The sequence below is a fragment of the Streptomyces sp. NBC_01431 genome (assembly GCF_036231355.1).
Classification (GTDB): domain Bacteria; phylum Actinomycetota; class Actinomycetes; order Streptomycetales; family Streptomycetaceae; genus Streptomyces.
In genome coordinates, this window is the sequence record NZ_CP109496.1 from 3,777,981 (window position 1) to 3,833,223 (window position 55,243).

The 55,243-nt window shown below is 71.1% G+C and carries 59 protein-coding genes (2 of these 59 only partly in view); 26 read left to right on the forward strand and 33 right to left on the reverse strand.

Annotation, left to right across the window (positions count from 1 at the left end; genetic code table 11):
- From OG522_RS17345 to OG522_RS17355, 3 genes are all read left to right on the forward strand, one after another.
- Positions 1-1,041 carry the 3' portion of an ABC transporter ATP-binding protein gene (locus OG522_RS17345; protein WP_329463882.1) on the forward strand. The gene continues 96 nt to the left of window position 1, outside the view, so only the last 1,041 of its 1,137 coding nucleotides appear in the window; its start codon lies beyond the left edge, outside the window; the stop codon is at positions 1,039-1,041.
- Positions 1,042-1,316: 275 nt separating this feature from the next.
- The gene (locus OG522_RS17350; RefSeq protein ID WP_329463883.1) at positions 1,317-1,727 is read left to right on the forward strand and encodes a hypothetical protein; all 411 of its coding nucleotides are present in this window, start codon (positions 1,317-1,319) and stop codon (positions 1,725-1,727) included.
- A gap of 33 nt (positions 1,728-1,760) precedes the next feature.
- On the forward strand, positions 1,761-2,492 hold the full coding sequence (locus OG522_RS17355) for a nucleotidyltransferase family protein (protein WP_329463884.1): 732 nt from the start codon (positions 1,761-1,763) through the stop codon (positions 2,490-2,492).
- Between the two features lie 119 nt (positions 2,493-2,611).
- Here OG522_RS17355 and OG522_RS17360 read toward each other — a convergent pair whose 3' ends face one another.
- The 6 genes from OG522_RS17360 to OG522_RS17385 form a co-directional block, all read right to left on the reverse strand.
- On the reverse strand, positions 2,612-4,078 hold the full coding sequence (locus OG522_RS17360; RefSeq protein WP_329463885.1) for a DoxX family protein: 1,467 nt from the start codon (positions 4,076-4,078) through the stop codon (positions 2,612-2,614).
- 75 nt (positions 4,079-4,153) lie between these two features.
- Positions 4,154-5,110, reverse strand: coding sequence for a 23S rRNA (guanosine(2251)-2'-O)-methyltransferase RlmB (gene rlmB, locus OG522_RS17365; protein WP_329463886.1), 957 nt, complete (start codon positions 5,108-5,110; stop codon positions 4,154-4,156).
- 108 nt (positions 5,111-5,218) lie between these two features.
- Positions 5,219-6,616, reverse strand: a complete 1,398-nt coding sequence (cysS, locus tag OG522_RS17370; protein WP_329463887.1) for a cysteine--tRNA ligase — start codon at positions 6,614-6,616, stop codon at positions 5,219-5,221.
- A 142-nt stretch (positions 6,617-6,758) separates the two neighbouring features.
- The gene (gene ispF / locus OG522_RS17375) at positions 6,759-7,283 is read right to left on the reverse strand and encodes a 2-C-methyl-D-erythritol 2,4-cyclodiphosphate synthase (RefSeq protein ID WP_329463888.1); all 525 of its coding nucleotides are present in this window, start codon (positions 7,281-7,283) and stop codon (positions 6,759-6,761) included.
- A complete protein-coding gene (gene ispD / locus OG522_RS17380; RefSeq protein ID WP_329463889.1) occupies positions 7,273-8,010 on the reverse strand; it encodes a 2-C-methyl-D-erythritol 4-phosphate cytidylyltransferase in 738 nt (245 codons plus the stop codon). The genes ispF and ispD overlap by 11 nt, the downstream gene beginning before the upstream one ends.
- 267 nt (positions 8,011-8,277) lie before the next feature.
- The gene (locus tag OG522_RS17385) at positions 8,278-8,760 is read right to left on the reverse strand and encodes a CarD family transcriptional regulator (RefSeq protein ID WP_003953493.1); all 483 of its coding nucleotides are present in this window, start codon (positions 8,758-8,760) and stop codon (positions 8,278-8,280) included.
- Positions 8,761-9,372: 612 nt separating this feature from the next.
- On the opposite strand from OG522_RS17385, the gene OG522_RS17390 reads away from it, so the two are divergent.
- Positions 9,373-10,032, forward strand: a complete 660-nt coding sequence (locus OG522_RS17390; RefSeq protein WP_329463890.1) for a DUF461 domain-containing protein — start codon at positions 9,373-9,375, stop codon at positions 10,030-10,032.
- An 84-nt stretch (positions 10,033-10,116) separates the two neighbouring features.
- Here OG522_RS17390 and OG522_RS17395 read toward each other — a convergent pair whose 3' ends face one another.
- Positions 10,117-10,797 carry a response regulator transcription factor gene (locus OG522_RS17395; RefSeq protein WP_017242433.1) on the reverse strand — a complete coding sequence of 227 codons (681 nt, stop codon included), beginning with the start codon at positions 10,795-10,797 and terminating at the stop codon, positions 10,117-10,119.
- Positions 10,794-12,074, reverse strand: a complete 1,281-nt coding sequence (locus OG522_RS17400) for a sensor histidine kinase (protein ID WP_329463891.1) — start codon at positions 12,072-12,074, stop codon at positions 10,794-10,796. Before OG522_RS17400 ends, OG522_RS17395 begins: the two co-directional genes overlap by 4 nt.
- A gap of 225 nt (positions 12,075-12,299) precedes the next feature.
- Between OG522_RS17400 and phoU the strand changes: the two genes are divergently transcribed.
- Together phoU and OG522_RS17410 are read left to right on the forward strand one after the other, a co-directional pair.
- Complete coding sequence (phoU, locus tag OG522_RS17405; RefSeq protein WP_329463892.1) at positions 12,300-12,977, forward strand: phosphate signaling complex protein PhoU; 678 nt, start codon at positions 12,300-12,302, stop codon at positions 12,975-12,977.
- 133 nt (positions 12,978-13,110) lie between these two features.
- Positions 13,111-13,260, forward strand: a complete 150-nt coding sequence (locus OG522_RS17410; protein ID WP_329463893.1) for a hypothetical protein — start codon at positions 13,111-13,113, stop codon at positions 13,258-13,260.
- 105 nt (positions 13,261-13,365) lie between these two features.
- Here the strand turns inward: OG522_RS17410 and OG522_RS17415 are convergent, their stop codons facing one another.
- The gene (locus OG522_RS17415; RefSeq protein ID WP_329463894.1) at positions 13,366-13,785 is read right to left on the reverse strand and encodes a hypothetical protein; all 420 of its coding nucleotides are present in this window, start codon (positions 13,783-13,785) and stop codon (positions 13,366-13,368) included.
- Positions 13,786-13,985: 200 nt separating this feature from the next.
- A complete protein-coding gene (locus OG522_RS17420) occupies positions 13,986-14,747 on the reverse strand; it encodes a phosphoglyceromutase (protein WP_329463895.1) in 762 nt (253 codons plus the stop codon).
- Positions 14,748-14,947: 200 nt separating this feature from the next.
- Between OG522_RS17420 and OG522_RS17425 the strand changes: the two genes are divergently transcribed.
- On the forward strand, positions 14,948-16,315 hold the full coding sequence (locus OG522_RS17425) for an MDR family MFS transporter (protein ID WP_329463896.1): 1,368 nt from the start codon (positions 14,948-14,950) through the stop codon (positions 16,313-16,315).
- A 642-nt stretch (positions 16,316-16,957) separates the two neighbouring features.
- The gene (locus OG522_RS17430; RefSeq protein ID WP_329463897.1) at positions 16,958-17,251 is read left to right on the forward strand and encodes a hypothetical protein; all 294 of its coding nucleotides are present in this window, start codon (positions 16,958-16,960) and stop codon (positions 17,249-17,251) included.
- A gap of 151 nt (positions 17,252-17,402) precedes the next feature.
- Here the strand turns inward: OG522_RS17430 and OG522_RS17435 are convergent, their stop codons facing one another.
- Both OG522_RS17435 and mshA read right to left on the reverse strand, forming a co-directional pair.
- Entirely contained in the window at positions 17,403-17,894 is a 492-nt protein-coding gene (locus OG522_RS17435) for a YbjN domain-containing protein (RefSeq protein WP_329463898.1), read from the reverse strand.
- 84 nt (positions 17,895-17,978) lie between these two features.
- Positions 17,979-19,322: a D-inositol-3-phosphate glycosyltransferase gene (mshA, locus tag OG522_RS17440; RefSeq protein WP_329463899.1), complete on the reverse strand. Its 1,344-nt coding sequence runs from the start codon at positions 19,320-19,322 to the stop codon at positions 17,979-17,981.
- A 254-nt stretch (positions 19,323-19,576) separates the two neighbouring features.
- Between mshA and OG522_RS17445 the strand changes: the two genes are divergently transcribed.
- The 3 genes from OG522_RS17445 to OG522_RS17455 all read left to right on the forward strand — a co-directional run bounded on the left by OG522_RS17445 (position 19,577) and on the right by OG522_RS17455 (position 23,233).
- On the forward strand, positions 19,577-20,374 hold the full coding sequence (locus tag OG522_RS17445; RefSeq protein ID WP_329463900.1) for a class I SAM-dependent methyltransferase: 798 nt from the start codon (positions 19,577-19,579) through the stop codon (positions 20,372-20,374).
- A 256-nt stretch (positions 20,375-20,630) separates the two neighbouring features.
- Entirely contained in the window at positions 20,631-21,698 is a 1,068-nt protein-coding gene (locus OG522_RS17450) for a C40 family peptidase (protein WP_329463901.1), read from the forward strand.
- Positions 21,699-21,997: 299 nt separating this feature from the next.
- Positions 21,998-23,233, forward strand: coding sequence for a PP2C family protein-serine/threonine phosphatase (locus tag OG522_RS17455; protein WP_329463902.1), 1,236 nt, complete (start codon positions 21,998-22,000; stop codon positions 23,231-23,233).
- Positions 23,234-23,311: 78 nt separating this feature from the next.
- Here the strand turns inward: OG522_RS17455 and OG522_RS17460 are convergent, their stop codons facing one another.
- The 4 genes from OG522_RS17460 to OG522_RS17475 form a co-directional block, all read right to left on the reverse strand.
- Positions 23,312-23,653, reverse strand: coding sequence for a DUF2516 family protein (locus tag OG522_RS17460; protein ID WP_329463903.1), 342 nt, complete (start codon positions 23,651-23,653; stop codon positions 23,312-23,314).
- Positions 23,654-23,780: 127 nt separating this feature from the next.
- Complete coding sequence (locus OG522_RS17465; RefSeq protein ID WP_329463904.1) at positions 23,781-24,389, reverse strand: hypothetical protein; 609 nt, start codon at positions 24,387-24,389, stop codon at positions 23,781-23,783.
- A 22-nt stretch (positions 24,390-24,411) separates the two neighbouring features.
- A complete protein-coding gene (locus OG522_RS17470; RefSeq protein ID WP_329463905.1) occupies positions 24,412-24,852 on the reverse strand; it encodes a helix-turn-helix domain-containing protein in 441 nt (146 codons plus the stop codon).
- 293 nt (positions 24,853-25,145) lie between these two features.
- Positions 25,146-26,264, reverse strand: a complete 1,119-nt coding sequence (locus tag OG522_RS17475) for an FAD-dependent oxidoreductase (protein ID WP_329463906.1) — start codon at positions 26,262-26,264, stop codon at positions 25,146-25,148.
- Between the two features lie 53 nt (positions 26,265-26,317).
- On the opposite strand from OG522_RS17475, the gene OG522_RS17480 reads away from it, so the two are divergent.
- Together OG522_RS17480 and OG522_RS17485 are read left to right on the forward strand one after the other, a co-directional pair.
- Positions 26,318-27,010, forward strand: a complete 693-nt coding sequence (locus OG522_RS17480; RefSeq protein WP_329463907.1) for a TetR/AcrR family transcriptional regulator — start codon at positions 26,318-26,320, stop codon at positions 27,008-27,010.
- A gap of 187 nt (positions 27,011-27,197) precedes the next feature.
- Positions 27,198-27,704, forward strand: coding sequence for a TnsA-like heteromeric transposase endonuclease subunit (locus tag OG522_RS17485; protein WP_329463908.1), 507 nt, complete (start codon positions 27,198-27,200; stop codon positions 27,702-27,704).
- On the opposite strand, the gene OG522_RS17490 is transcribed toward OG522_RS17485, so the two are convergent.
- Positions 27,688-28,299, reverse strand: coding sequence for a TetR/AcrR family transcriptional regulator (locus tag OG522_RS17490; RefSeq protein WP_329467633.1), 612 nt, complete (start codon positions 28,297-28,299; stop codon positions 27,688-27,690). The genes OG522_RS17485 and OG522_RS17490 overlap by 17 nt on opposite strands.
- Before the next feature lie 85 nt (positions 28,300-28,384).
- On the opposite strand from OG522_RS17490, the gene OG522_RS17495 reads away from it, so the two are divergent.
- Positions 28,385-28,807, forward strand: coding sequence for a hypothetical protein (locus OG522_RS17495; protein ID WP_329463909.1), 423 nt, complete (start codon positions 28,385-28,387; stop codon positions 28,805-28,807).
- On the opposite strand, the gene OG522_RS17500 is transcribed toward OG522_RS17495, so the two are convergent.
- From OG522_RS17500 to OG522_RS17520, 5 genes are all read right to left on the reverse strand, one after another.
- Complete coding sequence (locus OG522_RS17500) at positions 28,799-30,859, reverse strand: HelD family protein (RefSeq protein WP_329463910.1); 2,061 nt, start codon at positions 30,857-30,859, stop codon at positions 28,799-28,801. The two genes, OG522_RS17495 and OG522_RS17500, sit on opposite strands and share 9 nt — an antisense overlap.
- 78 nt (positions 30,860-30,937) lie before the next feature.
- A complete protein-coding gene (locus OG522_RS17505; protein ID WP_329463911.1) occupies positions 30,938-31,573 on the reverse strand; it encodes a TetR/AcrR family transcriptional regulator in 636 nt (211 codons plus the stop codon).
- A 104-nt stretch (positions 31,574-31,677) separates the two neighbouring features.
- Complete coding sequence (locus OG522_RS17510; protein ID WP_329463912.1) at positions 31,678-32,934, reverse strand: GNAT family N-acetyltransferase; 1,257 nt, start codon at positions 32,932-32,934, stop codon at positions 31,678-31,680.
- Positions 32,935-33,031: 97 nt separating this feature from the next.
- The gene (locus OG522_RS17515; RefSeq protein ID WP_329463913.1) at positions 33,032-33,997 is read right to left on the reverse strand and encodes an asparaginase; all 966 of its coding nucleotides are present in this window, start codon (positions 33,995-33,997) and stop codon (positions 33,032-33,034) included.
- Between the two features lie 57 nt (positions 33,998-34,054).
- Positions 34,055-34,645: an RsiG family protein gene (locus OG522_RS17520; RefSeq protein ID WP_329463914.1), complete on the reverse strand. Its 591-nt coding sequence runs from the start codon at positions 34,643-34,645 to the stop codon at positions 34,055-34,057.
- Between the two features lie 166 nt (positions 34,646-34,811).
- Here OG522_RS17520 and dtd point away from each other — a divergent pair, with 166 nt between their 5' ends.
- Positions 34,812-35,237 carry a D-aminoacyl-tRNA deacylase gene (gene dtd, locus OG522_RS17525; RefSeq protein WP_329463915.1) on the forward strand — a complete coding sequence of 142 codons (426 nt, stop codon included), beginning with the start codon at positions 34,812-34,814 and terminating at the stop codon, positions 35,235-35,237.
- Between the two features lie 13 nt (positions 35,238-35,250).
- Here the strand turns inward: dtd and ygfZ are convergent, their stop codons facing one another.
- The 3 genes from ygfZ to OG522_RS17540 form a co-directional block, all read right to left on the reverse strand.
- A complete protein-coding gene (gene ygfZ, locus OG522_RS17530) occupies positions 35,251-36,216 on the reverse strand; it encodes a CAF17-like 4Fe-4S cluster assembly/insertion protein YgfZ (RefSeq protein WP_329463916.1) in 966 nt (321 codons plus the stop codon).
- A 10-nt stretch (positions 36,217-36,226) separates the two neighbouring features.
- Positions 36,227-36,664 (reverse strand): Fur family transcriptional regulator, encoded by a 438-nt coding sequence (locus OG522_RS17535; protein WP_329463917.1) that lies wholly within the window; start codon positions 36,662-36,664, stop codon positions 36,227-36,229.
- Positions 36,665-36,728: 64 nt separating this feature from the next.
- Positions 36,729-37,301, reverse strand: coding sequence for an FABP family protein (locus tag OG522_RS17540; RefSeq protein ID WP_329463918.1), 573 nt, complete (start codon positions 37,299-37,301; stop codon positions 36,729-36,731).
- 336 nt (positions 37,302-37,637) lie between these two features.
- On the opposite strand from OG522_RS17540, the gene OG522_RS17545 reads away from it, so the two are divergent.
- Positions 37,638-38,003 (forward strand): DsrE family protein, encoded by a 366-nt coding sequence (locus tag OG522_RS17545; RefSeq protein ID WP_329463919.1) that lies wholly within the window; start codon positions 37,638-37,640, stop codon positions 38,001-38,003.
- 103 nt (positions 38,004-38,106) lie between these two features.
- Here the strand turns inward: OG522_RS17545 and OG522_RS17550 are convergent, their stop codons facing one another.
- From OG522_RS17550 to OG522_RS17580, 8 genes are all read right to left on the reverse strand, one after another.
- On the reverse strand, positions 38,107-38,364 hold the full coding sequence (locus OG522_RS17550) for a DUF3099 domain-containing protein (RefSeq protein ID WP_329463920.1): 258 nt from the start codon (positions 38,362-38,364) through the stop codon (positions 38,107-38,109).
- A gap of 116 nt (positions 38,365-38,480) precedes the next feature.
- Positions 38,481-38,768, reverse strand: a complete 288-nt coding sequence (locus tag OG522_RS17555) for a DUF1416 domain-containing protein (protein WP_329463922.1) — start codon at positions 38,766-38,768, stop codon at positions 38,481-38,483.
- Between the two features lie 55 nt (positions 38,769-38,823).
- A complete protein-coding gene (locus tag OG522_RS17560; RefSeq protein ID WP_329463923.1) occupies positions 38,824-39,669 on the reverse strand; it encodes a sulfurtransferase in 846 nt (281 codons plus the stop codon).
- A gap of 146 nt (positions 39,670-39,815) precedes the next feature.
- Positions 39,816-39,896: an Ms5788A family Cys-rich leader peptide gene (locus tag OG522_RS41250; protein ID WP_350751515.1), complete on the reverse strand. Its 81-nt coding sequence runs from the start codon at positions 39,894-39,896 to the stop codon at positions 39,816-39,818.
- A 492-nt stretch (positions 39,897-40,388) separates the two neighbouring features.
- Positions 40,389-41,138 carry an LmeA family phospholipid-binding protein gene (locus tag OG522_RS17565; protein WP_329463924.1) on the reverse strand — a complete coding sequence of 250 codons (750 nt, stop codon included), beginning with the start codon at positions 41,136-41,138 and terminating at the stop codon, positions 40,389-40,391.
- A 128-nt stretch (positions 41,139-41,266) separates the two neighbouring features.
- On the reverse strand, positions 41,267-42,607 hold the full coding sequence (locus OG522_RS17570) for a hypothetical protein (protein WP_329463925.1): 1,341 nt from the start codon (positions 42,605-42,607) through the stop codon (positions 41,267-41,269).
- A 10-nt stretch (positions 42,608-42,617) separates the two neighbouring features.
- Entirely contained in the window at positions 42,618-42,872 is a 255-nt protein-coding gene (locus tag OG522_RS17575; RefSeq protein WP_329463926.1) for a MoaD/ThiS family protein, read from the reverse strand.
- 33 nt (positions 42,873-42,905) lie between these two features.
- Positions 42,906-43,724, reverse strand: coding sequence for an alpha/beta hydrolase (locus tag OG522_RS17580; protein WP_329463927.1), 819 nt, complete (start codon positions 43,722-43,724; stop codon positions 42,906-42,908).
- Between the two features lie 333 nt (positions 43,725-44,057).
- Here OG522_RS17580 and OG522_RS17585 point away from each other — a divergent pair, with 333 nt between their 5' ends.
- The 10 genes from OG522_RS17585 to pstS all read left to right on the forward strand — a co-directional run.
- On the forward strand, positions 44,058-44,825 hold the full coding sequence (locus OG522_RS17585; RefSeq protein ID WP_382809074.1) for a response regulator transcription factor: 768 nt from the start codon (positions 44,058-44,060) through the stop codon (positions 44,823-44,825).
- 82 nt (positions 44,826-44,907) lie between these two features.
- Complete coding sequence (locus OG522_RS17590; protein WP_053729012.1) at positions 44,908-45,930, forward strand: LacI family DNA-binding transcriptional regulator; 1,023 nt, start codon at positions 44,908-44,910, stop codon at positions 45,928-45,930.
- A 159-nt stretch (positions 45,931-46,089) separates the two neighbouring features.
- Positions 46,090-47,358, forward strand: coding sequence for a S1C family serine protease (locus OG522_RS17595; RefSeq protein ID WP_329463928.1), 1,269 nt, complete (start codon positions 46,090-46,092; stop codon positions 47,356-47,358).
- 96 nt (positions 47,359-47,454) lie between these two features.
- Entirely contained in the window at positions 47,455-48,186 is a 732-nt protein-coding gene (locus OG522_RS17600; protein ID WP_329463929.1) for a response regulator transcription factor, read from the forward strand.
- Entirely contained in the window at positions 48,183-49,610 is a 1,428-nt protein-coding gene (locus tag OG522_RS17605) for a sensor histidine kinase (RefSeq protein WP_443074711.1), read from the forward strand. Before OG522_RS17600 ends, OG522_RS17605 begins: the two co-directional genes overlap by 4 nt.
- A gap of 286 nt (positions 49,611-49,896) precedes the next feature.
- The gene (gene mshD, locus OG522_RS17610; RefSeq protein WP_329463930.1) at positions 49,897-50,820 is read left to right on the forward strand and encodes a mycothiol synthase; all 924 of its coding nucleotides are present in this window, start codon (positions 49,897-49,899) and stop codon (positions 50,818-50,820) included.
- Positions 50,821-51,081: 261 nt separating this feature from the next.
- Entirely contained in the window at positions 51,082-53,316 is a 2,235-nt protein-coding gene (locus OG522_RS17615) for an RNA degradosome polyphosphate kinase (RefSeq protein WP_329463931.1), read from the forward strand.
- Complete coding sequence (locus OG522_RS17620; RefSeq protein WP_329463932.1) at positions 53,303-54,310, forward strand: CHAD domain-containing protein; 1,008 nt, start codon at positions 53,303-53,305, stop codon at positions 54,308-54,310. Before OG522_RS17615 ends, OG522_RS17620 begins: the two co-directional genes overlap by 14 nt.
- Positions 54,307-54,840 carry an NUDIX hydrolase gene (locus OG522_RS17625; RefSeq protein WP_329463933.1) on the forward strand — a complete coding sequence of 178 codons (534 nt, stop codon included), beginning with the start codon at positions 54,307-54,309 and terminating at the stop codon, positions 54,838-54,840. Before OG522_RS17620 ends, OG522_RS17625 begins: the two co-directional genes overlap by 4 nt.
- 258 nt (positions 54,841-55,098) lie before the next feature.
- On the forward strand, positions 55,099-55,243 hold the beginning of the coding sequence (gene pstS, locus OG522_RS17630; RefSeq protein ID WP_329463934.1) for a phosphate ABC transporter substrate-binding protein PstS. 998 nt of this gene lie beyond the right edge of the window; only the first 145 of its 1,143 coding nucleotides appear in the window; the start codon lies at positions 55,099-55,101; its stop codon lies off the right edge, out of view.

A 55,243-nucleotide genomic window follows, 5' to 3' on the forward strand; every position in this document is an offset into this window, starting at 1 on the left:
TTCCTCGTACTCGTCGGACCCTCCGGCTGCGGAAAGTCCACCTCCCTGCGCATGCTCGCGGGCCTGGAGGACGTCAACGGCGGAGCGATCCGCATCGGTGAGCGCGACGTCACGCACCTGCCGCCCAAGGACCGGGACATCGCCATGGTGTTCCAGAACTACGCGCTGTACCCGCACATGACCGTCGCCGACAACATGGGCTTCGCCCTCAAGATCGCCGGCGTGAACAAGGCGGAGATCCGGAAGAAGGTCGAGGAGGCCGCGAAGATCCTCGACCTGAGCGAGTACCTGGACCGCAAGCCCAAGGCGCTCTCCGGTGGTCAGCGCCAGCGTGTCGCGATGGGCCGCGCCATCGTGCGCGAGCCGCAGGTCTTCCTCATGGACGAGCCGCTGTCGAACCTCGACGCCAAGCTCCGCGTGTCCACCCGTACGCAGATCGCCTCGCTCCAGCGCCGGCTCGGCATCACCACCGTGTACGTCACGCACGACCAGGTCGAGGCCATGACGATGGGCGACCGGGTGGCCGTCCTCAAGGACGGTCTGCTCCAGCAGATCGACTCGCCGCGCAACATGTACGACCGCCCGGCCAACCTGTTCGTCGCCGGCTTCATCGGCTCGCCCGCCATGAACCTGGTCGAGGTGCCGATCACCGACGGCGGGGTGAAGTTCGGCAACAGCGTCGTGCCGGTCAGCCGCGAGGCGCTGTCCGCCGCCGCCGACAAGGGCGACCGCACCGTCACGGTCGGCGTCCGCCCCGAGCACTTCGACATCGTGGAGCAGAACGGCGCCGCCGCGAAGGCCCTCACCAAGGAGTCCGCGGACGCCCCGGCGGGCCTCGCGGTCACCGTCAACGTCGTTGAGGAGCTCGGCGCCGACGGTTATGTGTACGGATCCGCGGAGGTCGGCGGCGAAGTGAAGGACCTCGTGGTCCGCGTCAACGGCCGCGCGGTGCCGGACAAGGGCACGCAGCTGCACGTCGTCCCGCGGCCGGGCGAGACCCACGTGTTCTCGACTTCCACGGGAGAGCGCCTCAGCGACTGACCCAGCCGCTAGGCTTGCCGCGGCCCTGCATTGACTGTGGGGCCGCGACTCGTTGTCGGGGTTCGCTGTCGGGTTCACCACCGGGGTTCACCACCGGGGTTCGCCGTCCAGGCCGTCGGGGTTTGCCGGTGCGGCCCGTTGTCGACAAATACCCCGGCATACCGCTCATTTCGAACCGCGTTCGTCAACGCGTAATTCGAAAAGCGACGTCGAACCATCCCCCGACAGGGTGACTAAATGTCGCCAAATCATCACTCCCCGCTACGCTCGCCTCCGTGACGCACACAGCCCGCCGAATCGGCCGAACCCTCGCCCTCGTCCTGCCCGTCGTCCTCGTGCTCTCCGGGACGCTCGCCGTCACCCGGGTCAACTGGGCCGGCAGCAACGACTCGCAGATCCTGACCGCCTCTTCCGAGAACGTCTCCGTACGCGCCAAGTCCCGCGCCCCGCAGGACGTGTTGCGCGACGCGCTCCTGACCGAGCTCCAGGAGAAGGACCCCGGCACCGCCCTCACCCACCTCCAGCGCGAGGTGGAGCGGCGCCCCTCGCTCGCCCGGCACTGCATGTCGATCGCCCGTGCGCTCGGCCGGGCCGCGGTGGAGCACTACGGTCCCGTGAAGGCCCAGTCGTACTCCCGCCCCGTCTGCGACACCTCCTTCGCCTCGGGCGTGGCCCAGGAGCGGTGACGTCCCGCTGCGGGGACGCCTATCGTTCACCGCATGACTGCGAGCACAACTGCGACGTTTCCGACGCAGGCCGTGATCCTGGCGGGCGGCCAGGGCTCACGACTTCGTCCGTACACCGACGACCGCCCCAAGCCGATGGTCGAGATCCCGGGCACCGGGGTCCCGATCATCGGCCATCAGCTCGCCTGGCTGGCCGCCGAGGGCGTCACTGACGCCGTCGTCTCCTGCGGCCACCTCGCCGACGTCCTGAAGGACTGGCTGGCGAAGGCGGACCTGCCGCTGCGCGTCACCACGGTCGTCGAGGACGAACCGCTGGGCCGGGGCGGCGGCCTGAAGCACGCGGCGGCCTCGCTGCCCCACCCCGGCCAGCCCTGGTACGCCACCAACGGCGACATCTGGACGCGCTTCTCGCTCCGCGAGATGGCCTCCTTCCACGGCGAGCGCGACGCGACCGCCACGCTGGCCCTGGCCCGCCCCCGCATCCCGTGGGGCGCCGTCGAAACCGACGCCTTCGGCCACATCACGGACTTCATCGAGTCGCCGCCCTCGCCGTACCTCATCAACGCGGGCGTGTACGTCTTCTCCGCGGCCTTCACCGCGATGCTGCCCGACGTCGGCGACCACGAGCGCACCACGTTCCCCCGGCTGGCCCGCGAGCGCCGCCTGGCCGGGTTCCCGCTGCCGCACGGGGCGTACTGGCGGGCCATCGACACCGCGAAGGACCTCACGGAGGCGGCCAAGGAGCTTTCCGCTCAAGGGCGTTGACCCTGCCGGCCATCCCGCCTCGGGCACTGCCGCCCACCGATTTCTTCGACACAGTTGATCGACACAATTGTGGGGCCGGACACCTTGCGGTGTCCGGCCCCTCAACTGTGGTGCGGGTGCTAACCCAGCAACCCGCCGATCGGGTTCCGGTTGCCGCCCCCGGTGGAGCCGCCCGTCCCTCCCGACGAGGTCGGTCCCGCGCTCGTGGTCGGCGGGGGCTGGAGCGTGCGGTGGTGCGAGGGGGACTGGCCGCCGGTGCCCGCGGTGTGGCTCGGCTGGCCCGTGGTGCCCGCGGTGACCGTCTGGTGCGCCTTCGGCTTCTTCGACGCCTTCGCGGACGGGCTCGCCGTACCGGTGCCCTTCGGCGCCGGCTTGGCGCTCTTGGCGGGCTTGCGGGGCGCCAGCGCGGGCCCGGTCTCGCTCGGCAGCGGGGTGCCGGGCAGGTAGTTGGTCGGGTCGTCGTTGGGGCCCGGCACCGTCACGACGGTGGTCGAGCGGACCGCGCCGCCGAGCAGCGCGCCGGTCACCAGCGTGAGACCCACGACGACGGTCGCCATGACGAGGCCCCGGCGCAGCACCCGCCGCCGCAGTTCCCAGAGTTCGGAACGCGGCCCCAGCTTGCGCCAGGCCTCACCGGCGAGCCGTGCGTCCAGCGAGTACACCGGGGCGCCCGCGATGATCAGCGGGGACCAGGCGGCGAGGTAGATGATGTCGGGCGCGTCGTAGGCGCGAACGGTCTGCCAGCTCACCGTCACCAGCAGAGCCGCCGACAGCATCGCCCCGAACACGGCCGCGACGCGCTGCCACAGGCCGAGCATCGTCAGTACGCCGACGACGACTTGGAGGAAGGCGACGGTGAGGCCCGCACCCACCGGGTGCTGGAGGGCGAAGTCGCGCAGGGGCTCGGCGAGCGCCCAAGGGTGCAGCGAATTCAGCCACTTGACCATCGAGCCGCGTTCGCCGCCGTCGAAGTACACGGGGTCGCACAGCTTGCCCATGCCCGCGTACACGGAGATGAAGCCGAGGAAGACGCGCAGCGGGAGCAGCACGACACCGAGGTTCATGCGGCGGCCCGGGTAGTAGGCGTGCCGCACGGCCGACGCCTCGGTGCCCGCATTGCGCGGCCGCGGCTCGTCCGAGCCGTCCTCCGCGAACCCGTCCGGATCCTCGAACTCGGCTTTCCCGTACGTCTGTTGATCGTAGGGAGAGCGCATCTGCGGGAGCAGCGCGGTCTCCGGGCCGGGGCCCGTGATCAGCGGCCCCGGCATGGCGTCGTCGACGTCGATGCGCGGGATGACCTGCGTCGCGCCGGCGGCGTAGCGCTCACTGCCGACGACGGAGGTCTCGCGGACCGCTTGAAGGAGTCCGCTCGCCCCCGGCGCCGACTTGCCGCTCCACACCACGGGCGCCCTGCGGCGCACCGCGGTGCTCGAAATGACGGGCTTCGGCAGCGACTTGGGCGCGAACAGCACCCGGAAGCTGGCGTGGTTGACGATTACCTGGGCGGGGTCGGCGTCCACCTTGAGCATGCTCAGGGCAGGCTGGTCGTCGATCCCGGGCCGGGGCGTTCTGGTGTCCACACTCATCTAACCGAGTGATGGGTGCTTAGGACACTGCTTGACGGGCCCGAATCTGTCCGAGACCCGTCAAGATCACCTGTTTCAGGCGCGTCGGCGGGCCGCTTCGTAGAGCACGATGCCCGCGGCCACACCGGCGTTGAGGGATTCGGCTCCGCCCGGCATCGAGATCCGCACCCGGTAGTCGCAGGTCTCGCCGACGAGTCGGCCAAGTCCCTTGCCCTCGCTACCGATCACGATGACGACGGGGCCGCCGATCTGCTCCAGCTCCTCGACCGTGTGCTCGCCGTCGGCGGCGAGGCCGACGATCGTGAGGCCTTCCTTCTTGTAGGCCTCAAGCGCGCGCGTCAGGTTGGTGACGCGGGAGACCGGCGTACGGGCCGCGGTACCCGCCGACGACTTCCAGGCGCCCGCCGTCATGCCGGCCGCGCGCCGCTCGGGCACGACCACGCCGTGGCCGCCGAAGGCGGAGGTGGAGCGGACGATGGCGCCGAGGTTGCGCGGGTCGGTCACGCCGTCGAGCGCGACGATCAGCGGGTCCTCGCCGTTGTCGTACGCGAACGCGGTGAGGTCCTGCGGGTCGGCGTACTCGTACGGCGGGACCTGGAGGACGAGGCCCTGGTGGTTGAGGCCGTTCGTCATCCGGTCGAGCTCGGGGCGCGGAGCCTCCATCAGGTTGATGTTGCCGCGCTCGCCGGCGAGCTGGAGGGCCTCGCGGACCCGCTCGTCGTTGTCGATGTACTGCTGGACGTAGAGCGTGGTCGCCGGTACGCCGTCGCGCAGCGCCTCGAAGACCGGGTTGCGGCCCACGACCATCTCGGACGTGCCCTTGACCCCGCCGCGCCGGGGCGCCGGGCGACGGGTCGCGGCCTGCTTGGCCTTGGCGGTCGCGATGCGGTTCTTCTTGTGCTTCTTGCGGTCCTCGGCCTTGGGCGTGGGGCCCCGGCCTTCCAGACCCCTGCGCCGCTGGCCACCGCTGCCGACCGTAGCGCCCTTCTTGTTGGACGTGCGGCGGTTCCTGCGCTGGCTGTTCCCGGCCATGACCTACCTATTTCCTGTGAATCTGCGATCCACATGACGATGCAGATCGGGTACGTACGTATATGAAGTGTGCCGCCCGATCGCGCGAGCGGCACATCGCGTGTGGGTTCAGCGGGGGCCGAGGGTCCAGCGCGGGCCGCTGGGACTGTCCTCGATGACGAGGCCGGACTGGGTGAGCTGGTCACGGATCGCGTCCGCGGTCGCCCAGTCCTTACGAGCCCTGGCCGCCTCACGCTGTTCCAGAACCAGGCGCACCAAAGTGTCCACCGCGCCGTGAAGCTCCCCGCCCCGGTCGGCCTCTTCCACCCAGTGGGCATCCAGCGGGTCCAGACCCAGAACACCCAGCATCGCCCGGACCTCAGCCAGACGCGCCGTCGCGGCTTCCTTGTCATCGGCCGCCAGCGCGCTGTTGCCCTGGCGCACCGTGGTGTGGACGATCGCGAGAGCCTGCGGCACCCCGAGGTCGTCGTCCATCGCCTCGGCGAACGCGGGCGGCACCTGGGCGGCAGGCTCGACAATGCCGCCCGCCTTCTCCACCACACGCTGGATGAAACCCTCGATCCGCGCGAACGCCGACTCCGCCTCGCGCAGAGCCTCCTCGCTGTACTCGATCATCGACCGGTAGTGCGGAGTACCCAGGTAATAGCGCAGCACGATCGGCCGCCAGCGCTTGACCATCTCCGAAACCAGCACCGAGTTCCCGAGCGACTTCGACATCTTCTCGCCGGACATCGTCACCCAGGCGTTGTGCACCCAGTACCGCGCGAACGCGTCACCGAAGGCCTTCGCCTGAGCGATCTCGTTCTCATGGTGCGGGAAGATCAGATCAAGGCCGCCGCCGTGGATGTCGAACGCGCTGCCCAGATACTTGTGAGCCATCGCCGAGCACTCCAGATGCCAGCCCGGCCGGCCGCGCCCCCACGGCGTCTCCCAGTCCGGCTCACCCGGCTTGGTCGCCTTCCACATCGCGAAATCCCGCGGATCCCGCTTACCCGACACACCCTCGTCCGGCTGGCGCAGATCGTCGATGTCCTGGTTGGAGAGCGCCAGGTACTCCGGGAAGGAACGCACGTCGAAGTAGACACTGCCGTCCGCCTCATACGCGTGACCACGCTCGATCAGACCCCGCATCATCTCGACCATCTCGGTGATGTGCCCGGTCGCCCGCGGCTCGTAGGTCGGCGGCAGGCAGCCCAGCGCCGTATAGCCGTCGTTGAACGCACGCTCGTTGTCGTACCCGATCGACCACCACGGACGGCCCTGCTCGCCCGCCTTCCTGATGATCTTGTCGTCGATGTCGGTGACATTGCGGATGAACGTCACGCCATAACCGCGGTACTCGAACCAACGCCGCATGACGTCGAAGTTCAACCCCGACCGGATGTGCCCGATGTGCGGGGCCGCCTGAACAGTCGCACCACACAGGTAGATCGAGACACAACCCCGCGAGAGCGGAACGAAATCACGAATCTGCCGGGCGCTGGTGTCGTACAGGCGAATGGTCACCCCACCAGGGTAGTGGCCCAATACCAGTGCCCCGCGACCCTTCCGGGCCTCGGGGCACACAATTTGGCGACTGTTGGGTGTCGGGCCCGCCCGACGATCTTCCGCGGGGTGGTCGACCGGCCTTCCGCGGGGTGATCGACTTCTATCGCGCCCGGTACACCAGCGCCGTGGCGATCGCCGCGAGCCCCTCGGCGCGGCCGGTCAGACCCAGCCCGTCCGTGGTGGTCCCGGACACCGAGACGGGCGCCCCGGCTGCGGCCGACAGCGCCTTCTGCGCCTCGTCACGCCGCTTGCCGATCTTCGGGCGTACGCCGACGACCTGGATCGCGATGTTCCCGATCTCGAAGCCCTCGGCGCGCACGATCCGGGCGGCCTCGGCGAGCAGGGTCGCGCCCGAGGCGCCGGACCACTCGGGCCGGTCGGTGCCGAAGTGTGCGCCGAGGTCGCCGACGCCGGCCGCGGAGAAGATCGCGTCGCAGGCGGCGTGGGCTGCCACATCACCGTCGGAGTGCCCGGCGAGCCCGTACTCCGCGTCTTCGGGGCCGTCCCAGAGCAGCCCGGCGCACCACAGCTCGCGGCCGCGCTCGAAGGCGTGGACGTCGGTGCCGATGCCGACGAGCGGGATCACGGGCCCGATGGCGGGAGCGGAAGGGGTGTCAGAAGCCATCGTTGGCCCTCCGTCGTGCGAGTACGGCCTCGGCGAGTACGAGGTCGAGGGGGCGGGTCACTTTGAAGGCCTCTTCGTGGCCGGGCACCACCACGACGGTCAGACCCAGCTGTTCGACCATGCCGGCGTCGTCGGTGACGCTGCCGGTGACCGTCTCGTGGGCGCGCACCAGGGTGGCGTGGTCGAAGCCCTGCGGCGTCTGTACCGCGCGGAGCCGGGCGCGCTCGGGGGTGGCGACGACGGACTCGGGGCCGCCGTCGGCGCGCGGCTCGACCTGCTTGACGGTGTCGGCGAGCGGGAGGGCCGGGACGACGGCGGGGGCGCCGTCGCGTACCGCCTCGATGACCGCGTCGACGGTGTCGACGGGTACCAGCGGGCGGGCCGCGTCATGGACCAGGACGATGTCGAAGCCGGGCGGCAGCGCGTCCAGGCCCAGCTTCACGGACTCCTGGCGGCTCTCGCCGCCGGGCACCACGAGGAAGTCGGTGCGGTCCGGCAGGGCGTGCTCGGCGAGCAGGTTCTTCACCTCGGTGGCGCCGTCCGGCGGGGCCACCACCACGACCAGCGAGACCGCGCGCGAGGCGGCCATCGCCCGGACGGCGTGGATCAGCATCGGGGTGCCGCTCAGCGCGCGGAGCGCCTTGGGGGCGCCCGGACCGAGGCGCACGCCGCGTCCGGCCGCTGGAATCACCGCGGCGGTGCGGAAAGGACGCGATTCGTCAGACAAGGTTTGTGTCCTCAAACGACGTGGGTATGGCGTGGGGGGACCCCCTGCTCGACGAGCGTGGGGGAGTGCCGGGCGCGACGCCTGACCGGCCCTTCCGTGACACTGGTCAGGCGAGCTGCCCGGGGCCCGGCACACCACAGTGCTGGCGCTGTTGGCGAGGGGATACGAACATGCCGCAGCGCCCGGCGACACAGCAATTTTCACTGCTGGTCAGCGGGCACCGCGGCAAGGCCGGTCATCCCAGGGCGAGCCCCGGAACGGGCGGCGTCAGGACGCGAGAACCTCGTCGAGGAGGGCCTCGGCCTTGTCTTCGTTGGTGTTCTCCGCGAGGGCCAGCTCGCTCACCAGGATCTGGCGCGCCTTGGCGAGCATGCGCTTCTCACCTGCGGACAGTCCGCGCTCGCGCTCACGACGCCACAGGTCACGCACCACTTCGGCGACCTTGATGACATCGCCGGAGGCGAGCTTCTCGAGATTTGCCTTGTAGCGACGGGACCAGTTCGTGGGCTCTTCGGCATACGGCGCGCGCAGCACCTCGAAGACCCGGTCCAGCCCGTCCTGCCCGACCACATCGCGTACGCCTACGAACTCCGCATTGTCCGCCGGTACGCGCACTGTCAAGTCGCCCTGGGCGACCTTGAGCACCAAGTAGGTCTTGTCCACGCCTTTGATCTGGCGAGTTTCGATAGCCTCGATCAGCGCGGCCCCGTGATGGGGATAGACCACGGTGTCGCCAACCTTGAACGTCATGTGACAGGTACCCCTTCCGTGGCTATCCAGGGTAACACGGAAACTGCTTGTTCTGAATGGCGTTTTCGCAGGTCAGGGCATATCTCGGGGCTTGACAACAGCAACACGAACGTGCTGCGGAAGCCTTCCGGAAGCCGGTATTCGCAGGTCGGAGCGGCTGCGAAGGGGCCGCGAAACGCGTACGTTACCCACCCCCGATCGGGGGCCCGGACGGCCGAACGTCCCGGTTTGCCGGGTTCCAAGCGGTGAACTTGATCTACTCCGTTCGGCGCTCGTTCACCCGTTCGGCCGCGCCGGATTCTTTCCGGAATTGATCAACGGACGCCCCGGAGGGTCATCCCCGGAGGATTTTCGGTAAGGAATGTGTGGCGGCCCGGGAAATTGATCACCCGGCATATGTGAACGGCGTACGAAACACCAAGATCGGCGCGTGATCCGCCCGGCTTCGGCAGGCCGGGGGCCGTAGGGGGCGGGTCGGGTGCGGGGCGCGTGGGACGGCTCGGTAACCTAAGCCCGCTGACACACCCTTAGCTGGCCCTTAGGTATGCGGCCGGCTGACCCGTAGCCCGTCCGAAGCAGTCCGTCTCGTACGTCCAAGGAGTTGCCGCCGCCGTGAGCCGCAGCCTTCGACGCGGCGCCCTCGCCGCTTCTGCCATCGCGTTCTCGCTCCTCTCCCTCTCCGCCTGCGCGGCGGGCAACAAAGCCCAGACGCTCGGGGTGAAGGCCGACAACGCCTACGTCACCGTCGGCGACATCAAGGTCCAGAACGCGACGGTCGTCACCCAGCCGAAGGCCGACGCCGAGGGCCCGGCCGTCGTCACGGCGACGCTGTTCAACAACGGCGCCGACCCGCAGACCCTCGACTCCGTCCAGGTCGGCGCCACCGCCGTGAAGCTCTCCCCCGCCAAGGGCTCGGGAGCGGTCACCATCGCGGGGCACAGCTCCATCATGCTCGGCGGCAAGGACAACGCCTCCGCCGTCATCGCCAACGGCCGCGAGGCCGCCAAGAACGGTGACGCCCAGAAGGTCACCTTCCAGTTCAGCAAGACCGGCGCGGTGAGCGTGGACGCCTTCGTGGTCCCCGCCACCAGCTACTTCGCGGGCGTCGGCCCCAGCGAGCTCCCGAAGCCCAAGGAGACCCCCTCGGGCCTGCCGACCGGCTCCGCCTCGGGCTCCCCGACCGGCTCCGCCTCGCCGAACACCCCGGCCGCCGGCTCCAGCGGCAAGCCCGCGGGCTCCGGCTCGCCGTCGCACACGGCCACCGGCCACTGAGGTACGCGAACGCGAAAGGAGGGCGGCCCCGGATCACTTCCGGGGCCGCCCTCCCGCGGTTTACGGAGCCGGTGCCGGTATGGCCTACGGCTCGAACTTGTAGCCGAGGCCGCGGACCGTCACCAGGTAGCGCGGCGCGCCCGGGTCCGGTTCGATCTTGGCGCGCAGGCGCTTGACGTGGACGTCCAGAGTCTTGGTGTCGCCGACGTAGTCCGCGCCCCACACCCGGTCGATGAGCTGCATACGGGTCAGTACGCGGCCCGCGTTGCGCAGCAGCATCTCCAGGAGGTCGAACTCCTTCAGCGGGAGGTCGACCTTGCCGCCGGAGACGGTGACCACGTGGCGGTCGACGTCCATGCGGACCGGACCCGCCTCCAGGGCGGCCGGGGTGACCTCCTCCGGCTCGCCGCGGCGGCGCAGCACGGCGCGGATGCGGGCGACCAGCTCGCGCGAGGAGAACGGCTTGGTGACGTAGTCGTCGGCTCCTATTTCCAGCCCGACGACCTTGTCGATCTCGCTGTCCTTGGCGGTCACCATGATGACGGGCACGTTGGAGCGGCCGCGCAGCTGACGGCAGACCTCGGTGCCGGGCAGGCCGGGCAGCATCAGGTCGAGCAGGACCAGGTCGGCGCCGTTGCGCTCGAACTCGTCCAGGCCGTCGGGCCCGGTGGCCGCCACGGCGACCTCGAAGCCCTCCTTGCGGAGCATGTAGGACAGGGCGTCGCTGAAGGATTCCTCATCCTCGACGACGAGCACTCGGGTCACGGAAGGACCTCCGGGGCAGGAACTATGGCTGGTGATTGAGGCACAGCGGAACTGAAGGTCTCGTACGGGATGTCGTCGTCCTCGTCGGCCGTGACCGGGCCGCGCCCGGCAGAGGCGCGGTCGCGGACGGCGCCGGCTTCCGGCAGCCGCAGGGTGAAGGTGGAGCCCTGTCCCTCGGAGCTCCACACCGTGACCTCCCCGCCATGCGAGGCGGCCACGTGCTTGACGATGGCCAGGCCCAGGCCCGTGCCGCCGGTGGCACGCGAGCGGGCCGGGTCCACCCGGTAGAAGCGCTCGAAGACGCGCTCCCGGTCCTTCTCGGAGATGCCGATGCCCTGGTCGGTCACGGCTATCTCGATGAGGTCCCCGCCGGGTGCGGCGATGCGCCGCCCGGCGATGCCGACCCGGGTCCGGGCCGGCGAGTAGTTCACGGCGTTCTCGACCAGGTTGCCGAGGGCCGCGGCGAGCTGGCCGCGGTTGCCCCAGACGTACAGGTCGGCGGTGCCGCCGGCGGCCATGGTGATCTGCTTGGTGGACGCGGCGTGCCGGGAGCGGTCGATGGCCTCGGCGACGAGTTCGTCCACGCGGACCGGCTCGGCGTCCTCCAGCGGGTCGTCGTTCTGCACCCGGGAGAGGTCGATGAGCTCCTGGACCAGGTTGGTGAGCCGGGTCGCCTCGATCTGCATGCGGCCCGCGAAGCGGGTGACCGCCTCCGGGTCGTCCGAGGCGTCCATGACGGCCTCGGAGAGCAGGGAGAGGGCGCCGGTCGGGGTCTTGAGCTCATGGCTGACGTTGGCCACGAAGTCGCGCCGTACGGCCTCGATGCGGCGGGCCTCGGTGAGGTCCTCCACCAGGAGCAGCACGAGGCGGGAGCCGAGCGGGGCGACCCGGGCCGAGACCGCGAGGGCCTCGCCCCGGCCGGTGCCGCGCCGCGGCAGATCCAGCTCGGCCTGGCGTATCTCGCCGTCCCGGCGGGTGGCGCGAGCCATGTGCATCATCGGCTCGACGGCCAGTTTGCCGCCCCTGACCAGGCCGAGCGCGTACGCCGCGGAGCTGGCCTTGACCACCGAGTCGCTCTCGTCGAGGACGACCGCGGAGGAGCGCAGTACGGAAAGGACCGTGTCCACGCCCGGGGGCAGTACGGCGTCGTTGTGCAGGGACGTCCGGGTGGGGCGCGCCTGGTCGCGCTCGCTCCAGCGGAACGCCAGCATGGCGATCACGCCGGTGCACACCCCGGCGATCGCTGCCAATGCGGCGACCGCCGCGTTCACGTCCATGCGTCCAGGTTATGCGGCGCCGCTGACACTCTCCCAGCCAAACGGGTGGCCGCTCGAACGTTCGTCGCCCAGAGTTCACCGAGGTGACGGGGACGGTTCACTTCCTATGGCCGAATCGGACGCGTAACGGACCGAACGTGGGAGCGTGGGGGTCCGAGCCCCCCGGACGGCCCCGGACCCCCGGTTCGCAGTGAGCCTGGTTCGTATGTGAGGAGAGGGACACCCATGCGGGACGCGTACCACGAGGAACTTGACTCGATCGGCGAGGGCCTGGTCGAAATGGCCCGCCTTGTCGGGTCGGCGATCGGGCGCGCCACCACGGCCATGCTCGACGCCGATCTCAAGCTCGCCGAGACCGTGATCGCGGGCGACCAGAAGGTCGACGACCTCCAGCACGACCTGGAGGCGCGGGCCATAGCACTGCTGGCCCGCCAGCAGCCGGTCGCCACGGATCTGCGCATCGTCGTGACCTCCCTGCGCATGAGCGCCGACCTGGAGCGCTCCGGCGACCTCGCCCAGCACGTGGCCAAGCTGACCCGGCTGCGCTACCCGGAGCGGGCCGTGCCGCACGACCTGCACGCCACCATCCTGGAGATGGGCCAGCTGGCCCAGCGCCTGATGGCGAAGGCCGCCGAGGTCATCATCACCAAGGACGTCGACCTGGCCCTCCAACTGGAGCAGGACGACGACGAGATGGACCTGCTGCACCGCACGCTGTTCCAGCACCTGATGGACGACCGCTGGAAGCACGGCATCGAGACGGCGGTCGACGTGACGCTGCTCGGCCGTTACTACGAGCGGTTCGCCGACCACGCGGTGTCGGTCGCCAAGCGCGTCGTCTACCTGGTGACCGGCGAGCACGCGGACGAGCTCCAGCCACCCACCCAGAGCGACGGCGCCTGACCCGCCCCGCCGGCACGGGCCGGGCCGGGGCAGGGCCCCAACAGGCTTGCGCGCGTGCGCTGTTGATGCGCCGCCTCCAGTGGGCATGCAATGGGCGAAGGCTCCTTGCGTCTGCCTACCCCGGGAGGGACCCATGGCCGATTCGCCCAGGAACGACCCGCAGCAGGAAGCATCCGTGCCGCCGGCCGAGGTGCTCCGGCTGCCGCTGATCGGCGCGTGCGGCTGCGGCTCGGGCTGCGGCTGCGGCTGCCAGTCGGGCGCGCCGTGCCAGTGCGGCGGCTGACCGGACCGACAGTGCCGTACGGGAACGCGACCGGCGTCGCCGTACAGGCATGAAGGGGCCCCGTCCGATCAAGGACGGGGCCCCTTCGCGGACCGGCACCCCGGGTCAGTTCACGGTGACGGTGACCGTCGGCGAGTAGACGTTGTCGTACTTGATCCGCAGCTCCTGCTTGCCCTTGTCATTGAGCTTGGCGTTCAGGGTGTAGGCGCTGCCCTTCTTGACCAGGGTGCTGGCCTGCAGGGTCGTCCAGTTGCTGCCCGTCTTGTGCTGGAGCACCAGCGTGCTGCCTATGGGCATGCCCTTGGTGCGGCCCGCGAACACCACCTTGCCGCCCGCATTCACCGTGGTCGGCGACACCTTCACGGTGATGGAGGCGCTCGGCTTCGACGCCGAGACGGACGGACTGGGCTTGGGGCTGGTCGCGGCGGAGGCGAAGGTGCCGGCGGCTCCGGCGGTCAGCAGGGCGGCGGACAGGGCACCGGCCGCGAACGTGCGGATGCAGCGGCTGCGCAGGGTGGCTTTCACTTGGAACTCCCGTCTTGGCGGACTCCCCCGGATGAAACGCAGTTCACCATTTCAGGCGAAATGCGCCTTTCGAGGCTATCCGCACCAAGAAGGGTCGGCGACCGGAGCGTACCGAGTGGGTAACGGAGCGTAAACCAAAGCCCCCTGTCGGGCGGAAATCCGCGGGACAGGGGGCTTCGGCGTGACGGGGAGCTACCGGGCTACTTCTTCTTGCCCTGGTTCTTCACGGCCTCGATCGCGGCGGCGGCCGCGTCCGGGTCCAGGTAGGTGCCGCCCGGCTTGACCGGCTTGAAGTCGGCGTCGAGCTCGTACACGAGCGGGATGCCGGTCGGGATGTTCAGGCCCGCGATGTCGGCGTCGGAGATGCCGTCGAGGTGCTTGACCAGCGCGCGCAGCGAGTTGCCGTGCGCGGCGACCACGACGGTGCGGCCCGCGAGCAGGTCCGGGACGATGCCGTCGTACCAGTACGGCAGCATGCGGACGACGACGTCCTTGAGGCACTCGGTCCGCGGGCGCAGCTCCGGCGGGATCGTGGCGTAACGGGCGTCATCGCTCTGCGAGAACTCCGTGCCGTCCTCAAGCGCGGGCGGCGGGGTGTCGTACGAGCGGCGCCACAGCATGAACTGCTCCTCGCCGAACTCGGCGAGCGTCTGCGCCTTGTCCTTGCCCTGGAGCGCGCCGTAGTGGCGCTCGTTCAAGCGCCAGCTGCGGTGCACCGGGATCCAGTGGCGGTCCGCCGACTCCAGCGCGAGCTGGGCGGTGCGGATGGCGCGCTTCTGGAGGGAGGTGTGCAGCACGTCGGGGAGCAGGCCGGCGTCCTTGAGCAGCTCACCGCCGCGCGCCGCCTCCTTCTCACCCTTCGCGGTGAGGTTGACGTCCACCCACCCGGTGAACAGGTTCTTCTCGTTCCACTCGCTCTCGCCGTGGCGGAGCAGGATCAGCTTGTACGGTGCGTCGGCCATGCGCCCGAGCCTAATCGACGTTTCGGCGCCCACGCGCGCGTGGGGACCTGGGCCCCGGGCCGTCTCGATTGACGGACGCCGTCAATTCGGTGGCCCCCGGGACAGGCCCACTTGTAACGTGCGGACATCGCTAGCACCACTTACACGAGCCTGCCCGCCGGAACCGTGTCCGGGCCGGCCGCACTCCCGGGGGAAGCCACATGTCCGTCGCCAGTCTCAGGCGCGCCGCACGAGAATCCGTTTCCGGTCTGCCGCGGGAGTTCTGGTGGCTGTGGACCAGCACCCTGATCAACCGGCTCGGGGCCTTCGTCGCCACGTTCATGGCGCTCTACCTCACCCTGGACCGGGGCTATTCGGCGTCGTACGCGGGGCTCGTGGCCTCGCTGCACGGGCTCGGCGGAGTCGTCTCGTCCATCGGCGCGGGCATCATGACCGACCGGCTCGGCCGCCGGCCCACCCTGGTCATCGCCCAGACCTCGACGGCCCTGTCCGTCGCGCTGCTCGGCTTCATGACCGATCCGGCGGCGATCGCGGGCGTCGCCTTCCTCGTCGGCATGGCCAGCAACGCCTCCCGGCCCGCCGTGCAGGCGATGATGGCGGACATCGTGAAGCCCGAGGACCGCGTCCGCGCGTTCTCCCTCAACTACTGGGCGATCAACCTCGGTTTCGCCGTCTCCTCGATGACGGCGGGCTTCATCGCCCAGTACAGCTATCTGGCGGGCTTCCTGGGCGAAGCAACGCTGACGCTGGTCTGCGCGATCGTGGTCTTCCTCAAGCTCCCCGAGTCCCGGCCGCGACAGACCGCGGTGGAGAAGGCCGCCGAGCCGCACATCGGCATCACCACGGTGCTGCGCGACGGCCGCTTCATGGGCGTGGTCGGCCTGTCCTTCCTCATCTCCCTTATTTTCCAGCAGGGTTACGTGGGCCTGCCGGTCGCGATGGGCACCGACGGCTTCTCCAGCGCCGACTTCGGCCTGGCGATCGCGGTCAACGGCATCCTCATCGTGGCCGTCCAGATCCCGGTCACCCGCTACCTCCAGCACCGCGACCCGCGCCGCCTGCTGATCGTCTCGGCGCTGCTCGCGGGCTACGGCTTCGGCCTGACGGCGTTCGCGGGGTCGGTCGCGGTGTACGCCCTGACGATCTGTGTCTGGACCCTGGCGGAAATCGTCAACGCCCCTACCCAGACCGGCCTGGTGGTCCGCCTCTCGCCCGTCCACGGCCGCGGCCGCTACCAGGGCGTCTACACGATGTCCTGGTCGGTGGCGGCGCTGATCGCACCGCTGATGTCCGGTTACGTCATCGACCACTACGGGCCGGACTGGCTCTGGAGCATGTGCGCGGTGCTGGGAACGGCGACGGCGGTGGGGTACTGGGCGCTGATGCGGGGGCTGCCGGCGGAGGGGGCGGAGGCGGGCGCCGGGGCCCGCCCCGGTGCCGGTCTCGACCGGCGCGCTGTACGGCGCACGCCCGTCGATCCTCACCGGGCCGCCCAGGGCCGAACGGTTCCACCAGCGGGTCGCTCCGTTCCGCAGGAGGAGGCGGACACGTCGCGCCGTCAGATGTAAGAGATCAAATGGCGCGTGACGGATTATCAATGCAGGTGGCCGAAGACGGAATGATCGCCACCGGCCAACTTCCTTTTTGTGCAATGGTTTCCTGTCGGTTAAGTCACAGGTGCACACAGGGGTCCGTGAGTTGACCGCCACGAGGCTTCCCGGGCAATCTGGACGAGCCGGCGAAGAAGCCGGGAACCCGGGTGAGCCCGGGTTCTGTGCGCTGGTCCCGCCTACGTGCCCTTGAGCGCTGTGCATCTGTTCCGGTCCGATCCAACAATCCGCTGGAAGCCACGGAACGCAAAGGGAGACTTTCTTCCCGTCGTCTGCACGAAGGAGGTTGCATGTAAGCACTTTCAGACACCATCGCCGAACGGCGGGGCAACCCACCGTCTCGGCCGGGACAACGTCCTTGATCGCCTGGCGGTGCTCGGAACATCGACACCACGGGGCGAAGGACCGACATCCCGACGCTCATTCGGAGTCGCCCGCGGGCTCTGGCCGCAAGCCGAAACCCGCAGGCCGAACCCCTACCAGGTCAAGCCGCTACGGCTTCACCTGAGCGAGGTACCTGGTCCGACCGACCAGTCAACCGAATGACCGGATCAAAACCGGGCGACACAAGGCCGTCCGGCTGGTGCTGAAAGGGACGACGTGGGCGCGCTACTCGATTACATCGTCAATATCCTGGTCAACGGAGTTCACCCGGTGCTGATCGGCCTGGATTCCGTGCGGTGGGTTAGGGAGGGTTGGAAACTCTTCTTCTCCACCAAGAACAGCAAGGGTGCCACCGAATCCCCCGAGGAGAAACCGGCCTCGGTGAACCCGGAAGCGGAGCAAATGGAGAGGGTGACCACGGTTGCCGTCACCGACACTCCGGGCGAAGAGGGGGACGACGTGAGGATCGTGATCACGTTGTCGCGGGGTCGTGGCAGGAAGAACACCTAGACCTTCGTGCTGAAACACGGCGATTGATCACGGTGTAGCTCGTCCTGTCAGTGCCCCGGGGGACAGAAAGGCCCGGATGCTCGCCGCACCCACCGGCGAACACCCGGGCCTCCTGCTTGCCACCGTTTCAAGGCCCGGGCAGCCTACGGGCTCAGCCCTCCGCGTTCCGGGTCAGGTGGGCGAACGCGTCGAGGTTCCGCGTCGACTCCCCCCGCGACACCCGCCACGCGTACTCCCGCCGGATCGCCGAGGCGAACCCCAACTCCAGCAGGGTGTTGAAGGAACCGTCCGCCTCCTCCAACACGACTCCGAGCAGCCGGTCGATCTCCTTCGCCGAGACGGAGGACAGCGGAAGGCGCCCCGCGAGGTACACGTCTCCGAGCCGGTCGACCGCGTAACTCACCCCGTACAGACGGAGGTTGCGCTCAAGGAGCCAGCGGTGCACGACCGGTTCGTTCTCGTCGGGGTGGCGCACGACGAAGGCGTTCACCGACAGGGAGTGGCGGCCGACCCGCAGCGAGCAGGTGGTGGAGAGCTTGCGCGTGCCCGGCAGGGTCACGACATACGTTCCGGGCTCCGGGGACTCCCAGGAGAGCTCCGCGTCCTTGAGGGCCTCTTCGATGACCTGCCGCACGTCAGCCATGCCGCGAGCCTACGCGAACCACCCTCGCACGAGCCCCCGCAGCGGCGCCGAAGCCCCGGCCCGGGACGGACAGGGACGGGCGGCTCACCCGTGCCGGGCCCGCACCCTGCGCCGGTGGTCCTGCATGGCCGCCGTGTACACGTCCGCCGTCGCCGACGCCGCCGTCCCCCAGCCGAAGGACTGCGCGTGCCGCGCGGCCGCGTCGCCCATGCGCTGCACCAGCGCGGGGTCCTGGACGAAGCGGCGCAGCGCCGTCGCGTAGTCCTTCGGGTCGTGGCCCTGCACCAGGAAGCCCGTCGATCCGTCCCGAACCGCGACCGGAAGCCCGCCGACCGATGCCGCGACCACCGGGGTTCCGGCCGCCTGCGCCTCGATGGCGACAAGACCGAACGATTCGCTGTACGACGGCATGACCAGCACGGACGCCGCCCGGAACCAGTCCGCCAGGCAGTCCTGCCCGACGGGGGGTTTGAACCGTACGACGTCACTGATGCCGAGCCGGGCCGCCAGCTTCTGGAGTCCCTCCGGCTTCGCCAGGCCGCTGCCGCTCGGGCCGCCCACGATCGGCACGATCATCCGCGAGCGCAGCGAAGGGTCCCGCTCCAGCAGGTCCGCCGCCGCGCGCAGCAGTATGTCGGGGGCCTTCAGCGGCTGGATGCGGCCCGCGAAGACGGGGATGAACGCGTCCCGGGGCAGCCCGAGCCGGGCCCGCGCCGCCGTCCTTCCGTCCGCCGGGCGGAACCGGTCCAGGTTCACCCCGGGGTGGACGACGGCGACCTTGCCGGGGTCGGCTTCGTAGAAGCGGACGAGTTCGTCGGCCTCCTCGGCGGTGTTCGCGATGAGCCGGTCCGCCGCGTTCACGATCTGCGTCTCGCCGATGACGCGCGCGGCGGGCTCGGGGGTGTCGCCCTCGGCGAGCGCCGCGTTCTTGACCTTGGCCATGGTGTGCATGGCGTGGACGAGCGGCACGCCCCAGCGCTCGGCGGCGAGCCAGCCGACGTGGCCGGAGAGCCAGTAGTGGGAGTGGACCAGGTCGTAGTGGCCGGGCCGGTGCCCCGCCCACGCCTGCATCACCCCGTGCGTGAAAGCGCACAGCTGGGCCGGCAGTTCCTCCTTCGCGAGGCCCTCGTACGGACCCGCGTCGATGTGCCGCACCAGTACGCCGGGCGACATCTCCACCGTCGGCGCGAGCCCGCCGGTGGTGGCCCGCGTGAAGATCTCGACCTCGATGTTGATCGCGGCGAGCCGCTTGGCGAGCTCGACGATGTACACGTTCATGCCGCCCGCGTCGCCCGTCCCCGGCTGGTGCAGCGGGGAGGTGTGCACGCTGAGCATGGCCACCCGGCGCGGTTTGCGGTGGCCGCCGGGAAGCCGGAGCCTGGGCGGCCCCGCCAGGGTGCCGGCGAACCGGGACACGTACTGGCTCACGTCGAGGTCCTCCTCGGCTCGGGGCACTGCCTGAACCCGGAACGGGTCTGCCCCTGCGGACGCCCCCTCCGGAGACGGGCATGCCGACACGCCCCTCCACAGCCCCGAACACCGGAATTCGACCTTTCATTTCCACTTTGCCAAAAAGTTGCCGGACACGGTCGCCCCGGAACCGGCGCCCGGCACCCCGCCGAAGCGGGGCGGCGCCCTCCGCCTGCGCCCGGAGCCGCCGCCGCCCCGCCTACCCTCGTCGTATGGCTCCACCCGCCCCACCCGCGAAGCGCCCCGTCGGCACCGTCACCCGCGGCACCACCAACCCGAACCGGCTGCGCCGCATGGACCGCTGGATCGCCGACGCGCACGGGGCCGCGCTGCGCCGCTCGGACGCCCCCGTCGCCGTCGACCTCGGATACGGCGCCGCTCCCTGGACCGCGGTGGAACTGCTCCAGCGGCTGCGCGCCGCGGCCCCGGCCGTCTCGGTGGTCGGCATCGAGATCGAGCCGGCCCGGGTCGCCGCCGCCAAGCCGTACGAGCGCGAGGGCCTCACCTTCCGGCACGGCGGCTTCGAGGTGCCGCTGGCCGAGCCGCCGATGCTGATCCGCGCGGCGAACGTACTGCGCCAGTACGACGAGGCCGAGGTGGCCGCCGTCTGGGCCCGGCTGTGTGCGCGGCTCGCGCCCGGCGGGCTGCTCGTGGAGGGCACCTGCGACGAGATCGGCCGCCGCCACGTGTGGGTCGCCCTCGACCGCTCCGGGCCGCGCACGGTGACCTTCGCGACCCGGCTCGGCTCCCTGGAACGCCCCTCCGACCTCGCCGAACGTCTGCCCAAGGCGCTGATCCACCGCAACGTCCCGGGCGAGGCGGTGCACGCCTTCCTGCGCGATTTCGACCGGGCGTGGGCGGCGGCGGCCCCGTATGCCTCGCTCGGCGCACGGCAGCGGTGGATCAAGGCGGTACGTGAGCTGTCGGCCGACTGGCCGCTCGCGGACGGCGTACGACGCTGGCGGCAGGGCGAGGTCACGGTCAACTGGGCGGCGCTGGCGCCCAGTTGAGGCCGCCAACGGCGCTGACCCACGGGTTCGCGGACCGGGTGCCGGATGCCTTGTGGGTGAACTCCGGTCCCCTGGGGAACGCGCGGCGCACGATGTTCGTCCCACACAGGGGGATGTGACCCGTCAGGTGCCGTGTGCCCCTGTCGTTTTGACGGAGGCCGTGGCAGCATCGCCGCATCGGCAGGATGTTACTGACGGTAAATCACATTCGAATGATCCGGTGTGGGGCCGGGGTTGGCCGGAGGGGGAGTTTTCAGTGCCGAAGAAGCGCCGTTTGGCGGCCGCGATCACCTTGGTGTGCGCGTTGACCGTGTTGGCCGCGCCGGGCACGGCGTTCGCCGACCCCGCGCCCACGCCGTCGACCGGGACGCCGGGGCTGCCGGGACAGCCTCGGACGCTTGACGAGGTCGGCAAGCAGATAGACGAGCTGTACCGGCAGGCGGCCGTGGCAACCGACGCGTACAACCTCGCCGAGGAGCAGACCAAGGAGCAGTCCGCGCAGATCGTGCGGCTGGCCCAGCAGATCGTGCAGGGCCAGGAGAAGATCAAGCGTCTGAAGGACCGGGCGGGCGCCACCGCGCGGATGCAGTACCGCAACGGCGGCCTGCCACCCGGCGCGCAGTTGCTGCTCAGCGGCGACCCCGACTCCTTCCTCGACGGCGCGAACCGGCTTCGCCAGGGCCAGCAGGCGGCCCAGGGGCTGCTGGCCGAACTGAACAGGACCCAGGCCGACTTGGCGGCGTACAGCAAGGACGCCACCGCCCAGTGGAAGAACCTGGAGGCCAACCGGGTCAAGAAGGAAGCCGCGAAGAAGGACATAACCGAGAAGATCGCGGCGGCCGAGAAGATCCAGTCCCAGCTCAAGGAGCAGGAGCGCCAGCGCCTGGCCGAGCTGGAGCAGAAGAGGGAGTTCGACTCGCAGACGGCCTGGCTGAGCACGGGCGTCCTGAAGGACATCAGCAGCAGCGCGAGCGAGCAGGGCAAGAAGGCCGTGAAGTTCGCCACCGACCAGATCGGCAAGGCATACGTCTGGGGCGCCGCGGGCCCGGACACCTTCGACTGCTCGGGACTGACCTCCCAGGCCTGGCTCGCCGCGGGCCACCCGATCCCGCGCACCTCGCAGGAGCAGTGGGCGCAGCTGCCGCACGTCGCCATCAAGGACATGCGCCCCGGCGACCTGATCATCTACTTCGCCGACGCCACTCACGTGGGGATGTACATCGGCGACGGAGCGATCGTGCACTCGCCGCGTCCGGGCCGGACCGTGACGATCACCGGCGCCGGTTCCATGCCGATACTCGGCGTCGTCCGGCCGGACAACTAGGCGAACAGCCAGGCGGGCACGGCAAGCGGGACAAAGCGGGCCGGATGGGTAAGCCGGGCGCGTAATGAGGGCACCTGCGCCGCGTACGGCCGGGCATCGCGGGGGCGACCGATCGGGCAGGGAGCAACTTCCTGAGGCCTGGACAAATCGGGCATGCGGCATATGCCAACCGCCTTGTGCCCGATCAGCCGCCGTACGCCATTCCGCCGCGCCCGCGGATGACGCTAGGGTCCCGGCTGGTGGGGTGCCGACCGGCGCTCCCCCGCCCTCGGGGGGAGGGAAGGAAACCGGAACCGACGATGCCAGCATCCCAGCACGTACCCGTACCGCACCAGCGAGCCGCCCCGGAGGCCGCCGTGAGCAACTCCGGCGCCGGCGCGCTCAACCTGCTGGTGATCGAGGACGACCCGGCGGGCACCGTCAGCGTGCACGAGCTCCTCGACGCGGCGGGCGCCCGGGGCCGGATCCGTACCGCCCGCAACCTCACCGAGGCCGAGCGGCTGCTCACCGACGACGTCCACTGCATACTCCTGGACCTCGCGCTGCCCGGCGGCGACCCCGACGACGAGCTCGCCGCCCTGCGCCACCTGCTCCGGCTCGCCCCGCGCCACGCCGTGCTGGCCCTCACCCCGTCCACGCACGCGGAGCGGGCGGCCGAGGCGGTCCGGGTCGGCGCGCAGGACTACCTCTTCCGCGACGAGCTGGACGCCAGGCTGCTCAGCCGCGCCATCCGGTACGCGGTGGAGCGCAAGCGCGCGGACACCGCCCAGTACAAGCTGGCCGAGTCACGGCTGCGCGCGCAGGAGAACGCCCGCCTGGAGCGCGGGCTGCTGCCGACCCCGCTGCTCGAGGGCTCGGACCTGCGGTTCGCCGCCCGCTACCGCCCCGGCCGCTCCCGGGCGCTGCTCGGCGGGGACTTCTACGACACGGTGCGCACACCCGACGGAACCGTCCACGCGATGATCGGCGACGTGTGCGGACACGGCCCCGACGAGGCGGCCCTGGGCGTCGAACTCCGCATCGCCTGGCGGGCGTTGACGCTGGCGGGCCTGTGCGGCGACGAGCTGCTCTCCACCCTGCAAGAGGTCCTGGAGCACGAACGCGACAGCGACGAGATCTTCGCGACACTCTGCACCGTCGACATCTCCCCCGACGGCCGCGGCGCCGGCCTGTGCCTGGCCGGCCACCCCGCTCCGCTGATCGCCCGCAGCGGCCGCGCCTTTCTGCTCCCGTACGAGGACAGCGGCCCGGCGCTCGGATTGCTGCCCCGCGCACGCTGGCCGCGCCGGCAGGTCGAACTCGGCCGCGAATGGGGTCTGTTGATGTACACCGACGGCCTGATCGAGGGCCGCACCGGCGAGGGCAACCAGCGGCTCGGGCAGGACGGCATGCTGGACATGATCAACGGCCAGCTGGCGTCCGGACTGCGTGGCGAGTCACTGCTTGAGGCCGCGGTGACGCGGGCCCGCGAGCTCAACGGCGGCGAGCTGACGGACGACGTGGCGGTGGTCCTGCTGGAGCGCAAGCGGCGCTGAGGCTCCCGGCCGCACGGAGCGCGGCCGGAAGCAGGACGCCTCGGCGCGGGGAAGCCGCCTCGGCGCCGGAGGGCTCGGCTACCGGCCGCCGTTGTACGGCCCGTACGGACCGTCGCTGCTGGAGCCGCCGGGGCGGCCGCCCCGGCCCCCGCCGGACACCTGCCGCAGCGCGGGCCGCACGTCGACCATGAACACGATCGAGGCGACGAGCCCGGCGAGCTGAAGGATCAGCACCGGCACGAACAGGTTCACCACGACCGTGAGGCCGAGGACGACCAGCCAGAAGGGCTTGGTCTTCTTGTCGGCCGCGCGGTACGCGTCCTCGCGGGCCAGGACGGCGAAGATCAGCGCCACCACGGCGATGACGAGCAGCCCGAGATAGAGCACCGAAGTGAGCAGGCTGAATCCCGTGAGCAACATGTCGTGCACCGCCTAATGAGTGGGAGAGCGCCTCGCGGCCAAGGTACTAGGAGAACGGAGCGGACACCCGAAAGGTGCCCGCCCCGCGAACCGGCCTGTGCGGCTGGGTAAGGAACCTGAAAGACGGCTACTCGGCGGCCTTGGCGGCGGGCTTCTTCGCCGGGGCCTTGCGCGCCGTGGCCTTCTTGGCCGCGGGCTTGTCCGCACCACCGTCGGAGGCGGCACCGTAACCGGCGTCGGCCTTGGCGGAGTCGTCGCTCGCGGAGTCCTTCGCGGGCTCGGCCTTGGGCTCGACGGCCTCGCTGATCTCGAAGATCTCCTCGGCGGCCTCACCGCGCCACTGCTTGACGACCTCCTGGCCGTGCTCGGCGACGGTGTCGTAGCCCTCGCGCGCCTTCACGGCGTACTCGGCGAGCACGCCGACGCCCCGCAGGGCCAGGTCCTGGGCGTTCTCACCGAGCTTCTTCAGGTCGCCGTCGAGGGCTCCGAGGAACTCGTTGGCCCGGGTGGTGACGGCGCTCTGGACCTCCTTGACCCGCGCGGCGGCCTTCTCCTGCACGGCCTTGGGGTCGGTGCGGCGCACGGCCTCGATGCGCTCGGGGGCCTCGGTCTGGATCTTCTCGATCAGCGCCGGAACCTTCTTGGCCTGCTGCGCGGCGATGTCCGCCGTGCCCGCGACGAAGTAGAGGGGGGTGGGGTCGGTGAGGGTCTTGCGCAGGTCATCGGTGATGGCCATGACTGTCCTCCCGGATCAGTGCTCAGTTGCTCGCTTGAGGGTGGTCGGCATCGCTGCCGTCGGCCGTGCCGGGCGCGTCGGCATCACTGCCGTCGACCGGGCCGGGCGTGTCGGCGTCGAGTCCGTTCTCCTTGCGGAAGGACTCGTAGATCTGCAGCAGTACCTGCTTCTGACGCTCGCTGAGCGAGGGGTCGGCGAGAATGACACTCCGCGTTCCCGCCGCCTCGGGCGACCGTTCGTCGAGAATCCCGGCCTGCACGTACAGCGTCTCGGCGGAGATCCGCAGCGCCTTCGCGAGCTGCTGCAGAATGTCCGCGCTCGGCTTGCGCAGCCCGCGCTCGATCTGACTCAGATACGGATTGGACACCCCGGCGGCATCGGCAAGCTGCCGCAGCGACAGCTGCGCATTGCGCCGCTGCTCGCGCAGGTACTCGCCGAGATTGCCGACGTTGAGCGATGCCATGTTCCGATGGTGCACCCATCGCGCTAACTATTGCAAGCACATGCTTGCAATAGTGTTCGCCGCCACAGGTCCAGATGGCGCAATGCTGTGCGTCCTGCTGTCCGTTCCCCGGATATCTGCGGTTTCCCGCCGAGTCTGCGATGTGAAGTGAACGGGTCCCGGACGACCTGCGCAGCGAGCTGCCCTACCGGCCCGCGCAGAGAATCGGACCGGACCCAAGGGGCCGCGGCGGTGCCGTACTGTCCCGTGAAGCCGTAGCGAGCTACTGGTGCCGGCGCTCTCGCGCTTAGCGGTCAGGATGGCTGGACTTGGTCGAAGTGAGCGAGGGCTTCGGCGGGGTCCGGGCTCACGAGGCGTTCCAGACCGGCCGTCGTGATCTTCGCCCACCTGCCGGCCCGTGCCCACATCTGTTCCTCGAAGGCGCGGACGGCCTTGTCCAGATCTTCAGGGCCGGTAGCGATGAATTCGGCGAGTTCGGCACCATCCAGCATCGCGAGGTTCGCGCCCGCCCCCAGCGGGGGCATCAGATGGGCGGCGTCGCCCAGGAGCGTCACCCCGCGGACGTGGGTCCAGCTGTGGGACACGGGCAAGACGTAGAAGGGGCGGGAGACGAAAGCGGTGCCATGGCGGAGCAGGTTGAGGACGGGAGCGGCCCAGCCGTCGAACAGAGCCAGCAGACTCGATCGCACGGCCGCGACGTCGGTCAGGTCCAGGTTTGTGTGCCAGTCCAGCGGCGCGCGGAACTTGGTGTACACCTTGACGTGGCCGCCGCTGTTGCGCTGGGCGACGAGGCTTCGGTTCACTCCGTACGCAGCCACGGAACCGTCGCCGATCAACCGGGCGAGGTCAGGGTGGCGGGTGTCGACGTCGTCGAGGGAGGTCTCGACTGAGGTGACGCCGGTGTAGTGCGGCGTCACCGGCGAGACTGCCGGGCGGGTCCGGGACCAGGCGCCGTCCGCGCCGACCACGAGGTCGAACGTTTCCTGTCGCCCGTCCGCGAAATGGACCAGTACGCCGTCCCGGGTCCCCGGCACCACCTGCGTCACGCCCCGTCCCCACTGGACGTCGAGAGGGCCGAGCAGCAGGTCACGGAGTTGCCCGCGGTCGATCTCGGGATTGGCCCGGTCATCTGGACGGGGTCGCCAGTCGCGCAGGACGGCCCCGGCCGTGTCCAGGATGCGCATGGCCTGGCCCTCGGGACGGGACAGCGCCTGGAACTCCGCCAGCAGCCCCGCCTTGTCCAGCGCGAGCTGGCCCAGCCCTTCGTGCAGGTCCAGCGTGCCGCCCGGGGGTCGGGCGTCGGGGGCGGGATCGCGTTCGAGGATGGTGACGGGGTGGCCATGACGGTGCAGGACACGGGCGAAGGTGAGGCCGGCAGGACCGCTCCCGACCACGGCGATGCGATGTCTCATGTCGATACACTGTATTTTCTCAGTACGCTGCATCGCAACAGTACGATGTGCCCATGACTGTCTGGGACCGGCCGGAGCCGCCGATTCGCCCCGTGCCGCTCGACCGGGAGCGGATCGTGGCCGCCGCCATCGCGCTGGCCGACGAGGGCGGGTTGGAGGCGGTGTCGTTGCGCAAGGTCGCCGCCCGGCTGAACGCGGGCCCGATGCGGCTGTACGGATACATCTCCACCAAGGAGGAGCTGTTCGACCTCATGGTGGACGAGGTCCAGGCCGAGATTCTCCCCGAGGAGCAGCCCGGTGACTGGCGGGAGGCGCTGCTCGTCCTCGCCCACCGCACCAGGCAGGCAGCTCTCCGTCACGAATGGCTGGCCGACCTGCTCGGCCGCCGCCCGGCCCTGGGCCCGAACGGCCTCGCCGTGACCGAGGCCACGCTGGCCGCCCTCGACGGCCTCACCGACATCGACACCGTCATGCGAGCCGTGGAGACTGTCAGCGCCTACTTCACCGGCGCGATCAGGCGCGAGATCACGAACCTGCGGGCCGAGCGCGCCACGGGCCTGTCCAAGTACGACTGGCAGCGCGCCCACGGCCCGCACGTGACGAGAATGCTGGCCACGGGCCGCTTCCCGGCACTGGCCAAGGCCGTGTACGACGGCACGGACGTGGACGCCGAGACATCCTTCGCGACCGGCTTGGACTGGGTCCTCGACGCTGTGGCCGCCAAACTCACCCGGCCGTCGACGTGACGCTCAGCTCCTGCTGAATGTGAGCGAGGCCGGGGTCGGTGTCCACGGGCCGTGCGGGACTTGCGCCGCTACCACTTCATAACCCTGCCCAGCGGCAGGGGATCGCGCCGGACTGTGTAATCGCCTGGACGAGGGGTTTGGTCCCATTCAAGCTGCCCGGTCCCTGCCGGTCTGCAAAGTGGCATAGATGGGGCTGGGTGTGCTGGAGGGGACGAAGCCGTCACAAGTGGACGGCTTCGAGGTCGGCTGGCGAGACGACCAGGGTGAACATCGGCTGCCGTTGGCGGATGCGGTCTGGGTGCCGTTCGAGGCCGGGCGGCCGGTCCGCGACTTCCCGTCGTATCGCGGGCAGCGGCATTTCCCTGGGTCGTATTGGTCGTCGCCGACTGCTGGGCACGTGGGGTTTGAGTCCTGGCTGGAGCGGGATCACGCGATGCTGCTCGACTTCACGCCGCAGGTGATGGGGCTGCTGTCGCAGCCGTTGTGGCTGTTCTGGGAGGACGAGCGGGGCAAGCGGGTCTCGCACGCTCCGGACTACTTCGCTCGGTTCAAGGACGGGCGGGGGCTGGTGGTGGACTGCCGGCCCCTGGACCGGATCGACGCACGGTCAGCGGCCAAGTTCGCGGCGACACGGGCGGCTTGTGAGGCGGCATTTGCCGCTCAGTCGTGGTCGATGATCAGTCGTGGTCGATGAGGGACATCCCGGATGCCAGAGCGCGGGCGGCGTCGGCGTAGTACTGCTCGTCGGCGCCAGGGGCGAGACCGAGGGGGACGCCCTGGCTGAGGCCGACGAACAGCGCTCTGAGCGCGGTGGTCAGGCGTTGAGCCTGTTGCGACGTCACGACGCCTGCGTTGTGCCGCCTTCCGGTGAACAGCGCGATCAGATGGTTCTCCTGCGCCCGGACGGACGTGGCGAGCTGGGCCCCCAGATCGGGGTCGTGCAGCGCCATGTCCAGCAAGGTGATCTGGAGCGACAGGCGGGACAGCGCGTCCGGGGCGTCACAACCGCGCCGGCAGAACCGGGCAAACGCGTCGACCGCTTCCAGCAGGTCGAGCCCGGCGTGAACCGCCTGCTCGATCTCCTCGTAGTACGGCCGCAGGTAGTCGGCGACCAGCGCGACCACCAGGCCGTTCTTGCTCCCGAACAGGGAGTAGACGGCCCCGGTTGTCAGGCCCGCGCGCTCGGCGATCTCATCCAGCTTGGCCCGGTATCCGTCCCTGGAAACGACCTGGAAGGCAGCGTCCAGCAAGGCCCGGCGGTTGCGTTCCTTGGCCTCCGCTCTCGTCATTCTCATAATTCGATTATTACCGTAATCTTGATACGGAACCAGTCGGAACGAGCTTCGTCGGGACGAGCTTCAAGGAGGACGGCCCATGACCCAGGCCTTGGCACCGCGGGTGACCCGTCAGACGGTGGGCGCCATCGCCGATGGCGGCTTCAAGGTGTTGCTCGCCGTTGTCTACATCGCCGGCGCCGCCCCGCTCGGCCGGCTGCTCGGCACGCCGGCCTGGCTGATGGTCGTCTCGGGCGTGGCTCTGCTGATCGGTGGCGGCGTCGAGACCGGATACACGCGCAGCCGGTCGATGCGCACCTACACGCGGCTCATGATCGCCTACGACAGCGGCTGGGTGCTGACGGCCCTGGCCGGCCTCCTGATGGCATGGCGGGGCGGCAGCGCCGGGGGTGAAGTCTGGATGGGGTACCAGACAGCCGCCCCCATCGTGTTCGCCGCGCTGCTGGTCGGCGCTGCCCCTGTGCAGATGGCCTCGGGCACCCGGCGCGACACCTCAGTTTGAGCGAGGCATCCGGCCCGCCGCGAGCAGCGCCTGCGGGAGCGGCCGGCTGTGGACGATCTCCAGGCCGGACACCGCCCGCGTCAGGACCACGTACAGCCGGTGCAGGCCGCGGTCCTCGGCCGCCGCTATCGCGGCCGGTTCGACCGCCACCACGTGGTCGTATTCGAGACCCTTGGCCAGCGTCGCGGGCAGCACGGCGACCCGGAGGCCCTCGGTGAGGCCCGCCGCCGCGAGGTCGGCGCGCAGCGCGGCCACGTCCCGGTCGGCCGCGATCACGCCGACCGAGCCCTCCCGGCCGAGCGCCGCCCGAACGGCGGCGGCCACCGCCCCCGCGAGCTCTCCCGGCGCATCGGCCCGCCGGTACGCCAACTGGCCGCCACCGCGCAGGGATTGACCTGCCGGTACGTCGACGTCGAGCGCGGGGAGCAGCCGGTTGGCCACCGCCACCAGCACGGCCGGCACCCGGAACCCCGTCGTCAGCGGCACCACCGCCGCGTCCGGCTTGCCCAGATGGGCCAGTTGGGCGGACCAACTGCGGGCCGCCCAGGGCGTGGTGCCCTGGGCCAGGTCGCCGAGCACCGTCAGCGAGCCGAACGCGGCGCGCCGGCCGATCGCCCGGCACTGCATCGGGGACAGATCCTGCGCCTCGTCCACGACGATGTGCCCGTACCCCTCGGGGTGCTCGATCAGGCCCGCCACCTCGTCGAGGAGCACCAGATCGGCCGCCGACCACTTCGCCGACTTCCACGAGCGCGGCGGCCTGGCCCACAGGAGCGCCTTGCGCTCGTCGGGGCCGAGGACGTTGCCGGCCACCGCGTCCAGCGCGTCCGGGTCGCTGAACAGCTCGGCGAGCACCTCCTGCGGGGTCACCTTCGGCCACACCGCGTCGACGTACTCCGTGATCGGGCGCGCCCGCGCGAGCTTTCGCAGCCAGGTGTTGTTCATGGGCCCGGCCCGCCCCTCCGCCCGCAACTGGATCGCCCGGACCGCCCGGCTGCGCACCCGTTCCCGTCCGACCGCGTACGGCGGCGCCTCGGCGCGGACGGTCGCGACGATCTCGGCGAGCGCGCCCTCGGAGAGTCGCCAGGTGTACGAACCATCGCGTACGGCAAGGGAGTTGAGGGGTTCACCGACGCGTCCGTACAGCGCGCGGCGCAGCACCTCGGCCATCCGCGCGTCGTGCTTGACGGCCGCCGCGGCCGGGTCGTCCACCGCCCGCACCTCGTGGCCGCGCGTCCCGCGCACGACCTCCTCGTCCACGGTCGACTGGCGGATGCCGGTCTCGCCGAGCGCCGGGAGGACTTCACAGATGTAGGAGAGGAAGGTGCGGTTGGGGCCGAGCACCAGGAGGCCGCGGCGCTCGACGCGCTGCGGGAAGGTGTAGAGGAGGTACGCCGCGCGGTGCAGGCCGACGGCGGTCTTGCCGGTGCCGGGGGCGCCCTGCACGCAGATGGACCGGTCCGGCGAGGAGCGTACGAGGTCGTCCTGCTCGGGCTGGATCGTCGCCGCGATGTCCCGCATGGGGCCGACCCGGGGGCGCTCGATCTCCCCGGTGAGGATGGCGCCGGGCCCCGTCGCCTCGCCCGCCGTCAGGTGCTCGTCCTCCAGGCCGGTCAGGTCCTCGGCGGCGCCGAGGCTGCCCTGCGCCCAGCCGAACCGGCGGCGGACCGCGACGCCCTGGGGGTCGTGGGCGCTCGCCTGGTAGAAGCGGCGCGAGACGGGGGCCCGCCAGTCGACGACGAGGGGCGGGGCGGAGGGGTGTTCGCTGATGCGGCGGCGGCCGATGTGGTAGCTCTGGCCTGCGTGGTCGCCGTCGGCCGACGCGTCGAAGTCGAGCCGCCCGAAGAACAGCGGGCCTTCCGGGAGTTCCCTCAACTCCTTGGCCCAGCTGCGGAGTTGATAGCCGAGCACCTCGGCGTCGGCGCCCGACGCGAAGGCGTTCTCGCCGTGCACGACCCGGGTTCCGGCACCTTCGGTCATGGCGGTCAGGGCCGCCCGGCAGGCATCGTGGTGGGCCCGCTCCTGGCTGAGTTCCCGGTCGAGAGACGTCATACCGCGAGGATAACGGATAACGTAACCGAGTTACGTTTTTTACTTGGTAACGATAGTCGGCCCGACCTCGCCCCGACCTCAGCGGCGCCCGTCGCCGTACTCCGCCCCGAGTCCCGCCCCCAGCTGCTCGAACGCCCGGTCCGCCGCGCGCAGCGCCTGCGCGTACAGCGCCTGCGCGCTCTCCCCGGCCGCGATCCGGCGCACGTTCTCCTCGGCGAGGATCCGCTGGACGGCGCTGATCTGGCCGGCCGCGAGCTGTGCGCAGAGCCCTTCGCCGAGCTCCGCGGCCAGCGCCCGCTGCGATCGGTTCTGGTAGGCGTGCATCCCGGCCGCCAGGCTCGGCGTGCCGTACAGCAGCCGGTGGTAGGCGAGCACGTTCGGGTGGTCGCAGAGCCCGGTCACCGGGTCGCGGCGGTCGAGACCCTGGCGGAAGTGCGCGTGCAGGGCGGGCAGCGGGGCGATCCCCTCGGCCCGGCCCGCCGCGACGACCCGGGCCGCCTCGTCCTCGTGGTCGGCGAACCGGTGCAGCACCAGGTCCTCCTTGGCGGGGAAGTAGCGGAACAGGGTCGGCTTGGAGATCCCGGCCGCCGCGGCCACCTCCGCCACCGAGACTCCGTCGAAGCCGCGCTCCAGGAACAGCGCGATCGCCGCGTCCGACACCGCCTGGTACGTCTGCCGCTTCTTGCGCTCGCGCAAGCCCGTCTCACTGCCCATGGTGCGAGCCTACGTGGCCGCCCTTGACCTCGACTCCGGTTGAGGTTGAAGACTCCGGGAGGTGCCGCTCGGGGCATGACGCGGACCTCCCACGGGGGTGGGGATCAGAACATGTCCGGGCACCAGGGGCGGCGGTCCGTGCGGAACAACGCGTCCATGCGCGCCGCCGCCCCCTCCCGCCCCTCGACGACCCGGCCCAGCGCAAGCAGCCGGACCGCCGATTCGTCACCCAGGTACAAAGTCCCCAACTCGCCTACGTCCAGGCTCAGTTCGGCCGAGCGGGTGGTGGGGGTGCAGCGGGCGCCGGTCGCGGCGGCCGCCAGCAGGAAGCGTCCCGAGGCCAGGCCCGCGGCGTCGTGGACCTCCAGGACGAGTTCGCCCTCGGCGGCGTACGTGCGCGTCTCAAGGGCCGCCGCGACATCGAGCAGCCGCAGCCACAGGAAGTCGCTCTGCGTGATGATCCTGGCAGCGCGCGGATTGGGCAGGTACAGCGGCAGGAGGGCGTCGGGGGCCCGGTAGCCGGTGCGGACCCTGCGGATCCAGTCGATGGAGCACAGGTAGTGCCACAGGGCGCGCTCGGCCCGCGGGTCCGTCGCGATCAGCTGCCGTACCTTCGCCGTGTTCTCGGGCAGCTTGGCGTCGCTCCACGTCTCGTCGGCCGTGTAGGCCGCGAGTCCGGCCGCCTCGCCGTCCGCTGTCCGGTACACCGCGAAGAAGGGCTCGGTCCAGCCGTCGCGGTGAGCCGCGCCGGTGGCCAGGTCCCACCAGCGCCGGTCGCGGCTGACCGCGCCGGGCTGCGCCGCCCGGAACCGCTCGAAGACCTCCGCGCCGACCTTGCCCGCCTCGGCCGGGTCCACCAGGTCGATGCGGGCGCCGTCGTCGGGACGCGCCCAGCGGGGGTCCAGGCCGGTACGGCCCGTGTCGATCTCCCACTCCGCGAATCCGGCGGCCGGGCCGTACCCGTACCGGCCGTAGATCGGGTACTCGGCGGCGACCAGCGTCGATGCCACCTCGCCGCGTTCCTTGGCCGCCGACAGCTCGGCCGTCATCATCCGGGTCAGCAGCCCGCGCCTGCGGTGCGTGGCCGTGACGGTGACGCCGGTGACCGCGGACACCGCGAGGGCCGCGCCGCCGGGCGCGGTCAGTTCCTGCGCGAAGGACCGGAACGTCGCCACGCACCGGCCGCCCTCGAAGGCGCCCCGCACCCGGCTCACGTCGGTGTGGGCGAGCCGGCCCGCCGCGTCCTCGGCGCTCACCACCGGCGGCCGCAGGAACCCCGCGTGGACGGCCTTCAGCCAGTCGGTGTACTCGGCCTCGGTGATGGTACGGACGTCGATGTGCTGGTCGGCGGCAGCGCTCATGGCGCCCACGCTAGGCGGGCCCGCTCGGACTGTCGCCCGAATTTCCCCGGGCCCGCGTGCTCGGGCGCCCGCCCCCGCTGCGGCCGCCCGCCCCGGCTCAGAAGACCGCGCGGATCTCGCCGACCTGTGCGGCCCCGCCGAACAGCGGCGCCCGGCCGATCCGGTCCACCACCGGGCTGTCCACGCCCAGGAGTTGGAGCGCGCGTGCCAGGACCGGGCCCAGCGAACGGATCGCGCCGTCGTCGACCTTGAAGGCGAGCGCGCGGCCGTCGGGCAGCGCCACCGCCTGCACCGCCTCCGCGCCCATCTTGGACAGCGCCCCCGGCACCTCGCGCATCAGCCAGGTGTCGGGCCGCCGCGTACCGGCCACGTACTCGGGGTGCGTCCGCATCGCCTCGGCGACCCGGCCCTCGGGGGTGCCGGGGGCGGCCGTCGCGAAGGTGGCGAAGGCACGGGCGAGGCCGGTCAGGCTGATCGCCATCAGCGGCGCCCCGCAGCCGTCGGTGCCGACCGAGGCGACGCGCTCGCCCGCGGCCGCCTCGACGGAGTCATGGACCAGCTGCTGGAGCGGGTGCGCCGGGTCGAGGTAGCTGTGCAGGTCCCAGCCGTTCAGCTTGCAGGCCGCAAGCATCGCCGCGTGCTTGCCGGAGCAGTTCATGGTGAGCCGCTCGCGGACGTGGCCGGCCGCCAGGTACGTCTCGGCCTCGGCCGGGTCCAGCGGCAGGTCCGGCGGCGTCTGGAGGTCGTCCGGCGTCAGCCCGTGCTCGGCCAGCATCTTGCGTACGAGATCGAGGTGGAAACCCTCGCCCGAGTGGCTGGCGGCGGCGATGGCCAGGCGCTCGCCGGACAGGTCCAGGCCCGCCCGCAGCACGGCGGCGGCCTGCATCGGCTTGTTGGAGGAGCGGGGGAAGACGGGCGCGGTCGGGTCGCCGAGCGCGAGCTCGACGCTGCCGTCGGCCGCCAGTACCACCAGCGACCCCCGATGATGGCCCTCGACGAACCCGGAACGTACGACTTCGGCGAGGACCGGGGGTATCGGGGACGTCGAGGACACGGCGGTCATGGGGTGGCCTTCCGGGCAGGTGACCTGCCCCGGAGGGATCGCTTCCGGATGGGCGGGTCAGATGAGCAAATCGTCTACTTGTGCTTCCCCATCACGGTACCTGCGGGCGATCTCGGCGCTGCAATCGTCGGCCGTGCGCTGGACCTCCTTGCGGCGCCGCGAGACCTGCTGCTCGTAGCGGATCAGCCGCCCGGTCGCCGTGTGCAGCTCCTCCTCCGTACGGGCGTCCAGGTCGGACAGCTCGATCTCCGCGTCCATCTCGGCGGCCAGGAGGCGGTACTCCTCGTTACGCGGTGCGGACAGCGTGACGTGCCGGGCGGAGGCCCGGTGCGAGGAGGGCGCGTCGGTGAGGATCTCGGCGAGCCGCTCCACCACCGGCGCCTGCGGCCCGGTGCGCCGGGCCAGCTCGGCCCGCAGGATGTCGATCCGGCCGTGCAGCAGCCGCCGCACATAACTCAGGTCGGCCTCGTCGCTCTGCGACTGGCGGCGCAGCGTGCGCAGCTCGGCGAGCCGGAGCGCGGCCAAGTCGTGGTCGCGCTGGGGCGGCAGCTGACCGGCCCGCTGCACGGCAGGTCGCACGGCGGTGCGCGGGTTGGTCCGGCTCAGCGATACGGGACCGGGCGACTGCCCGGCGCCTGGTGTGCTCATGGGTCTTTCCGTCCCCTCGACCGGTGCTCGGGTTCCCCCCGGCCCCGAGGGCCGAGGTGTGCACCGCCTGTACGCATCGTGCCACTTTGGGTACGGCACGTGCAGGTGCACTGCACCCGTTCAGCCGCTCGGAAATCGGAGCGACCCGTGGCATAAGTTGGGGCGCATGCGAGCGGTGGTGCAGAGGGTGGACGGCGCGAAGGTCGTCGTGGCGGGCGAAACGGTCGGCGAGATCACCGGTGAGGGCCTGTGTGTCCTGGTCGGGGTCACGCACGGGGACACCCCCGAGAAGGCGGCGCAGCTCGCCCGGAAGTTGTGGTCGGTTCGCATCCTTGAGGCGGAGAAGTCCTGCTCGGATGTGAATGCACCCTTGCTGGTGATTTCTCAGTTCACTCTCTACGGGGACGCCCGCAAGGGCCGCCGGCCCACCTGGAACGCGGCCGCCCCCGGCGAGGTGGCCGAGCCCCTGGTCGACGAGGTGGTGGCCCAACTGCGGGCGCTGGGCGCCCAGGTGGAGACGGGCCGGTTCGGCGCGGACATGCGGGTGTCCCTCACGAACCACGGCCCGTTCACGGTGCTGGTGGAGGTCTGAGCGCCCGGCGGCGCTACGGCTCGACCACGACTTCCTGTGCCGCCGCCGTGTTCCCCGCCAGGAGCTCCGCGTCGACCGGCACGTTCCGTTTGACCAGGGCCAGCGCGATCGGGCCCAGTTCGTGGTGGCGGGCCGAGGTCGTCACGAAGCCGAGCTGGCGACCCTCCTCGCCGTCGGCCGCGAGCCGCACCGGCGTACCGGGACCGGGCAGCAGCACCTCGCTGCCGTCCAGGTGCAGGAAGACCAGGCGGCGCGGCGGCTTGCCCAGGTTGTGGACCCGGGCGACCGTCTCCTGGCCGCGGTAGCAGCCCTTCTGGAGGTGCACGGCCGAGCCGATCCAGCCGACCTCGTGCGGGATCGTACGGTGGTCGGTCTCGAAGCCGAGCCGGGGCCGGTGCGCCTCCACCCGGAGCGCCTCGTACGCCAGGATCCCGGCGAGCGGCCCCGCCTCGGCGGCGTACTTCTCCAGGTCGGCGCGCGGCAGGAACAGATCGCGCCCATACGCCGTCTCGCGCACGACCACGCCCTGCGGCACCTCGGCGATGGACCCGGCGGGCAAGTGGACGACCGCGAACTCCCCGGTGCGGTCGGCGACTTCGACCCGGTAGAAGAACTTCATCGACTCCAGGTAGGCGATCAACTCGCCCTGTGTGCCGGGTTCGACGTGGATCCACACCGTCGTGCCGTCGTCCACGAGGTACAGGGCGTGCTCGACGTGGCCGTTGGCGGACAGGACGAGGGCCTCGGTCGCCTGCCCGGCGGGCAGTTCGCTGACGTGCTGGGTGAGCAGCAGGTGCAGCCAGCTCAGCCGGTCGTCGCCGGTGACGGTGATGACACCGCGGTGCGAGAGGTCGACGAGACCGGTGCCGCCGGCCAGCGCGCGCTGCTCGCGGAACAGGTCGCCGTAGTGCGCGGCGACGCCTTCGTCGCGCCCTTCGGCGGGGACGGCGCCGGGCTGGGACAGCAGGGGGCTCTTCATGTACGCAAGCCTACGACTCGGTATCCGCGGCCTTCTCGGCACAGGCCTGGCAGCGCCCGAAGATGGCGAAATGCTTCATGTCCGTGTCGAAGCCGAAGGTGTCCCTGAGCTTCGCGGTGAAGTCCGCGGCCACCGACACATCGGCCTCGATCACCTCGGTGCAGTCGCGGCACACCAGGTGGATGTGCTGGTGGCGGTCGGCCAGGTGGTAGGTCGGTGCGCCGTGCCCGAGATGGGCGTGCGAGACCAGACCCAGCTCCTCCAGGAGCTCCAGGGTCCGGTACACGGTGGAGATGTTCACGCCGCCCGCCGTCTTCCGCACCTGGGTGAGGATGTCGTCGGGCGTCGCGTGTTCCAGTACGTCGACGGCCTCCAGGACCAGCTGCCGCTGAGGGGTCAGCCGGTACCCGCGCCTGCGGAGGTCGCTCTGCCAGTCGGTGGTCACCACGCTCCCAGTGTAGGAGCGGGCGCACTCGACGGGGCGGGGAGTGCGCGCCGGGTGGACGGGCGGCCTACTTGAAGAAGGCGATTCCGTCGTCCGGGAGATCTCCGAGGCCCCGGGCCATCTCGGCGACCTGCTCCGGAGTGACGACCTTCTTCAGGTGCGCCGACATGTAGGGGCGGAGCTCGACGTCGGGGGTCGCCTTCTCGCCGACCCACATGAGGTCGCTCTTGACGTACCCGTAGAGCCGCTTGCCACCGGTGTACGGGCCGGAGGCCGCGGTGCGCGCGACGGCGTCCGTCACGAGGTCGATCTGCGGCTTCTGGTGGGCGAGTTCGCCGTACCAGATCTCCACGATGCCCTGGTCGCGGACCATGACGGCCTCGACCTTGCGGTCCTTGTCGATGCGCCAGTAGCCCGACTCGGACTCCAGCGGCTTCACCTTGTTGCCCTCGGCGTCGAGGATCCAGGAGTGCGAGACGTACTCCAGGAAGTCACGGCCGTCGTGGGAGAAGGTCACGGACTGCCCGAAGTTCGCCTTCTCGGCGCCCGGGAAGTCGGTGACACCGGCGCCCTCCCAGGTCCCCAGGAGGAAGACCAGGGGCACGAGGTCGGGGTGGAGGTCGGACGGAATCTCGATCATGAGGCTGCGATCTCTTCGTTGCGGGGGGTTTAGCGCTGGCCCTGGTACAGCTTCTTGACGGTCAGCCCGGCGAAGGCGAGGACGCCGACGCAGACCAGGACAAGGAGGGTGGAGAAAACAGCCTCAAGCACGGGGGGCTCCTCGCATGAGCGGGTGTAGGGGCGGTCAGGGCCGGCCCCCAGCCTAATGGGTGGGGGCGCCGGCCCTCTCTGTGAGGTACGCCGCCGGTGTCAGCCGTGCGGGTCACCGGCGCCGGCGAACCGCACCAGGTGGATGCGGGTGGCGGACCCACAGGCCACGGGGGAGGCGATGGCCCGGCGGATTACAGTTCGGCGTATGCCGAAGCAGAAGCTCGTGATCAAGGTGACCGCCGGGGCCGACGCACCCGAGCGGTGCTCGCAGGCCTTCACCGTGGCGGCCGTCGCCGTCGCCAGCGGGGTCGAGGTCTCACTGTGGCTGACCGGCGAATCGTCCTGGTTCGCACTGCCGGGCCGCGCCGCCGAGTTCGAGCTCCCGCACGCCGCACCGCTGCCCGACCTCGTCGAGTCGGTCCGGGCGGGCGGCCGGATCACCCTGTGCACCCAGTGCGCCACCCGCCGGGACATCACCGAGAAGGACGTCCTGGAGGGCGTACGCATCGCGGGCGCGCAGGTCTTCGTGCAGGAGGTCATGGGGGACGGCGTACAGGCGCTCGTGTACTGAAGCCCGCCCCACCGGTGTCGTGGCAGTGCCGCGCTGAAGAGGCGCGGGGCCGCGACATCGTGCGCAATCGGCACGCGGCCGGTGGACGCCCCCCGCCGAGCGCTCAGCGGCGCTTCTTGCCGTCCAGCTCGTCCCACCACTCGTCGGACTTCGGGTCGCCGGAGGGGTCGTCCCACCAGCGGTCGTCGGGGCCGCGCCGGTTGGCCACCATCGCGGCGACGGGCGGGATCACCATGGCCACCACGCACATGCCCACCGCCGCCGGGACCGACCACAGGCGCACGAAACTCCAGGCGGACACGAAGAGCAGAATGCAGCCGCCCATCATCCAGAAGTAGCCGCGCCGGCGCCGGGCCAACATAAGTCCAGCGTACGGCCGCGGCGCCCGGCCGGAAACGGCACGGAGGGCCGCACCCCATTTCCAAGGCGTCCAACCCCCGGGGTGCGGCCCTCCGGCCAGTACTGCGGCGCCGTCGGTCAGACGGCGATGGCGACCTCGGCGAGGCCGCCGGTCTGGGTGACGACGGTGCGGTCCGCGGTGCCGCCCGGCACCAGCGCGCGCAGGGTCCAGGTGCCCTCGGCCGCGTAGAAGCGGAACTGGCCGGTGGCAGAGGTCGGGACCTCGGCGGTGAACTCGCCGGTCGAGTCGAGCAGGCGCACGTAACCCGTGACGGGCTCGCCGCCGCGGGTCACCTGACCCTGGATGGTGGTCTCACCGGGCTTGATGGTCGAGGCGTCGGGGCCGCCGGCCTTCGCTCCACACATGGTTCTTCCTTACGGTCTACGGTCTGGGGGTGTGCGGGGGGGCTGGTCGCCCGGGTTACTTGTTGGCGCCGAGCTCGATCGGCACGCCGACGAGGGAGCCGTACTCGGTCCACGAACCGTCGTAGTTCTTGACGTTCTCCTGGCCGAGCAGCTCGTGCAGCACGAACCAGGTCAGGGCCGAGCGCTCGCCGATGCGGCAGTACGCGATGGTGTCCTTGGCCAGGTCGACCTGCTCGTCCTCGTAGAGGGCCTTGAGCTCGTCGTCCGACTTGAAGGTGCCGTCGTCGTTGGCGTTCTTCGACCACGGGATGTTGCGGGCGGACGGGACGTGGCCCGGACGCTGCGACTGCTCCTGCGGGAGGTGGGCCGGGGCGAGCAGCTTGCCGGAGAACTCGTCGGGCGAGCGCACGTCGACCAGGTTCTTGTTGCCGATGGCGTTCACGACGTCGTCGCGGAAGGCGCGGATGGAGGCGTCCTGCGGCTTGGCCTTGTAGTCGGTGGCGGCCCGGTTCGGGATCTGGTCGCCGTCCACGAGGTCGCGGGAGTCGAGCTCCCACTTCTTGCGGCCGCCGTCGAGGAGCTTGACGTCCTGGTGGCCGTAGAGCTTGAAGTACCAGAAGGCGTACGAGGCGAACCAGTTGTTGTTGCCGCCGTACAGGACGACGGTCGTGTCGTTCGCGATGCCCTTCTTCGAGAGCAGGGCCTCGAAGCCGGCCTGGTCGACGAAGTCACGGCGGACCGGGTCCTGGAGGTCCTTCGTCCAGTCGATCCGGATCGCGTTCTTGATGTGGTTCTTCTCGTAGGCCGAGGTGTCCTCGTCGACCTCGACGATGGCGACCTTCGGGTCCTCGATGTGGGCCTCGACCCAGTCGGCGTCTACCAGGACGTCGCTGCGGCTCATGTTGATCTCCTCCGGGGCAGTCTGCGGGGGGTGCTGCGCGGGGTGCGGGTACGCGTCTGCGGCGCGCGTACGCGGCACCGGGTGGGCCCTGATCGCCCTGATCGCGGTCGAAGGGCCGGGGGAAATGCGGGAGTTGAGCGTCCCGCTCAGAAGGGGCGACAGAGCATGGCGGCGACGCGGCACAGGTCTACTGCCCGCCGCTTCGTGAGGTCCGCCTGTCGCTTCATGCGTCCGATCGTAGGGAGCCATACCGGGGCGTGTCACCGGCGTGTCGCATCTTGAGACGCGATCATCCACATAGTGGTACGAGGAGTGCCTGCGGGCCACCCCCGGCCCCTTCCGGGGGTGGGGGGTGCGACGGTGCCATCTGCCCTGCGGACGGGGGTGTCTCACGATGCGGTCGGGGCGTCTGCGGGCCCGCGTGCGGGGCCGCCCACCCGCCGCGCGTCACCCCGGGCCGACCCCGGCCCCCCGGGGCTCCGCCCCAGACCCGTTCGGGGCTCCGCGCCCCGTGTGGATCGTTCGTCAGGTGCGGGCTGACTGTGGCTGGTCGCGCAGTTCCCCGCGCCCCTTCGCGGGGCTTCGCACGGGAGCTGGGAAGACTCCACTCCCTGCACTCCGGCCGCGCGGATTGCTCGCCGGGGGCGGGTCGTCTGTGGCTGGTCGCGCAGCTCCCCGCGCCCCTTGGCGGAGCCTGGGTGGGGAAGGAGCGGCGGGGGTCAGCCCGCCAGGTGGACTTCTGTGCCCTCGCCCGAGAAGCGGAGCCCCGCCTCCGACGCCGTTACCTTGTTCAGCTTGATGCTCGACGGCATTCCGTCGATCTTCAGGTCGTAGTCGACCGCCTTGCGCAGACGCTGGTCGAACCCCGGCACCGGAAGCCGCGGCAACGACTCCGCCCGGAGCTGCACCGACCCCGTACCCGCCAGGCTCACCGTGCTGTACGCCGACACCTTCTGCCCCGCGAGGAGCGCCTTGATCGCGGGCGGCAGTGTCACGCCCTGGCCCTCCAGGAGGTCGGTGAGCGGGCCGGTTACTTTGACCTGGCCCTTCGCCGCCCGCTCCGGGCCCGCGTAGCCGACCGTCGCCCCCTTGGGCGCCGCCTTCGACAGGTCGGCGTACGAGATCTGAGCCGCCCCGTCCGCCCGCCCGGCGACCGCCGACGAGAAGCTGCTGTCGATCCGTACCGCATGCAGTTCCGCCGTCACCTCGGTGACGTTGACCGAGTGGCCACCGGCCGTGGCGGTGACCCCGGACAGGGAGACGTCGACCTCGTCGAGCTCCTTGCCGAGGACCTGGGTAAGGAAGGGGAAACCCTTGATGCTGACGTCGGGGGTGGAAGCGAGCCGCTGGCTGCTCTTGATCTTGTCGGCCGTCTTGGACTCGGCGATGTTCACCGCGATCCGGTCCACGGCGACGAAGATGCCGCCGAGAACCACCGCGATGATCAAAAGTATTCGCAGTGCGCGCATTGCGTACGTGTCCCCCGCTCGTCGGCCCTCGACCCTCGATCGGCAAACTTTTGATCGTTGACCGCTGACTTAGATCGTTTCTTTGATCAATCTCTCCGAATGACGATCGCGAGCCTAGTCGCGGTTCCCTACCCCACCGCGCGCCCGATGAGATACAGCACAGGGACGGCCGCCGTGAGCGGCAGGGCGACGCCCGCGGTCATGTGGACGAAGCGGGACGGGTAGTCGTAGGAGGCCACCCGCAGCCCGATCAGCGCACAGCCCGCGGCCGCGAGGCCGAGCAGCGCGCCGCTCGCGCCGATGCCCGTCAGGCCGCCCACCGCGATGCCGACCCCCGCCGCGGCGAGCAGCGCGACCGCCACGGAGGCGGCCGACGGCAGCGGCAGTGCCCGCGCGAGGGCGGCGACGCCCACCGCGGCCGCGCCGACGGAGACCGCGTGCGGAGGCGCCGCGAGGTAGCCGCCCGCCAGGATCGCGAGTGCGGCGGAGGCGACGGTCGCCATCAGCCCGTACATCCGCTCGTCGGGGTCGGCGTGCGAGCGCAGCTGGAGCACGAGGGTGAGCAGCACCCACACGCCCAGCGTGCCCAGGATCGCGGCGGGCGCGTGCTCACGGCCGAGGGCGAGCAGGGCGACATCGGCGACGAGCCCGCCCGCGAAGGCGAGCGCGATGCCCTGCCGGGCGGGCCACATCCCGTTCAGCCGGAACCAGCCGGCCGCCGTCACGGCCTGGAGCAGCACGAGAGGCACCACCAGGGCGTACGGGCCCATCGGCGCCGCGACCGCGAGGAGCAGGGCAAGCAGTGCGGTCAGCGTGGCGGGACGCATCCCGGGCGCGATGATCGGCGAGCGCCCCTCGGCACGGGCCCGCTGCGCGTCGGTGATCCGGGCGTTGCCGACCGTGGTGGGCGAGCCGTATCCGGCCCCCCCGGCGGTCGGCGGCTGGTCGGCCACCCCGTGCGCCTGCCCCGCGGCGGCCGCGGCAACGGGCCCGGACGACCCGTACGACGGATTTCGGGAAGGCACGGCGGCCTGCCCGGCGGCGCCGTAAGCGCCGCCCTGAGAGCCACCGGCCTGCCCGGCCGCACCGTAAGCGCCACCCTGGGACGCTCCGTAGGGCGCGGCGGTCTGCGGCATCGGCATCTCGGGCGGCAGCGGCACGGACGTCGTGCCCGAGCCGCTGTGGGCGGGCGGGCCCCCCGCGGTGTTCTGCGGCGGCAGGTACGGGGCCTGCTCGGCGCTCTCCTGCCAGGGCTGCGCGTGCCGCCCCCGGCTCTCAGCGGGCTCGCCCGGCTGCGGCGCGGGCGGGATCGTGGGCTGGTACTGGGTGTCCCAGGTCTGCCCGTCCCACGTCTGGGTGTACTGCTGCTGGTCCTGGTACGGCTCGTACGGGAACGGCGGCTGGGGCTGTACGGGCTGCCCGTACTGGTCGTACTGCGGCTGCTGCTGATACGGGTACTGCTCGCTCATGACGTGGGGGTCACCCTCCTGCGAACGGCGGGAGCACCTCGACCGTGCCGCCCTCGGCAAGGCGTACGGTCTCATGGTTCCGCTTGCCGACGGGGTCACCGTCGACCAGGAAGGAACACCGCTGGAGTACGCGCGCCAGCTCTCCGGGGTGCCGTTCGCGCACCGCGTCGAGCGCCTCGGCCAGCGTTCCCGCGGCGTACGGCTCCTCGGCGACACCGGCGGCGGACTTGGCCGCGGCCCAGAAGCGGATGGTTCCCGCTGCCATGGTGAGGCTCCTTTCGTCGCCCTCCATGATGGGCTACGCGGCGGGCCGCGCGGCGGTCAGCCAGCTCGCGATCCTGGTGAGCAGGGCCTCGTCGGCGGCGTTCTCCGCGTGCCCCATCCCCCGCTCCAGCCACAATTGCGCAGGTCCGGCCGCCGCCAGCATGCGCGGATGGTCGACCGGGAAGTACAGGTCGCGGTCGCCGTGCACGATCAGCAGCGGGGTCGGCGCGATCAGCGGGACCGCCTCGACCGGCGAGAGCGGCACCGGGTCCCAGTCCTCGGGATGGATCCGGGTGGCGAAGCCGAACCGGCCGACCAGCCGTCCGGCGCGCCGGGTCACGAGCCAGTGCACCCGCCGCATCGCGGGCGTGCCCCGGTAGTACCAGCGGGCGGGCGCGCTGACCGCCGCCACTGCTTCCGTGCGCCCCCGCGCGCTCCCCTGGTGCGTAGCCGCGTGCCGCAGCACCACCGACCCGCCCATCGAGAAGCCGACGGTCACCACGCGTGCGTACCCGAGTGATCTCGCCCACTCGACGGCCGTCGCGAGGTCGAGCACCTCGCGGTCGCCGACGGTGGAGCGGCCCGTGGACCTGCCGTGCCCGCGGAAGGAGAAGGTCACCACGGCCGCGTGCTGCGCGAACACGCCCGCGGCCCTTCGTACGGCGGGCCGGTCGGCCGATCCGGTGAATCCGTGCGCGACCACGATCGCGGTATCGGTGACACCCTTGCTGCACGGTTCATAAACCGCCTCGATCCGGACACCGTCGGAGGTACACAGGGTTGCGCGCCGGGGTCCGGGAGTGATCGAGGAAACAGCTGAAGTGTGAAATCGGCCCTCTGCCTCGGAACTCATGTGGGCTATTCTCCTAGGCAGAGGATCCGGGCAACGCAGCCCCCGGGTCCTTTTGTGTTTCCCGGTCGTTGTTACGGACGGGTGAACAAACGCTCACAAAAGAACTGCACCCGGGTCGCGGGGGCAGAACCGGAACAGCAGTACAAGTACGAAGCAGTGCCGCAACGCCCCCGGACTCCTGAGGAGTAGGGGGAACCCCCTCCGCAGGGACCGAGGAGGAACCGACGTTATGGGCGAGCGAACCGTGCACGATACGAAGTCACCGCCAATGCCGAACCCGGCATGGGGACACCCCCTGCTCGAACGGAACCGAGAGCTCGGGGGTGGGACGCGATGAGTTCTCTGCTGCTCCTGACCAATGCCCTCCAGCCGTCGACGGAGGTGCTCCCCGCCCTCGGCCTGCTTCTGCACAGCGTGCGGGTGGCGCCCGCGGAGGGCCCGGCCCTCGTGGACACCCCTGGTGCCGACGTCATCCTGATCGACGGCCGCCGCGACCTCCCGCAGGTGCGGTCGCTGTGCCAGCTGCTCCGCTCCACCGGACCCGGCTGCCCGTTGATCCTGGTCGTCACCGAGGGCGGCCTGGCCGCCGTCACCGCCGACTGGGGCATCGACGACGTCCTGCTCGACACCGCGGGCCCGGCCGAGGTCGAGGCGCGGCTGCGGCTGGCCACCGGCCGCCAGCAGATCACCTCCGACGACTCCCCGATGGAGATCCGCAACGGCGACCTCTCCGTGGACGAGGCGACGTACAGCGCGAAGCTGAAGGGGCGGGTCCTGGACCTGACCTTCAAGGAGTTCGAGCTGCTCAAGTACCTCGCCCAGCACCCGGGCCGGGTGTTCACGCGGGCCCAGCTGCTCCAGGAGGTCTGGGGCTACGACTACTTCGGCGGCACCCGCACGGTCGACGTCCACGTACGGCGGCTGCGGGCCAAGCTCGGTCCCGAGCACGAGTCCCTGATCGGAACCGTCCGAAATGTCGGATACCGCTTCGTGACCCCGGAGAAGGTCGAACGTGCGGCCGAGGAGGCCAAGGCGCGGGCGGTGGTCGACGCGGCCACCGCCGAGGCGAAGGAAGCGGCTGCCCGCTCCTCGAAGCGGTAGGCCGGCCGGGTAGGTCACACCTGGGGTACGACCTGCCATACGGCCTGCCCAGCGGGGGGTCACCCCGCGTAGACTGCCGCGCGTGGCCAAGGTGACGCGGGACGACGTGGCACGACTTGCGGGTACTTCGACCGCCGTCGTCAGTTACGTCATCAACAACGGACCCCGGCCGGTCGCCCCGGCCACGCGCGAGCGTGTCCTCGCCGCGATCAAGGAGCTGGGGTACCGGCCCGACCGAGTGGCCCAGGCGATGGCCTCGCGGCGCACCGACCTCATAGGAATGATCGTCCCGGACGCCCGCCAGCCGTTCTTCGCGGAGATGGCGCACGCGGTCGAGCAGGCGGCGTCCGAGCGCGGGAAAATGGTCCTGGTCGGCAACTCCGACTACATCGACGACCGCGAGGTCCACTATCTGCGGGCCTTCCTCGGCATGCGGGTCGCCGGGCTGATCCTGGTCAGCCAGGGCCCCAGCGAGCGGGCCGCGGCCGAGATCGACGCCTGGGACGCCCGGGTGGTGCTGTTGCACGAGCGGCCCGAGGCCATTGACGACGTGGCGGTCGTCACCGACGACATCGGCGGCGCCCAGCTCGCCACCCGCCACCTGCTCGAACACGGTCACGAGTACGTCGCCTGCCTCGGCGGCATCGAGTCCACCCCGGCGGTCGGCGACCCGGTGGCCGACCACGTCGAGGGCTGGCGCCGGGCCATGCTGGAGTCCGGCCGCTCCCTCGAAGGCCGCCTCTTCCAGGCCCCGTACAACCGGTACGACGCCTACAAGGTGGCGCTGGAGATCCTCGCCGGGCCCCAGCGGCCGCCGGCCATCTTCTGCGCGACCGACGACCAGGCCATCGGCGTGCTGCGGGCCGCCCGCGAGCTGCGCATCGACGTGCCGGGCGAGCTCGCCGTGGCGGGGTTCGACGACGTGAAGGAGGCGGCCCTGACCGATCCGCCGCTCACCACGATCGCCTCCGACCGGCCCGCGATGGCGCGGGCCGCGGTGGATCTGGTCCTGGACGACGGGTTGCGGGTGGCGGGCTCGCGCCGCGAACGTCTCAAGCAGTTCCCCTCGCGGCTCGTCGTGCGCCGCTCCTGCGGCTGCGGGTAGCGTCCCGCCCGGCTTGCCGTCGGCGACGCTGCGACCGCGGAAGCTTTCCGTCCGTTTTTCGGCGCCGCGAGGCGCCTTTATTTCGGGCAAACACGGTTCTGCCGGGCTTCTTAACCGGTCCTCAGACTGCTCTCATCATCCGTAGCGAAGGTCATAGACATGACCGAGAGCCCCCGCCACAGCGGCGAGTACCCCGAGCAGCAGCCGAACCACTCTCACGAGTCCTGGCAGCGAGCCAAGGACGACGCCCGGCGAGAGGCCGAGGCCCACGCGGCCGCCTATCCGCCGCCGCCCCCGTACCAGCCGGCCACCCCCGTCGGCGCCGCCCCCGGCACCACCGGGTGGCCGGGCGGCGCGGCGGTCCACCCCGAAGCCGGGTTCCAGGGCGGCGACGGCGGCGGCGCGGGCGTCCACCACCTCGCCGGGGCGGACGCGGGCTCCCCCCAGCCACGCCGCGCGAAGCGCTCGGTCGGCCTCCTCGCCGCCGTCGCCATCATCGCCGCGGCCATCGGCGGCGGGACCGCGAGCCTGGTCGAGCACTACGTCAGCAACGACGCCACCAGCGTCGCGGCCGGCGTCAGCGGCACCAACGCGGCCAACAGCACCAACGGCACCGTCGCGGGCGTCGCCAAGGCTGTCATGCCGAGCATCGTCGAGATCAACGCGACCTCCAGCTCGGGCGAGTCGACCGGCGCGGGCGTGATCGTCACCTCCTCCGGCGAGATCATCACCAACAACCACGTCGTCTCGGGCTCCACCCAGATCAAGGTGAAGCTCAGCGACGGCAAGTCGTACACCGCGAAGGTCCTCGGCACCGACCCCGACAAGGACCTCGCGCTGATAAAGCTGGACGGGGCGAGCGGCCTCAAGCCCGCGAGCCTCGGCGACTCCGGCAAGGTCGCCGTCGGCGACCAGGTCGTCGCGATCGGCTCCCCCGAGGGCCTCACCGGCACCGTCACCAGCGGCATCATCTCCGCCCTCAACCGCGATGTCACCGTCGCCAAGGAGCAGGGCAACCAGGGGCAGGGCCAGGGGCGTGGCCAGGGGCAGGGGCAGGGCCGCGGCAACGGCGGCTGGCCGTTCGAGTTCGGCGGGCAGCAGTTCAACGGCGACACCGGCTCCTCGAAGACGACGTACAAGGCGCTCCAGACCGACGCCTCGCTCAACCCGGGCAACTCCGGCGGCGCGCTCATCGACATGAACGGCAACATCATCGGCATCAACTCCGCGATGTACTCGCCCAGTTCGAGCAGCGCGAGCGGTTCGTCGGCCGGCAGCGTCGGCCTCGGTTTCGCCATCCCGATCAACACCGTCAAGTCCGACCTCGCCGGCCTGCGCAGCGGCGGCAGCGGCGGAGCCGACACCGGTGGCAACAGCAACCAGGGCGGCAACAGCTCCGGGAACGGCTTCGGCGGCGGCAGCTACTGATCCGCGCGGGGCCGCGAGCCGCCCCGCGCCCCGCCGTCCGCGTGCGAGGCTGATGACACCGAGCCGAAGCGAAGCAGAAAAAGAAGGAACCCGCTCATGAGCCCCGCCGAGGACGAACCGCAGCGCATCCTGATCGTCGACGACGAGCCCGCCGTCCGCGAGGCGCTCCAGCGCAGCCTCGCCTTCGAGGGGTACGGCACGGAGGTCGCCGTCGACGGCCTCGACGCCCTCGCCAAGGCGGAGGCGTACCAGCCGGAACTGATCGTCCTGGACATCCAGATGCCGAGGATGGACGGGCTCACCGCGGCCCGTCGGCTGCGCGCGGCCGGCTCGACCACGCCCATCCTGATGCTGACCGCGCGCGACACGGTCGGCGACCGCGTCACCGGGCTCGACGCGGGCGCCGACGACTACCTGGTCAAGCCCTTCGAGCTGGACGAACTGTTCGCCCGCATCCGGGCGTTGCTCCGCCGCAGCTCGTACGCCGTGGACTCGGGGGCGGCCGGGCGGAGCGAAACGAACGTCCTCACCTTCGCGGACCTGCGGATGGACCTGTCGACGCGCGAGGTCACGCGCGGCAGCCGGGTGGTGGAGCTGACCCGCACCGAGTTCACCCTGCTTGAGATGTTCCTGGCCCACCCCCGCCAGGTGCTGACCCGCGAGCAGATCCTCAAGGCGGTCTGGGGCTTCGACTTCGAGCCGTCGTCCAACTCGCTCGACGTGTACGTGATGTACCTGCGCCGCAAGACCGAAGCGGGCGGCGAGCCCCGGCTCGTGCACACGGTTCGGGGCGTGGGGTACGCGCTCCGGCCGGGCGGCGCGGAGTGAACCGAGTTCTGCGCCGGTACCGCTCGATGCCGCTGCGCTCCCGCCTCGCCATGCTGGTCGCGACGGCGGTGGCGGTGGCGGTGGCTGCGGTGGCGGTCACGTGCTGGCTGCTGACCCGGGCCCAGTTGCACGCGGAACTCGACACGACCCTGCGCAACAGCAGTGCCCCCAGCGAGTCGGTGGACGCCGCCCTGCGGAACTGCCTTGGCCCCGGCGGCAGTTCCGCGAGCACCACGCAGCGGTACAGCTTCGCCTACATCCAGGTCGTCCTGCCGGACGGCACCCGCTGCATGGCGCCGAACTCACAACCCGTGAAGGTGCAGCGGCAGGACATCGCGGTGGCCAACGGCCCGCGCGCGGACACACTGCACGACGGCGTCACCGAACGGGGCGAAGCCGTACGGGTCCACACGGTGCGCGAGCGCCTGCCCGGAGGGGTCGGTTCGATCGGCGTCAGCGTCTCCCGCCCGCTCACCGAGGTCGACTCCGCCCTCAACCGCCTCGCCCTCCTGCTGACCGGTCTCGCCGGCATCGGCGTCGTCGCGGCCGGCGCGGCCGGCCTCTGGGTCGCGCGGACCGGGCTGCGGCCCGTGGACAAGCTGACCGGGGCCGTCGAGCACGTGGCGCGGACGGAGGACCTGACGGTGCGCATCCCCGTTGAAGGAGAGGACGAGATTGCGCGCCTGTCCCGCTCGTTCAACGCGATGACCGCGGCGCTCGCCTCCTCCCGGGACCGGCAGGCGCAGCTCATCGCGGACGCGGGGCACGAGCTGCGCACCCCGCTCACCTCGCTGCGTACGAACATCGAGCTGCTCGCCAGGAGCGAGGAGACGGGCCGGGCCATCCCGCCCGCCGACCGCAAGGCGCTGATGGCGTCCGTCAAGGCCCAGATGACCGAACTGGCCTCCCTCATCGGCGACTTGCAGGAACTGTCGCGCCCGGACGCGGTGCGCGAGGGCCCGCTGGAGGTCGTCGGCCTGCACGACATCACCCGCATCGCGCTCGACCGGGCCCGGCTGCGTGGCCCCGAGCTGACGATCACGGCCCAGCTGGCCCCCTGGTACGTACGGGCCGAGGCGGCGGCGTTGCAGCGGGCGGTGGTGAACGTCCTGGACAACGCGGTGAAGTTCAGCCCGCCGTACGGGACGATCACGGTCGCCCTGGACCGGGGCGTCCTGACCGTCCGCGACCACGGCCCCGGCATCCCCGCCGAGGACCTGCCGCACGTCTTCGAACGGTTCTGGCGCTCCCCGTCGGCCCGAGCGCTGCCCGGCTCGGGGCTCGGCCTGTCGATCGTGGCGCGTACGGTGCGGCACGCGGGCGGCGAGGTCACGCTGGCCACGGCCCCGGAAGGCGGCACCCTGGCCACGATCACCCTGCCGGGCGCCCCGACACCCCCGCCGCAAGCCCAGTTCGCGCCCTGAAGAGCGCTCGTCCTCAAACACCGACCCTGCCAGGGGCGCGGGGAACCGCGCGAGCAACCACCCACGACCCGCAGCCAACGTCCGAACCCCACAAGGGGCGCGGGGAACCGCGCGACCAGCCCCCACCGGACCCGCGGACAAAACACCTGACACGGAGTGCCCAAAACGCAAGAGGGGGTGGCGGGCCCGGCAGACCCGGTCGCCCGTCACAGACCCGGCGTTGACCCCACGGACGCGGATCCAAGATCGCCCCATCCGCGCGCCACCCCGCCGTACCCTCGTAGGCATGACAGACGCAGCCGCCCCCACCCCGGCCACCCGCGACATCCAGACGCTCGACGAGCTCAGCCACTCGCAGGCTCAGGCCGTCCTCGACCTGCTCGCCGAAGCCGCCCGCGGGGACGGCCAGCAGGCCGTTTCCGAGCAGGGGCGGCTCCAGTTGCGCGGCGGCCGGCGCGAGGGCGTCCGGCACTTCCTGCTGACCACGGACGGCGTGCTCGCCGGGTACGCCCAGCTGGAGGACACCGATCCGGTGGAGGCGCCCGCCGCCGAACTCGTCGTGCACCCCGCGCAGCGCGGCCACGGGCACGGGCGCGCGCTCGGCAGCGCGCTGCTCGGCGCCACCGGCAAGCGGCTGCGCGTCTGGGCGCACGGCGGCCACTCCGCGGCCCGCCATCTCGCACAGGTCCTCGGCCTCACCCTGTTCCGCGAACTGCGCCAGCTGCGGCGCCCGTTGAGCCCGCTGGACATCGCGGAGCCGGTCTGGCCCGCGGGCGTCACCGTACGCACCTTCACGCCGGGCGACGACGACGCGGCCTGGCTCGCGGTGAACGCGGCCGCCTTCGCCCACCACCCCGAGCAGGGCTCCCTCACCCAGCGTGACCTGGACGACCGCAAGGCCGAGCGGTGGTTCGACCCCAAGGGCTTCTTCCTCGCGGAGAAGGACGGCGAGATCGTCGGCTTCCACTGGACCAAGGTGCACGCCGAGGAGCAGCTCGGTGAGGTGTACGTCCTCGGCATCCGGCCGGACGCGCAGGGCGGCGGCCTCGGCAAGGCGCTGACCGCGACCGGTCTTCGCCACCTGGCCGCCGAGGGCCTGCCCACCGCGATGCTGTACGTGGACGCCGACAACACCGCGGCGCTCACCGTCTACGAGCGCCTCGGTTTCACCACCCACGAGGTGGACCTGATGTACCGCGCGGAGTCCTGAGCCCGCCCCCTTGCCGCCGCCGGGGGCGCCGCCGCATTCTGGAGGGCGTCCCCCACGGCGACGTCTGCGGGCCGGGGTCAGCTTGCCCGCACGTCATGTCCTCGTAACCAGGCATTCAGACACGCTTGCGACGCTCACACAATGAAGCCGCCGGCGCCCGCCACCCGGAACGGAACTGTTCCCCCGCCCAGAACCGCCAGGGCACTCACTCCCGCCCTCTCCGACGCGCTGGATACCCCCGGTGCGCGGAAGAATGGGGACATGAGCCAGCAGCCCAGCGCCGAGGTCCCGCTCCAGCCCGCCCAGCCGTCCGTCGGCTCCATCGCCGCACACCGGCCGCACACCCTGGCGGCCGCCGTCTCCGACCTGGAGCCGGACATCGACGCGGACCTGGACGGATACGAGGAAGCGGGGGCCGAGAGCGGCAGCGACGCACTTCCCTCGGGCCGCTTCCTGGACCGCGAACGCAGCTGGCTCGCGTTCAACGAGCGCGTCCTGGAGCTCGCCGAGGACCCGGCGACCCCGCTGCTCGAACGGACCAACTACCTGGCGATCTTCGCGTCGAACCTGGACGAGTTCTTCATGGTCAGGGTGGCCGGCCTCAAGCGCCGCATCGCGACCGGCGTGGCCACCCGATCCGCCTCCGGCCTCCAGCCGCGCGAGGTGCTCGACCTGATCTGGACCCGCTCGCGCGAACTCATGGCCCGGCACGCCGCCTGCTACCAGCAGGACGTCGCCCCCGCCCTCGCCGACGAGAACATCCACCTGATCCGCTGGCCGGAGCTCACCGAGAAGGAGCAGGCCCGCCTCTTCACCCTGTTCCGGCAGCGGATCTTCCCGGTGCTGACCCCGCTGGCCGTGGACCCCGCGCACCCCTTCCCGTACATCTCGGGCCTCTCGCTCAACCTCGCCGTGGTGGTCCGCAACCCGGTCTCCGGGCACCGCCACTTCGCCCGCGTGAAGGTTCCGCCGCTGCTCTCGCGGTTCCTGGAGGCCTCGCCGGAGCGCTATGTCCCGCTCGAGGACGTGATCGCGGCCCATCTGGAGGAACTCTTCCCCGGCATGGAGGTCCTCGCGCACCACATGTTCCGGGTAACACGCAACGAGGACCTGGAAGTTGAGGAGGACGACGCCGAGAACCTCCTCCAGGCCCTGGAGAAGGAGCTCATGCGGCGCCGCTTCGGCCCGCCGGTCCGTCTTGAGGTCGAGGAGTCCATCGACCCGTACGTACTCGACCTCCTGGTAAGGGAGTTGAAGGTCTCCGACGCCGAGGTGTACCCGCTGCCGGGGCCGCTCGACCTCACCGGCCTGTTCGGGATCTCCGCGCTGGACCGGCCCGAGCTGAAGTTCCCGAAGTTCGTCGCGGGCACCCACCGCGAGCTCGCCGAGGTCGAGTCCGCCTCCGCGCCCGACATATTCGCCGCGGTGCGCGAACGCGACGTGCTTCTGCACCACCCGTACGACTCGTTCTCCACCTCGGTCCAGGCCTTCCTGGAACAGGCCGCGAGCGACCCGGACGTGCTGGCCATCAAGCAGACGCTGTACCGGACGTCGGGCGACTCCCCGATCGTGGACGCGCTGATAGACGCCGCCGAGTCGGGCAAGCAGGTGCTGGTCCTGGTGGAGATCAAGGCGCGCTTCGACGAGCAGGCCAACATCAAGTGGGCGCGCAAGCTGGAGGAGTCCGGCTGCCACGTCGTCTACGGACTCGTCGGCCTCAAGACGCACTGCAAGCTGTCCCTGGTGGTGCGCCAGGAGGGCGACACGCTGCGCCGCTACTCGCACGTCGGGACCGGCAACTACCACCCCAAGACGGCCCGTCTGTACGAGGACCTGGGGCTGCTGACCGCCGACCCGCAGGTCGGAGCCGACCTCTCCGACCTGTTCAACCGGCTGTCGGGGTACTCGCGCCGCGAGACCTACCGCCGACTCCTTGTCGCCCCCAAGTCCCTGCGGGACGGCCTGATCGCGCGGATCACCAAGGAGATCGCCCACCAGCACGCCGGACGGCCCGCCTACGTCCGCATCAAGGTCAACTCGATGGTCGACGAGGCCGTCATCGACGCCTGCTACCGGGCCTCCCAGGCGGGCGTGCCCGTCGACATCTGGGTCCGCGGCATCTGCGCGGTGCGGCCCGGCGTCACCGGGCTCTCCGAGAACATCCGCGTACGTTCGATCCTCGGCCGCTTCCTGGAGCACTCGCGGGTCTTCGCCTTCGGGAACGGCGGCGAGCCCGAAGTCTGGTTCGGCAGCGCCGACATGATGCACCGCAACCTCGACCGACGCATCGAAGCACTGGTCCGGGTCGCCGACCCGGCCCACCGCGCGGCCCTGAGCCGGCTCCTGGAGACCGGGATGTCGGACACCACCTCGTCCTGGCACCTGGGCGCCGACGGGAACTGGACCCGGCAGGCGACCGACGCCGACGGCCAGCCGCTGCGGCACGTACAGGAGATGCTGATAGACGCCCGGAGGCGCCGGCGTGCAACGCCTTGAGAACATCCCGGGACACGAGACGGCGGCCGAGGTCCTGGCCCCCTATCTCCACGCGCAGGCGGGGGAGTTCCTGCGCAGTCTGCGCCTCCACCGGGAGGCGGGCCCCGACAACCATTCCACCGAGGAGGCCGCCCGAGCCCTGCGCGCCGCCGCCCGTCGCATCAGCGCGACCCTGCACACCTTCCGGCCGCTGCTCGACGCGCCGTGGGCCGACCAGCTGCGGGCCGAACTCGCCTGGCTGTCGGGCACGTTGGCGGGCGAGCACGCCCTGACGGCCCGGCTCACCCGACTCCTGGACTCCCTGCACCGGCTGTCCGGCAACCAGGTGCCGCCGCCCCGCGGCGAAAGCGGTTCCCTCACCGTGGGCGCCGCCCGCGCCGGGGCACTGCTGGACCGGCAGCTGACGCTGGCCCGCACCCGGGCCCACTCGGCCGCGCTCCAGGCGCTCGGCTCGTCCCGGTTCCACGCCGTGGCCGACGCGGTCGCGCTGCTCGCCAGCGAGGTGCCGCTGGCGTCCGCGGCCGCCGCACACGCCGCAGAGGTACTGGCGCCCGCGGCGCTGGACGCCGAGGACCGCCTGGAGCGGGCGGTGGCCGTGCTGCCGCTGGCCCGCGCGGCCCGTCCGTACAACGCGGAGGCCCTGGTCCAGGCGAGCGAGAGCCAGGACAGCCCCTGGCACCAGGTGCGGCTGCTGCTCCGGCTGTACCGGTACGCCCAGGAGGTGCTGCACCACGGGCTCGGCGCCACCGTGCCCACGGAGCGCCTGGCGGCCGCGGGGTGCGCCCTGGACCGGCACCGGGACGCCGCCGAGGCCGCGTCCGCCGCGTCCGCCGCGGCCCGCACCCCGCGCATCGCCCCGGCCACCGCGTACGCGCTCGGAGTCCTGCACGCCGACCAGCGGCACGAGGTGGAGGCGGCCCGCTTCGCCTTTCAGCGGGTCTGGCAGCCTGTGGCGGTGACTTCAGCACCCTCGGCGACGACGGCCGCACCATGAGCACCGCACCCGGCAAGACCGTCCTCGCGGCGGGATGCGTGCTGTGGCGGCGCTCCCCGTGGGGCGACGGCGTTCCCCATGCTCCCGACCCGGTCCGAGACGGTCGCGGCTCGGTACGCGATGCTCCCGACCCCGTTCGAAATGCTCTCGACCCGGTTCGGGCGTGGGAGGCCGGCGCCATGGAGATCTGTCTCGTCCACCGGCCGAAGTACGACGACTGGTCGCATCCCAAGGGGAAGCTGAAGCGGGGCGAGGCACCGCTCGCGGGGGCGCTGCGGGAGGTGCTCGAAGAGACCGGGTTCGCGTGCGTGCCCGGCGCGCGGCTGCCCACCGCCCACTACACCGACGCCCAGGGCCGCCCCAAACGGGTCGACTACTGGGCCGCCGAGGCGGGCGAGGGGCACTTCACCGCGAACGCCGAGGTCGACCGGCTGCTCTGGCTGCCGCCGGCGGCCGCCCACCACCGCCTCACCCAGCCGCGCGACCGCCAGCTGCTCCTGGCGCTGCTCGACGCCCTGCACTCGGCCTGACGCCTGCCCCTGCGGGCCGCGGGCCCACTCCGGGTTGCCGAAACGGTTCCGTATGCCGTCTGAACACGAACCGGTAACGGTCGGCACCGCACTGCCCGCCACGGTTCACCTTCCGTTAACTCTCTCCCGCAGACGGCTTCACCTGATCTGCCTAATTTCGGCCTTACACGGTGCACGGCACCCCGCCCTCACCGCCCATCCACGCACGCCGCCGTACAACGAACGGAAACCGGCGGCTCCCGGAAGGAACACCCGAAAGTGAAGCTTCAGCGCAAGAACCGGCTCCGCGCCACCGCCCTCGGCGTCATCGCCGTGTCCAGCGCCCTGGCCCTCACGGCGTGCGGCAGCGACAACAACAGCGGCGGGAGCACGGGCGGTACGGGCGGCACGGCCTCCGGGGCCG

Bases quoted from the DNA above. Each gene is read 5' to 3' on its own strand.
- OG522_RS17460 (WP_329463903.1), bottom strand. From the start codon at position 23,653: ATGTTGCTCACGGGATTCAGCCTGCTCACTTCGGTGCTCTATCTCGGG.
- OG522_RS17470 (WP_329463905.1), bottom strand. From the start codon at position 24,852: ATGGCATCGCTCAACGTCGGCAATCTCGGCGAGTACCTGCGCGAGCAG.
- OG522_RS17595 (WP_329463928.1), top strand. From the start codon at position 46,090: ATGACCGAGAGCCCCCGCCACAGCGGCGAGTACCCCGAGCAGCAGCCG.
- OG522_RS17410 (WP_329463893.1), top strand. From the start codon at position 13,111: ATGGCCGATTCGCCCAGGAACGACCCGCAGCAGGAAGCATCCGTGCCG.
- OG522_RS41250 (WP_350751515.1), bottom strand. From the start codon at position 39,896: ATGAAGCGACAGGCGGACCTCACGAAGCGGCGGGCAGTAGACCTGTGC.
- OG522_RS17475 (WP_329463906.1), bottom strand. From the start codon at position 26,264: ATGAGACATCGCATCGCCGTGGTCGGGAGCGGTCCTGCCGGCCTCACC.
- dtd (WP_329463915.1), top strand. From the start codon at position 34,812: ATGCGAGCGGTGGTGCAGAGGGTGGACGGCGCGAAGGTCGTCGTGGCG.
- OG522_RS17575 (WP_329463926.1), bottom strand. From the start codon at position 42,872: ATGGCAGCGGGAACCATCCGCTTCTGGGCCGCGGCCAAGTCCGCCGCC.
- OG522_RS17580 (WP_329463927.1), bottom strand. From the start codon at position 43,724: ATGAGTTCCGAGGCAGAGGGCCGATTTCACACTTCAGCTGTTTCCTCG.
- OG522_RS17570 (WP_329463925.1), bottom strand. From the start codon at position 42,607: ATGAGCGAGCAGTACCCGTATCAGCAGCAGCCGCAGTACGACCAGTAC.
- OG522_RS17425 (WP_329463896.1), top strand. From the start codon at position 14,948: ATGTCCGTCGCCAGTCTCAGGCGCGCCGCACGAGAATCCGTTTCCGGT.
- OG522_RS17435 (WP_329463898.1), bottom strand. From the start codon at position 17,894: ATGGCTGACGTGCGGCAGGTCATCGAAGAGGCCCTCAAGGACGCGGAG.
- OG522_RS17615 (WP_329463931.1), top strand. From the start codon at position 51,082: ATGAGCCAGCAGCCCAGCGCCGAGGTCCCGCTCCAGCCCGCCCAGCCG.
- OG522_RS17625 (WP_329463933.1), top strand. From the start codon at position 54,307: ATGAGCACCGCACCCGGCAAGACCGTCCTCGCGGCGGGATGCGTGCTG.
- OG522_RS17485 (WP_329463908.1), top strand. From the start codon at position 27,198: ATGGGGCTGGGTGTGCTGGAGGGGACGAAGCCGTCACAAGTGGACGGC.
- OG522_RS17465 (WP_329463904.1), bottom strand. From the start codon at position 24,389: ATGGCCATCACCGATGACCTGCGCAAGACCCTCACCGACCCCACCCCC.
- OG522_RS17515 (WP_329463913.1), bottom strand. From the start codon at position 33,997: ATGACCGCCGTGTCCTCGACGTCCCCGATACCCCCGGTCCTCGCCGAA.
- OG522_RS17480 (WP_329463907.1), top strand. From the start codon at position 26,318: ATGACTGTCTGGGACCGGCCGGAGCCGCCGATTCGCCCCGTGCCGCTC.
- OG522_RS17510 (WP_329463912.1), bottom strand. From the start codon at position 32,934: ATGAGCGCTGCCGCCGACCAGCACATCGACGTCCGTACCATCACCGAG.
- OG522_RS17545 (WP_329463919.1), top strand. From the start codon at position 37,638: ATGCCGAAGCAGAAGCTCGTGATCAAGGTGACCGCCGGGGCCGACGCA.
- OG522_RS17560 (WP_329463923.1), bottom strand. From the start codon at position 39,669: ATGAGCCGCAGCGACGTCCTGGTAGACGCCGACTGGGTCGAGGCCCAC.
- OG522_RS17520 (WP_329463914.1), bottom strand. From the start codon at position 34,645: ATGAGCACACCAGGCGCCGGGCAGTCGCCCGGTCCCGTATCGCTGAGC.
- OG522_RS17495 (WP_329463909.1), top strand. From the start codon at position 28,385: ATGACCCAGGCCTTGGCACCGCGGGTGACCCGTCAGACGGTGGGCGCC.
- OG522_RS17455 (WP_329463902.1), top strand. From the start codon at position 21,998: ATGCCAGCATCCCAGCACGTACCCGTACCGCACCAGCGAGCCGCCCCG.
- OG522_RS17490 (WP_329467633.1), bottom strand. From the start codon at position 28,299: ATGACGAGAGCGGAGGCCAAGGAACGCAACCGCCGGGCCTTGCTGGAC.
- OG522_RS17585 (WP_382809074.1), top strand. From the start codon at position 44,058: ATGAGTTCTCTGCTGCTCCTGACCAATGCCCTCCAGCCGTCGACGGAG.
- ygfZ (WP_329463916.1), bottom strand. From the start codon at position 36,216: ATGAAGAGCCCCCTGCTGTCCCAGCCCGGCGCCGTCCCCGCCGAAGGG.
- OG522_RS17555 (WP_329463922.1), bottom strand. From the start codon at position 38,768: ATGTGTGGAGCGAAGGCCGGCGGCCCCGACGCCTCGACCATCAAGCCC.
- phoU (WP_329463892.1), top strand. From the start codon at position 12,300: ATGCGGGACGCGTACCACGAGGAACTTGACTCGATCGGCGAGGGCCTG.
- rlmB (WP_329463886.1), bottom strand. From the start codon at position 5,110: ATGGCCGGGAACAGCCAGCGCAGGAACCGCCGCACGTCCAACAAGAAG.
- OG522_RS17445 (WP_329463900.1), top strand. From the start codon at position 19,577: ATGGCTCCACCCGCCCCACCCGCGAAGCGCCCCGTCGGCACCGTCACC.
- OG522_RS17540 (WP_329463918.1), bottom strand. From the start codon at position 37,301: ATGATCGAGATTCCGTCCGACCTCCACCCCGACCTCGTGCCCCTGGTC.
- OG522_RS17360 (WP_329463885.1), bottom strand. From the start codon at position 4,078: ATGAGTGTGGACACCAGAACGCCCCGGCCCGGGATCGACGACCAGCCT.
- OG522_RS17550 (WP_329463920.1), bottom strand. From the start codon at position 38,364: ATGTTGGCCCGGCGCCGGCGCGGCTACTTCTGGATGATGGGCGGCTGC.
- OG522_RS17355 (WP_329463884.1), top strand. From the start codon at position 1,761: ATGACTGCGAGCACAACTGCGACGTTTCCGACGCAGGCCGTGATCCTG.
- mshD (WP_329463930.1), top strand. From the start codon at position 49,897: ATGACAGACGCAGCCGCCCCCACCCCGGCCACCCGCGACATCCAGACG.
- OG522_RS17565 (WP_329463924.1), bottom strand. From the start codon at position 41,138: ATGCGCGCACTGCGAATACTTTTGATCATCGCGGTGGTTCTCGGCGGC.
- ispF (WP_329463888.1), bottom strand. From the start codon at position 7,283: ATGGCTTCTGACACCCCTTCCGCTCCCGCCATCGGGCCCGTGATCCCG.
- OG522_RS17385 (WP_003953493.1), bottom strand. From the start codon at position 8,760: ATGACGTTCAAGGTTGGCGACACCGTGGTCTATCCCCATCACGGGGCC.
- OG522_RS17505 (WP_329463911.1), bottom strand. From the start codon at position 31,573: ATGGGCAGTGAGACGGGCTTGCGCGAGCGCAAGAAGCGGCAGACGTAC.
- OG522_RS17420 (WP_329463895.1), bottom strand. From the start codon at position 14,747: ATGGCCGACGCACCGTACAAGCTGATCCTGCTCCGCCACGGCGAGAGC.
- OG522_RS17400 (WP_329463891.1), bottom strand. From the start codon at position 12,074: ATGGACGTGAACGCGGCGGTCGCCGCATTGGCAGCGATCGCCGGGGTG.
- OG522_RS17500 (WP_329463910.1), bottom strand. From the start codon at position 30,859: ATGACGTCTCTCGACCGGGAACTCAGCCAGGAGCGGGCCCACCACGAT.
- OG522_RS17600 (WP_329463929.1), top strand. From the start codon at position 47,455: ATGAGCCCCGCCGAGGACGAACCGCAGCGCATCCTGATCGTCGACGAC.